This window comes from Streptomyces sp. CNH189 (assembly GCF_000527195.1).
The window spans coordinates 1-56,466 of sequence record NZ_AZUS01000023.1; the positions used below are offsets into that span (position 1 = coordinate 1).

Here is a 56,466-nt window from a genome sequence, read left to right on the forward strand (position 1 = left end):
CCGCACGCCACCCAGGAATTGGTGAAGATCCGCGCCAGCCAGATCAACGGCTGCGGCTTCTGCACCGACATGCACACCAAGGACGCCACCGCCGCGGGCGAGACCCAGCAGCGCCTCAACCTGGTCGCCGCCTGGCGCGAGGCCACGGTCTTCACCGACGCCGAGCGCGCCGCCCTCGCACTCGCCGAGGAGGGCACCCGCATCGCGGACGCCGCCGGCGGAGTGAGCGACGAGGTGTGGGCCGACGCCGCCAAGCACTACGACGAGGAGCAGCTCGCCGCGCTGATCTCGCTGATCGCGATCATCAACGCCTACAACCGCATCAACGTCATCAACCAGCAGCCCGCAGGCGACTACCAGCCCGGCCAGTTCGGCTGACCCCCTGGCCCCTGGGCCCCGGCTCCTGACCCCCGCGGACACCGTGGGGGTCGTGTCATCCCTCCCCCGCGAGGGGTGTAGAAGGGACCGGTGAACAGGAGTGAACACACCGCCGAGCGTCCCGAGCGCGCCCGCCCCGCGCCCCACAGCATGACGGGGGTCGGCGTCGCCGTCCTCGACCGCTCCGGGCGCGTCCTGCTCGGTCTCGGTCACGACGGCCGGTGGGAGCTGCCGGGCGGCAAGGTGGACCCGGGTGAGGACTTCGAGACCGCCGCCGCGCGGGAACTGGCGGAGGAGACCGGGCTGTCCGTGCCGGTGACGGCCGTGCGGGTCCTGGCGGTCGTGGTGGACGGCCTCCAGGGGCTGACCCGGGTCACGGCCGCGGCAGTCACCGAGGGAGCGGCGGGCACACCCGTGGTCACCGAGCCGGACAAGATCGTGCGCTGGGAGTGGTTCCCGCGCGACGAGGTGCCGTCCGCGCTGTTCGGCCCGTCGGCCTCGGTGCTGGACTGCGTGTGGCCGGCGCCGGCTCCCCGCGGGGCGGCGCGAGCGCGTCACTACCGGATCGGCGGGGGCACGCCCGAGCGCACGTGAACGGCCGTCCCGGCACGAAGCGGGGGAACACATCGGTGCCGCTTTTCCCCTGTCCGGGGCTCACCCACGAGAACCGGCCATCCGGCGCGGCGGTGCGTCGTTCCCCGGATCACCGTGGCGCGGGTGGACTACGATGCGGACGTTGCCGCCATGGCCTTCTGTGACGCAGTCAACTCCCCTCAGACCAAGGGCAGTTGATTCGATGTTCCGGCCGCAGGCGCCTGTCCGTCCCCCACCCTCAGGAAAGATGCGGATGCGGATCAAAGACGTGAGCGTCGCGCTCGCCGGCTCCACCCTGATCGTCACACTGGCGGCCTCCCCCGCCCTCGCCGACACCACTTCCCTGCCCGCACCCGACCTCGCCGCCGTGGCCACGGTGCACGAGAAGGCGCTGGCCCAGGGCGCTCCCGGTGCCCTGACCCGGATCGACGAGGGCCGTAGGAGCTACCACGTCGCCACCGGTGAGGCCGACACCGCCGCCCACACGCCGATGGACACGGGGCGGCGGTTCCGCGTGGGCAGTGTCAGCAAGACCTTCACCACGGTGGTGCTGCTCCAGCTGGCGGCCGAGGGGCGGGTCGACCTGGACGCCCCCGCCAACCGCTACCTGCCGCAGCCGCTGCCCGACGACCGCATCACGGTGCGTCATCTGCTCAGCCACCGCAGCGGGCTGTACGACTACACGAACGACATGTTCTACAACACCGTGCCGGGCTTCGAGGCGGTGCGCACCAAGGTCTTCAGCTACCAGGAGCTCATCGACCTGTCGACCGAGCGGCCGCTGAACAACACGCCGGGCGCCGCCTACAGCTACTCCAACACGAACTTCGTCGTCATCGGCGCGCTCGTCGAGCACGTCACGGGGACGCCGATCGCCACCCACTACCAGAAGCGCATCTTCAAGCCGCTGGGGCTGAGGAACACCTCGTACGTCCACCCGCGGACGACCATCTCCGGTACGTACGCCCGTGGTCACCTCCGTCAGGACGACACCACGCTGCCGCTGGTCGACTCCACCGAGCAGACCGTCTCCTGGGCGCAGTCCGCGGGCGCGGTCATCTCCGACGCCAAGGACCTCAACCGGTTCTTCTCCGCGCTGCTGTCCGGAAGGCTGCTGCCCGCCGAGCAGTTGGACGAGATGACCACCATGGTGCCGGTCACCGCGGACGGCAAGCAGTCCTACGGGCTGGGACTGCGCGGCCGGACGCTGTCCTGCGGCACCACCGTCTACGGGCACACGGGCACCGTGCAGGGCTACTACACGTACGCCTTCACCACGAGCGACGGCCGCCGCAGCATGGCCTCGCTGGCCAACACGTCCAACAACGGCACGGTGAACACCACGCTGGGCGCCACGCTGGACGCCTCGTTCTGCGGCACCGACCCGGCCGCGGCCGTCCGGCGCGCCGCCGCGTCCGCCGGCCGGTTCACCGAGGACATCGCCCCGCGGGTCGCCCGCGACTGACGCGTCGGGGCCGTGTCGCCGTGGGCCCCGGCCGGACATCCGTCCGGCCGGGGCCCACGGCGTCAGGTGGCCGTTCCCGCGCCGGGCGGTCAGTGGCCGTTGCCGTGGCGCAGGCGGTCGCGGGCCTCGGTGGCGATCACGGCGGCCTGGATGCGCCGCTCCACCCCGAGCTTGGCCAGCAGCCGGGAGATGTGGTTCTTCACCGTCTTCTCCGCGAGGTAGAGGCGCCGGCCGATCTGGCGGTTGGTCAGCCCCTCGCCGATCAGCGCGAGGATCTCCCGCTCCCGGTCGGTGAGCCCCGGCAGGGCGTCCGGCTCCTCCGGCTCCTGCCGCGGGCCGCCGCGCAGCCGGGCCATCAGCTTGGTGGTGGCGCTCGGGTCGAGCAGCGACTGGCCGCGCGCGACCGTGCGGACCGCCTCCACGAGGTCGGAGCCGCGGATCTGCTTCAGGACGTAGCCGGAGGCGCCTGCCATGATCGAGTCCAGCAGGGCCTCCTCGTCGTCGAAGGAGGTGAGCATCAGACAGGCCAGGTCGGGCATCCGGGAGCGCAGTTCGCGGCACACGGTGACGCCGTCCCCGTCGGGCAGCCGGACGTCGAGGACGGCGACCCGCGGGCGCAGGGCGGGGACGCGGACCAGGGCCTGCTCGACGGTGGCGGCCTCGCCGACCACCGTGATGTCGGGTTCGTCGTTCAGCAGGTCGTGCACCCCGCGCCGGACCACCTCGTGGTCGTCCAGGAGGAAGACCGTGATCGGGTCCTCGGGGCCGGGCTGCTCGCCGTCCGCCATCAGGTGCTCCTTGCTCTGCGCGTGGCGTGTTCCGTCAGGATCCTCGCCGCTCCCGGGCCGGACGGCCAGGGCCGTTCGGCCCTGATCCGCCGCTTCCGTGCCCGTCTCCACCCGTTCGGAGGCGTGACCGCCGCCCGCTCGGACGCCTGACCGCCGCCCTCCTCGCTCCGCGTCAGAGCCAGCCCCGCCGGGCGGCCTGCCAGGCGAGCTGCATCCGGGTGGTGGCCCCGGCCAGTTCCATCATGCGCTGGATGCGGCGCTGCACGGTACGCCGGCTGAGCCCCATCTGGGTGGCGACGGCCTTGTCCGCCACCCCGGCGACCAGCAACGCGAGCAGCCGCCGGTCGGTGGCGCCGAGCGGGTCGGGGCCGCCGGCGCCGTCGGTGCCCGCGACGGCGCCGCTGTCGTCGACGACCAGGGGGACGGCGTCCTCCCAGTAGCGTTCGAAGAGCGCGATCAGGGCGGCGAGCAGATTGCTGTCCCGGACCAGCGCGGACGTGGGTTCCTCGGGGCTGCCGTAGGGGCCGCCCGGGACCAGCGGGCAGATCGCGATGGCGCGGTCCGCCACGGCCAGCCGCAGCGGCAGATGGGGCACGGCGCGGGCCAGTTCGCCTGCCCGGACGCCTTCGACAACGTTATCCACGGCGCCCTCGTCGTCGAAGAACGCCTTCTCGTACAGCACGCGGTAGCGCACGCCCCGGCCCAGTGCCTCGTACTCGGAGCGGTTGCTGCCCGACGGCATGGCCACGTACTGGGCCTTGCAGAACCACAGCATCTCGTCGCGGGCGCCGTCCTGGATCTGCCGCAGGTGCTGGCGCAGCGCCTCGGCGCCGGTGATGACCTCGATGAGCTGGCCGTGGTCCTGCCGGCGCATGGTCTCGCGGTAGGACTCCAGCAGGCCGGTCGCCTCGGCCCTCGCGACGTCGAGGGCGTCGGCCCGGCGCTTGAGGCGGGGCAGCAGGGCCACGTCGGGAGGGGTGGCGCGGTAGCGCCGGGGCAGTCCGTCGCTCTGGCTGGCCATGTTCTTCGCGGCCAGCGCGTCCAGCACGTGCCGGGTGTGGGCGGGGTCGAGGCCGGACCGGTCGGCGACCTCCTGGGCCGTGGCCCTGCCCAGCGTCACGAGCAGGCGGTAGACGGTCTCCTCGGGCCCGGTGACTCCGGCGGCCTCCAACGTCACGGCGCCCTCCCCGGACGGCGGTATTCAATCGCTCGAACGTTGAATACCGTACAACATCGCGGTGCGGCGGGGGAACGGACCGTGACGTCCGCTCCCCCGCCGCACCCGGGACCTCTTACGGCCCCCTGTGAATCAGCCGCGGTGCCCGTACGCGCGGGTCACGGTCTGCCGGACCGAGGCACCGGCCGCGTCCCGCGCGGTGACGCGCAGGGTCACGAACGCGTCACCCCGGACGCCGGCCGGCCGGGTGACGGTGGCCGCGAAGGTGCCGTCCTTCCTGGCCCGCACCGGCACCTCGGTGAAGCGCCGGCCGTCGTCGTAGGAGACCTCGACCGTCGTGCGCACCCCGCGCGGCGCGGCGAGACCGTCCTGGTGACGGACCGTCAGCAGCACGGTGTGGGACCTGCCGCGCCCGACGGTGTTGCGCTCGTCGACCGGGACGTCGTAGTCGACCTGGAGCAGCGGCAGCGAGGCCGCGGCGGAGGTCGAGCCGGACGGGAACGTCCAGGTGGTGTCGGTCGCGGTGCCGTACGCCCACTCCGCGGAGTCACGGGTGGTGCGCAGGCGCAGCCGGTACTCGGCGTCGCCGGCGGGCACCTCGACGTCCCTCCAGGCGTCGGCGAGGTCGGCCAGCTTCCTGCCGTCGCGGGTGAGCTCGGCCGAGGCGGTCTCCGGCGCGGGCGCCCGGACGCCGATGCCCGTGCCGCCGCCGGGGGTCAGCCGGGACCAGTGGCCGGAGGCGGAGTCGGTGAACTCCGGGACGCGCAGCCGCATGATGTTCCCGTCCCGGACGGTGGCCGGGACGCCCTCGCGCGGGACGGAGGGCCGGACCACGGCCCCCTGCCATCGCTCGCGCACCTGCTCACCGGCGCGGTAGGTGCGGGGCGTGTCCCTGAGTCCGGCGTCCAGCGGCGAGTCGACGTCACCGACCGTCTGGTGGTGCACCACGTGCTCCCACTCGGTGGTGCCGGAGCTGACGTACTCGGTGCGGGTGAACGCGGTCGGCACGTGGCGGGTGTACTGCAGCCAGGTGAACTCCTGGTACGGCCGGCGGGCGAACCGCTGCTCGGCGGCCCACTCCACCCCGCCGTTGTCCGGGTACTCGGAGCGCACCACGGCACTGTTGCGCTCCGACACCGTGTGGACCACGCGCTCGGGAATGCGCCCCTCGCTGATCTGCATGACGTCGTACAGGTAGGGGCTGCGCGCGGTGCCGCCGAAGGCGACGGTGGTGGTGCGCCGCCCGACGCGCTTCAGCAGGTCGGCGCCGACGTCGGAGCCGACGCGGACGACGGGCACCTTCCAGCGCTCCCCGTGCGGTGTCCAGCGCGTCCAGCCGGTGGTGGAGAAGTTCACGACCAGCACGGCGCGGACGCCGGCCGCGGCGGCACGCTGCGCCAGCTGCGGCCCGGCCTCTCCCCGCTCGTCGGTGACGACGGCGAGCCGGCCGCGGGCCTTGCGGAAGTCGGGTGACTCCACGGTGCCCGCGTCCACCGCCCGGAGCCGCTCGCCCCGCTGGTCGAACAGGGGCGACTCGGGCATGTAGTAGGCGTCGAGACCGGCGCCGCCGACCACGCCGGCTTCGAGCAGCGGGGCGACGAGCTGCCAGCGGGAGGCGAACTCGAAGGTGCCGTCGGTGACTTCGGGGGTGGGGCTGACGTAGAGCGCGGTGGCGATGTCGAAGTACATCGTGCCGTCGATCCAGGCGTGCCCGTCGATCTCGCGGTACGTCTGGTAGCTGAGCACGCCGCGCTGTTCGGCGGGCTTGGGGGTGCGGATCTCGGCCTTGACCGTCTTGCGCGGGTCGACCACGACGGTGGTGTCCTTGGTGACCTTGATGTCCGGCAGGACGACCTGCCGCAGGACCTCCTCGCCGTCCACCTGCTCGACGCTGCCGGAGGTCAGCTGGTAGGTGCCCTCCTCGACCTCGGCGACGGCGTTGTCCCGGTCGGTGTAGCCGACGAAGCCCTCGGCGCCCCAGATCATGGGCAGGGCGTCGACGCGGTTGCCGTCGTTGTCGTACGAGACGACCTTGAGCCGGTGCACGGGGCCGCGCACGACGAGGCTGAGCGTGGTGTGCACGGTGACCGTGCCGTCGGCGGCGGTGGCCGTGAGGTGGCCGTAGTAGTCGCCCTTGGCGGCGCGCGCCGGGTCCACGGTGAGCGGTACCTCGACGGTGCCGCCGGCCGGGACGGTGACGGTACGGGAGCCGGGGGTCAGCACGCCGTCGGCGATCTCCCGTCCGCCGCTGGTGGCGAGGGCGGCGCGCAGGTCGAGGGTGACGTCCGTGCCGGAGACGTTGGTGTAGCGCACGGTGTGCGCGCGGGTGCCGGTGTCGTCGGTGCCGTACGTGCCGAGGGCCAGGGTGGCGGTGGCGACGACCGGTGTGCGGGCCGCCGCGGCGACGTCGATGCGGCCGCCGCCCTGTTCGGTGACCAGCTGCCCCTCGATCGTGCGGGCGGTGCTGGTGAGCGCGTCCTTGATGCGGGCCGCGGTCCAGTCGGGGTGCTGCTGGGCGAGCAGCGCGGCGGCGCCCGCGACGTGCGGGGCCGCCATCGAGGTGCCGGAGGCGGCCACGTAGGAGGCGTCGACGACCTGGCCCATGGTGGTGCCGGCCGCGCGTGCGGCCACGATGCCGACGCCGGGCGCGGTCACGTCGGGCTTGACCACGTCGTCACCGGTCCGGGGGCCGCGGCTGGAGAAGTCCGCGAGGGAGTCGTCCCGGTCCACCGCGCCGACCGTGAGAGCGGCGTCCGCGGCGGCGGGGGCTCCGATCGTCCCCTGGGCCGGGCCGGCGTTGCCCGCGGCGACGACGAACAACGCGCCGGAGGCGGCGGAGAGTTCGTTCAGGGTCTGGCTCATCGGGTCGGTGCCGTCGCTCGGCGTGTCCGAGCCGAGGGACATGTTGACCACGTCGGCGCCCCGGGCGACGGCCCACTCCATGCCGTCGATGACCTGGGACTGGGTGCCGAAGCCGTCGTCGCCGAGGACCTTGCCGATCAGCAGGTCGGCGCCGGGCGCGACGCCCTTGCGGGTGCCTCCGGAGGCGTCTCCGGAACCGCCGACGATGGAGGCGACGTGGGTGCCGTGCCCGAAGGCGTCGCCGGTGCCGGAGCTGCCGGAGAAGTCCTGGGCCTCACTGACGCGTCCGGTCAGGTCGGGATGGGTGGCGTCGACGCCGGTGTCCAGGACGGCGACCTTGACGTCCTCGCCCCGGTGCCCGGACTTCCACACCTCGGGGGCGCCGATCTGCGCGGTGCTGCGGTCCAGGACGGCGCGCACCCGGCCGTCCAGCCAGACGCGGGGCACGGCGGATGCGCGGGAGAAGCCGTCGCCGGCGGGGGCGAGGCGCTTCCAGAACGCGCCGAGGTCCTCGGCCGGGACCCGTACGGCGTCGGCGTCGATGGTTTCCAGGCGGCGGACCGGTGTCCCCTCGGCGGCCAGGCCCGTGAGGCGCCGCAGCGAGGAGTCCGGCACGCCCGCGCCGTCCCCGACGATCAGCGGCAAGGTGTCGGTGTGCGCCTCGTCGTAGCGCTGGGCGATCAGCGCGGTGACGTCGAACAGGGCGCGGTCCAGGCGCCCGGCCGTGACGAGTCCGGCCGCGTCGGACGGCAGGACGGTGAGGTGTCCGTCCTCCTCGATCGTGCGGAAGAGGATGTGCCGTCGCCCCTCCCCCGGCACCACCGAGGCGGTGTGCCGGCCGTTCACGTCCGTGCGGACGGTGACCCGGTCACCGGTGATCAGGCGCACGGTGGCGCCGGTGTCCGCCGCCGTGGCGGCCGTTCCCCGGGTGGCGGCCGTCCGGTCGGTGGCGGCCGGGCCGCCTCCCGGGTCGGCCGCGACCGGTGTCACGGCGCCGGCGGACAGGGTCAGCCCCGCCGCGACGGCCGCCGCGATACGCATCCGTCTCTTCACTCCTGTGCCCTCCGTCGTACGCGGCGTGTCCTACGCCGCGTTCTCCTGCTGTTCACGCGGCCCGCGGTGCCGTCGGTGCTGCACAGAGTCCGCCGCGGACGGAGGCCGTGTCACCGTTTTGCCGTGGCACAGGTGGGACATGGCGCAACGGCGACACGTCGGCCGGGGAACTCGCGGGCGCGGTCGGGAGGTTCGTCCACGGTGCGGCGCAAGGCCCCTGTGTGAACTTCTCGTAAGGGTTGTCAAGTAGCACCGGGACCAGGCGTGTTGCCACCCCGACCCTGATACGATCATCGGACTTTCAGCAGGCTGGCGACGCGTCATGAACGCGTACGGGGGACAGTCTCTAAGGCCCCATCGCTGAGGAGTTGAGGCTTGTCCCGCAATGGGTCCGCGCCGCTCGACGGCCCGGACCGGATTCCCGTGTGCGCGGACCTCTCATGCTGCCGACGCGATGCGACTTGAAGAGAGTCTCATGACGTCATTGATCAAGGATCCACTGCTGTGGATCCTGCTGGTGGTGCTCGCCGCTGCGGTCCTCGCGGTGCTGCGGGCCCGGAGGACCAATCTGGCTCTCCGAAGAACGAGGAAGGACCTGGAATCGGGTCTGGGCCAGGCCCAGGGCCGGATCGAGCAACTGCAGACCCACATCACCGCGCTGGACACACATCACCGGGGTGAGCTCGCCGAGGTGCGGGCGGACGCCGAGTCGTCGACCAAGGCGGTGCTCAAGTCGGCCATGGGCACCCTGCAGTCGCTGGCCGAGGAACAGCAACTGCTCCTCGACGGACTGCTGAAGAAGTACGGCAACGACAGCGAGGTGCTGGCCGACCTGATGTCCGTCGACCACACCGGCAGCCAGTTCGGCCGCCGGGCCAAGGGCATCTCGGTGCTGTGCGGCGGCTGGCTGGGCCGGCGCGACGGCGCGGCGACCGTCTACGACGTGGCCCGCAGCGCCCAGGGCCGCATCAAGGACTTCAACCGGGTGAGCATCCACGCCCAGGTGAGCGTCGCCGTGGCCGGCAAGGCCGTCGAACCGGTGGCCGTGGTGCTGGCCGAACTGCTGGACAACGCCACGACCTACAGCGCCCCGGGCACCCCGGTGGAGGTCAACATCCAGGCCGTGCCGACGGGTGTGTGCTTCATCGTCGACGACGCCGGTCTGGGCATGGACCAGGAGACCAAGGACCGGGCGGCGACGCTGCTGTCCGCCGACGGCCCGGTCGACATCACCGGACTCGGCGACCCGCCCCGGTTCGGTTTCGCGGTGTGCGGCATGCTCGCCAACCGCTACGGCTTCGCCGTCTCCGTCGGCTCGGTGTCCCCGTACGGCGGTGTGCGCGCGGTGATCCGGGTGCCGGACGAACTGCTGTCGGCCGATGTCGTCGCGCCGGCCGAGCCGGAGCAGGAGCCTGCCGAGCAGGAGCAGGAGAGCACCCCCCAGCGCCTGACGCCGGTCCCCGTGGGCCCGTCGCGCGTGGTGGGCACGACGTCCGGCGGGCTGCCCAAGCGGCGCCGCCGTCAGGGCCCCATCGCGGTGGTACCGGCCCCGCCGGAAGCCACCGACCTCGACGAGGAGACCACCGAGTCGTCCGGCGAGGTGACCGCGTCGCGCCTGGGGGCGTTCGCACGCGGCACCCAGCTCGGACGGACCACGAACACCACGGAAGGACCTGACCACCAGTGAACACCGACCTGTCGTGGGTGCTGAACGACGTCCTCGAGGTGCGCGGCGCCCGGCACGCGATCCTCGTCTCGGGTGACGGCCTGCTGCTCCAGCGTTCGGACGACATCTCACGCGACGACGCCGAGACCAACGCCGCCGCGATGAGCTCGATGCAGTCCCTCAGCCGCGCGGTCGCGGGCTTCGTCGGTGCGGGGCACGGGATCTGGAAGCAGACGCTGCTGGAGTACGACGGCGGCTGGATCTTCCTCATCGCGGCCGGACAGGGCTCCTACCTGGCGGTCTCGGCGGCGGTGGACGTCGACATGGAGGCCATGTCGTTCCGTATGCAGAAGACGGTGACGGCGCTGAACAAGGCGATGAGCATCGCGCCTCGCTCCGACAACGGTGTCGGCTGATGACGGCACCCGGCGAGGAATCACCCGTCACCAGTGACTTCGTCCGCTCCTACGTCATCACCGGCGGCCGGAGCCTGCCCTCCTCGGACGAACTCGCGCTGCACACGCTGGTCACGCTGGCCCCCGAGCGGACGATGCCGCTCGGTGCCGGCCCCGAGGTGAGGGCGATCTGGGAGCTGTGCTCGGGTGGCTACCTGTCGGTCGCCGAGGTGGCGGGCCACCTCGGCCTGCCGGTCGGGGTGGCCCGGCTGCTGCTCACGGATTTAGCAGAACAGGGGCACCTGCTCCGCCGGGCCGAGCCGCCCCGGGCCCAGAACGTTGACAGAGCGACCCTCGAGAAGGTTCTGAATGGACTCCAATCCCTCATCGGCTGAGACGGCCCAGAAGTCCATCTACGTCTCCAGCGCGGTGACCAACGCCGCAAAGATCCTCGTCGTCGGGCATTTCGCCGTGGGCAAGACGACCTTCATCGGCTCGCTGTCGGAGATCACTCCGCTGCGCACCGAGGAGAAGATGACCCAGGCGTCCGTCCACGTCGACGACCTCAGGGGGGTCACCGACAAGACCACCACCACGGTCGCCCTGGACTTCGGCCGTCTCACCCTCAGCGACGACCTGGTGCTGTACCTCTTCGGCACGCCGGGCCAGCAGCGCTTCATGCAGCTGTGGGAGGACATGGCGCGCGGGGCGCTGGGGGCGCTGCTGCTGGTCGACCCGGCCCGGCTGGAGGAGACCTTCCCGGTCATCGACCTGGTCGAGGGGTACGGCCTGGAGTACGCCATCGCCGTCAACTGCTTCGACCCCGCCACCACGTACGCGGAGGCGGAGGTGCGTGAGGCGCTGGACCTGCTGCCGGACACACCGGTCGTCTACTGCGACGCGCGCGACCAGCGGTCGTCCGCCAAGGCGCTGATCTCCCTGGTGCGGCACCTGCTCGACCGCACGGCCTGACCTCCTCGCGTCCGCCCGGGCCGGGGGCACCGGTCCCTCGGATCACTAAGGAAGACTTCATGGAACCTCACTCCACGTCCGCGTCGGGTGCCGGCAGATGCCCCATGCACGACGCGGCCTTCGCCACCGACCCGCACCAGGTGTACGACGGGCTGCGCGAGCACGCACCGGCCGGTCCGGTCGAGCTCGCCCCCGGTGTGGACGCCACCCTGGTGGTCGGGCACGAGATGGCGCTGCGGGTGCTGCAGAACACGGAGCTGTTCGCCCGTGACGCCCGCCGCTGGAAGGCCCTGAACGAGGGCCGTGTGCCCCTGGACAGCCCGGTGCTGCCGATGATGGCGTACCGGCCGAGCTGTCTGTTCACCGACGGCGCCGTGCATCTGCGGCTGCGCAAGGCCGTGGTGGACAGTCTGGCCCGGCTCAACACCACGCGGATCCGGCGTGACGTCGAGCCGATCGCCGACTACCTGATCGACCGGTTCAGCGAGCTGGGCCGGGCCGACCTGATAGGCGACTATGCCAAGCTGCTGCCGCTGCTGCTGTTCAACAAGCTGTTCGGCTGCCCCGCGGACATCGGGGACACCGTCACCTCCGCCGTGTCGGCGATCTTCGACGGCAAGGACGCGCTGCGGGCGAACGAGGAACTCACCACGGCGCTCATGCAGTTGATCGCGTTGAAGCGCCGTCAGCCGGGGGATGACGTCACCTCGTGGCTGATCCAGCACCCCGCCGGGCTGACCGACGAGGAGCTCAAGGACCAGCTCGTGCTGTTGATGGGGGCGGGCATCGAGCCGGAGCGCAGCCTCATCAGCAGCTCGCTGATGCTGCTGCTGGGCGGGGCGGGCGGCCGGCAGAGCGGCATGCTGATCGAGGAGGCGATGGACCACGTGCTGTGGAACCAGACGCCGATCGCCAACTACGCCACCCACTACCCGGTGCGGGACGTCGACCTGGGCGGTCATGTGGCCGAGGCCGACTCCCCGGTGGTCATCTCCTTCGCCGGCGCCAACGCCGACCCCGCGCTGGCGGAGGCCCGTCGCGCGCACAGCAAGGGCGCCCACCTGGCGTGGGGTGCGGGGCCGCACGCCTGTCCGGCCAAGGACCCGGCGCAGGTCATCGCGACCACCGCCGTGGAGCGGCTGCTCAACGCGCTGCCCGACCTCACCCTGGCGGTGGCGGAGAAGGAACTGGAGTGGCGGCCCGGGCCGTTCCACCGGGCCCTGGTGTCGCTTCCGGTGACCTTCAGCCCCACCCCGGCCACCCGCACGGCCGCCGCGCTGCGCGAGCGGGCCGACGCCGCCCCGGGTGCGCGGCCCGGGCCCGCGACGCCGTCCGAGCCGTCCCGGCAGGCCCCCACACGCAGGAAGGGGTTCTGGAGCAGCTTCCTGGACGTCTTCCGCGTCTGACGACGGGGCATGTGACAGGTGCAACACTCAACGACACATGACCTACGCAGGTGGAGGGGTAGGTTCCGGCGGTAACGGTAGCGTCCAGCCAAAGGAGCACCACGTGACCGCCGTTGGCGACATAAGCGGCACCATCAGTGACCGCCGAGCCGTCATTTCCCTTCTCCGTCACCTTCGTTCGCCGGAGGGGCAGGCCGACCCCCTGCCCGTCTGGGAAGGGCTTCGCTCTCTGGGGGACGTGGTACGCGCCCCCTGGGGCGCCTACTTCGTCACCTCGTTCGAGGCTTGCAGCCAGGTCCTGCGCGCCAGGAACTGGCTGGTGCCGGACTTCGCCTGGCAGGAGCGCCAGCCCGACCCGCGCCGCTGGCAGGAGCTCGCCACCCAGGAGCTGACCGGCACCCTGTCCCGCATCAACGCCCCGTCCCACACCTGTCAGCGCCGGGCGCTGGGCAACCCCTTCGACCGCACCACCCTGGAGGGCATGCGTCCGACGATCGCCCGGCTCGTCTCCGGCCTGCTGGACGACCTGGAGCGGCGCCTGCGGGAGGACGGGGAGGCCGACTTCGTCCAGACGGTCGCCGAGCTTCTCCCGGTCCGCACCGTCGGTGAGTGGCTGGGCATCCCCGAGGAGCACCACGCGTACGTCCTGGACTTCGCCCACCGGCAGGCGTACGCGCAGGAACTGTTCCCCACCAAGGAGCAGTTGGCGCTCGCGGGGCAGGCAACGATGGAGATGAGGGCCTTCTTCGGGGAGCTGATCCGCGACCGGCGGGCGCACCCTGGCAACGATGTCCTCACCGGCTGGATCCACCACTGGGACGCTCGGTTCCCTGACGACCCGGAGGCGGCGGCACGGGTCATCTACCACCTGACCATGTTCATCACCATCGCCTCGCTGGAGACCAGCGCGGTGCTGCTGACCAACGCGGTGCGGTACGCCACCCAGGAGCCCGTCCGCGCGGAGTGGCTCCGGACACATCCGGAGCACATCGACGACCTGATCGAGGAGACGCTGCGCTACGACCCGCCGGTGTGGCTCAACTCCCATGTGGCCGCGGACGACACGATCCTCGCGGGCACCCCGCTCGCCAAGGACACCACCGTGCACATCCTGTACGGCGCGGCGGCCCACGACCCCCGGCGCAACCCGGACCCGCACGTCTTCGACATCCTGCGCGACGGCGGCCACATCACCTTCGGCAGCGGCCCGCACTACTGCCTCGGCGCTCCCCTCGCCCGGTTCGAGGCACGCGAGGCGGTCGCCCAGATCCTGGAACGTTTCCCCACCCTGCGGCCGGCCGGGCCGCCCGCCTACGACAACTCCCGCCTCGTCTTCCGCCGCATCACGTCCCTGAAGGTGACTGTATGACCGCCCAGCCGCTGACCGAACTCCCCGCCGACCGGGTGCTCAAGACCGTGCGCACCTACAGACAAGGACCGGTCCTCACCGTCGAGTTGAACGTCCCCGAGGAGGGGAACGCGGTCGGCGACGCCATGCTGGACGACCTCCTCACCGTCCTCGACGACCAGGATCCCGACGTGCGGGTCCTGGTGCTGGCGGCGGCCGGGGAGGAGTTCTGCCTGGGCGGCGACCGGCGGGAGTTCCCCCGGCACCTGGACGACGACCCCACCGGCGGCGGCATACGTGTCTCCGGCGCGAAGGCGCTGCGGGTGTGCGAGGCCCTGACCACCAACCCCGCCGTCACCGTCGCCCGGGTCCAGGGCCGGGCGGTCGGCGCGGGCGTGGGGCTCGTGCTCGCCTGTGATCTGCGGGTGGGCGTGGACACCGCCACCTTCCGGCTGCCCGAGCTCGCGCTGGGGGTGCCGCCCGCGTGGGGCGGGCTGCTCCCCCGGCTGATCAGCGAGGTGGGCGTGGCCCGGGTGCGGGAGCTGATCCTGACCGCCCGGGTCTTCGACGCCCAGGAGGCCCTCGCGCTGTCCGTCCTGCACAAGGTGGTGCCGGCGCAGGAGCTCGACGCCGCCGTCACTGCGTGGGCCAGGCCCGTCGTACGGAGGCCGGCGTCGGCGGTACGGGTCACCAAGGCGATGCTCAACTCCCTCGCCGCGCCGACCCGGCTGGCCGACGTCTCGCTGTTCGACCCCGAGCTGCTGTCGGCGGTCCTCACCCAGCAGCGCGCCGCCCGCTGACCCGGGAGCCGCCATCGCGCCACGCACAGGGACGGCGCCGCCCACCGAGTCCGGTGGGCGGCGCCGTCCCGCGCTTCCAGGCGTGGGGCCCGGCGGACGGGTCAGGCCACCGCGAGTCCCTCGACCGGGCCCGACAGCGCGGCCTTGAAGTGGCGGGTCACCTCGTCGGCGAGCACCTCGCTCTCGCCCTTCAGCAGCGCCTGGACCACCTGCTCCGCCACGTCACGCGGGTCGTTCTTCGGCACGTCGAGCGCCCGCACCATGTCGGTGTCGGTGTAGCCCAGGTGGACACCGACGACCTGGGTGCCCTGTGCGGCGAGTTCCGAGCGCAGCGAGTTGGTGAGCGACCACAGCGCGGCCTTGCTGACGCCGTACGCCCCGGTGCCCGCCGCCCACGACAGCACGGAGTGCACGTTGACCAGGGCTCCCCCGCCCCTGCGGGCGAGCACCGGGGCGAAGGTCTGCGCGATGCGCAGCGGGCCCAGGACGTTGATGTCGAAGAGGTGCGCCACCTGGTCGGTGTCGTTGCCCAGCAGGCCGCCCGGGATCGTGGCGCCCGCGTTGTTCACCACGATGTCGACGTCCGGGACCTGCCCCACCAGTCGGGCCACGGACGCCTCGTCGGTGACCTCCAGGGCCAGCGGTACCAGCCGCGGGTCCGTCTCCGGCACGGGCCGGCGTGCCGTGACGTACACCGTGGCCGCGCCGGCCTCCAGCAGTGCCGCCGCGAAGGCTTTGCCCAGCCCTCGCTGGCCACCGGTGACCAGTACACGGGCTCCCTTGATCTCGGTCATGACGGATCCACACTCCTCGCGTTGCCTGCACCTGAGCGACATAGTCAAAAGCATTTTGCTTATGTCGCCAGAGTGCGCCCCGAACGCGACAGAGTCAAGTACGATTGACCTATGTCTTGGACGTCGACCGAGCGCTACCGGATCAGCCCCGCCCCGGGCGGCCTTGCGCTGGTGCAGGAGCTCCTCAACACCCTGGCGATCCCGCCGTACGGCGACGACGTGCTCGTCGACGACGCCACCGGCGGCCGGTGGCTGTCCGGCACCGCCGCCGCCTGGGCCGAGGCGCAGGGGTGGCCCGGCCCCTCCGGAGAGCCGGGGGCGGATGACCTGCGGCGGGTGCGGGAGCTGCGGGACCGGCTCGCCGGCCTGGTCACCGGTGAGGCCGAGCCCGTCCGGGCACCCACGGACGTCTCCCTGCGGCCCGGCCTCGACGAGGAGGGCCGGGTCACCCTGGTGCCCGTCGGCGGCCCCGGTGAGTGGCTGGAGGCCGCCGTATGGTCCCAGGTACTGCTCGCACAGACGGAGGGCACCTGGCAGCGGCTCAAGCTGTGCCGCAAACCCGCCTGCCGGTCCGCGTTCTACGACCGCTCACGCAACAACAGCGGGGTCTGGCACGACGTGCGCCGCTGCGGGAACGCCGCGAACCTGCGCGCCTCACGCGCCCGCCGCAAGCAGCGGACCGCCGAGACCGGGTGACGGGCGCGACCTGATCGGCGGCGCGCGGCCCCTGACCTCAGGAGGACTGACGCGCGCCATATCGCAGGCCGTCGACGCCGGCGCCACCCGATCGCGTCCCACCGACGAGGTCACTTCGGAAACCCGCACCGGTGGCCGCGTCCACGCCGGCCCGGCCGGACACCCCTTCTGCCTGTGCTCGGCCTGGGCACGCCGCCGTCCCCGGTGCGACTGAGCCCTGGGGGCCGAAGAGGCAAGCAGAACGGTGCGTCCGACGTTCCCGCCAGCCGCAGGCCCGACCACGCCGTCTGCGAGAATGGGCGGCGTCCACTGGGCGCCCCGCCATGGGGCGCCCGTCACGGTTCAGGAGCGTTCACGGTGTCGCCACAGCACGGAGCCCGCTCGTCCGCGCACGGGGGCGGACGGCCCCGGCGGCGCACGCACCGCGTCCCCGGGCCGGGCCGGCCCACCACGGCCGCCGCACCGGAACGCGCACCGGAGACGGGTCCGGAGCCGGAACCCGCCGCCGTGGACCGTGAGGCGCTGCGCGCCGACTGCTCCGCCTGCTTCGCCCTGTGCTGCGTGGCCCTGCCGTTCGCCCGCTCCTCCGACTTCGCCGAGGACAAGCCCGCCGGGCGGCCCTGCGGTCATCTGCGGTCCGACTTCGGCTGCGGCATCCACGCCCGGCTGCGCGACGAGGGCTATCCGGGCTGCACCGTCTTCGACTGCTTCGGCGCCGGGCAGAAGGTCTCCCAGGTCACCTTCGGCGGCACCGACTGGCGGCGGGAACCCGGCTCGGCGTCCGCGATGTTCGCGGTGTTCCCCGTCATGCGGCAGCTGCACGAACTGCTCGCGTACACCGCCGAGGCCCTGGCGCTCCCGGCGGCCCGCCCCGTCCACGCGGAGCTGCGCCGGGCGCTGGAGCGGATCGACGGGCTGACCCGGGGCACGGCCGAGGCGGTGGTCGCGCTCGACGTGAACGCGCTGCGCGGCGAGGTCAACCCCCTGCTGCTGCGGGCCAGCGAGCTGACCCGGGCCCGGGTGCCGGGCCGCAGGCGGGAGCACCGCGGCGCCGATCTGACGGGCGCGCGGCTGTCCGGCGCCGATCTGAGAGGGGCGAGTCTGCGGGGCGCGCTGCTGATCGGCGCCGACCTCTCGGGCGCGGACCTGCGCGACGCCGACCTGATCGGTGCCGACCTGCGCGGCGCGGACCTCGCGGGCGCCGACCTCACGGGCGCCCTGTTCCTCACCCAGGCGCAGGTGAACGCGGCGCGGGGCGACACCGCGACGACGCTGCCGCCGTCACTGGCCCGCCCCGCCCACTGGGAGTCAGCCGGCGGCGTTGTCGACGCGTAGCCGGACCTGCTGCTCCAGCCGCCGCAGGCTGGAGTCGAGGGCGTCGGTCACCTGCCGTTCGCCCGGGTCGTGGCCGTCCTCGAAGAAGGAGAGGTGCACGGTCACCTCGCTGGCCCCGCTGTCGATGCCGGCGACCTGGAGCCAGCCCGCGTAGCCGCCCTGCGCCCGCGTCCCCCATTCGATCCGCATCTGGTCCCGCTCGGAGCGCAGCAGCGCCGAGGTGTCCTCGTCGGTGCGGTCCTCGTGCACGGTCACGGCGGGCAGCCGCTCGGCGCGCACATGCAGCTCCTCGGGCAGCCAGTCACCCATCTGGCCGATGTTGGCCGCCTGGTCGAAGACCTGCTCGGGCGGGGCCGGCATGGTGTGGGAGCGCTCGTACTCGGTCATCGGTGCACCGTCCTCGGTCGGTCGCGGGCGGTCCGGGGCCGGCCCGCGGCGGCGGGCGGCCCCGGCACGCGTGGTCATTCGTTGCCGAAGACGGCCTTCTGCACCTCGTTGGGTCCGTCGAACTGCTTGGTCCCGGTCTGCGACAGCTTCTTGACGAGGTTGTCGTCGGCGCCGTTGCTCTTCGCCACCGAGACGAGGTCGTCCTTGGCGGCGGGGTAGTCGGCGCCCTTCAGTGCCTTCTGCAGGTCGATCGGGCTGAGGTCGGCCATGGCAGCCTCCCTTGACGAAGCGGCGCGGCGGATCCGCGCGAGGACCTGGCGGGTACCCCCCGCTCCGCGAGCCGATTCAACCGTCCTCGCAGGTCCGGCCGAGTACGCGGCGCGTCGTGCGGGTGGCTCCGCGCCTGCTGCTCCTCGGCATGGACGTCGCCGGCGGGGACGAGCCCGGGACGCCGGCCACGGAGCTCGGCGAGGACGGACCGCGGACCCGCACCGGGCTCCGGCAGACCTGCGACACCGTGGAGGAGCGCGACGCGGCCGAGCGGGGCGGCACCATGCTGCTGGACGGCCTGGCGCGCTTCCTGGCGGAAGGACCCACGCGCTGACGACTCGCGTGGTCGCGGGCGCGTACCGGTGCGACGCTGGGGTGGTCAGGTTCCGAGGACGAGCATCCTGGAGGGAGACCGATGGGACGGGACGTCCCGGCGCTCACCTTCACCCGCGAGGACCGCCGCCGCTACCGGATCAAGATGCAGGAGTGCCTCGACGCGCTGGCGCAGATGCTGAGCGAGTCGCGTTTCGAGGCCGAGCGGCCCCAGGTGGGGCTGGAGATCGAGCTGAACCTGGTCGACGACCGCGCCGAACCCGCCATGCGCAACACCGACGCGCTCGAGGCCATCGCGGACCCGGCCTGGGACACGGAGCTGGGACGGTTCAACCTCGAGATCAACATCGCGCCCCGCCGGCTCACCGAGGGCGGCCCCGACGCCTGGGAGGGCGAGATCCGCTCCGCCCTGAACCACGCGGAGCAGCGCGCCCGGTCGATCGGCACGCATCTGATCATGACGGGCATCCTCCCCACGCTGCGCCACGAGGACGTCGGCGAGGGGGCGCTGTCGGAGAACCCGCGCTACCGGCTGCTGAACGACCAGATCTTCGCGGCGCGCGGGGAGGACCTGCACATCGAGGTGACCGGCATCGACCGGCTGCGGACCTACGCGGACACGATCACGCCGGAGGCCGCGTGCACGAGCACGCAGTTCCACCTCCAGGTCGACCCGGACCAGTTCGCCGACTACTGGAACGCGGCGCAGGCGATCGCCGGGGTGCAGGTGGCGCTCGCGGCGAACTCGCCCTTCCTGTTCGGCAAGGAGCTGTGGCACGAGACCCGCATCCCGCTGTTCGAGCAGGCCACGGACACCCGCCCCGAGGAGATCAAGGTGCAGGGGGTGCGGCCACGGGTGTGGTTCGGGGAGCGGTGGATCACCAGTGTCTTCGACCTCTTCGAGGAGAACCTGCTCTACTTCCCTGCCCTGCTCCCCCTGTGCGACGACCAGGACCCCGCCGAGACCCTGCTGCGCGGCGACATCCCCGATCTCGGGGAGCTGACGCTGCACAACGGCACCATCTACCGCTGGAACCGGCCGGTGTACGCCGTCACCCGCGACAAGCCGCACGTGCGGGTGGAGAACCGGGTGCTGCCGGCGGGGCCGACCGTCGCCGACACGCTCGCCAACGGCGCCTTCTACTACGGCCTCACCCGGGGCCTGGTGGAGGAGGAGCGGCCGGTGTGGTCGCGGATGTCCTTCTCCGCCGCGGAGGACAACCTGCGGACGGCCGCGCGGTACGGCATCGACGCACGGCTGTACTGGCCCGGGATGGGCGAGGTCCCGGCGGCCGAGCTGGTGCTGCGGCGTCTGCTGCCGCTGGCGCACCGGGGTCTGGAGCTGTCCGGCATGGACGACGCATGGCGGGAGCCGCTGCTCGGCATCATCGAGCAGCGCTGTGTGACGGGACGCAACGGCGCGGTGTGGCAGAAGGAGATGTTCCACCACATCGACGCGACGGCGCACTGCGGGCGGCACGAGGCGCTGCGCCGCATGACGCAGCAGTACATCGACTACATGCATCTCAACGCCCCCGTCCACACCTGGCCCGTGGAGTGACCGGTGGGACCGGTGGTCCCGTCAGCCGGCGGCGGGGCGCTCCAGGGCGCCCGTCACCTCCCGGCGCACCGCCTCCCGGGCCGTCCGCGGGAGGCCGCCGAGGGCCGTCCCGTCCAGGGCGTCCAGCGTCCGAGCGGGGTCCGTCCCGGCGGCCACGCTCCCGCTGACGACCTCGTCGCCGTCCCGCACGGCGACGAACAGCCGGCGCCCGCCGTCCTGTTCGGCGTGCACGGCCGTGGCGACGACGAGCGGCGGCGGTCCGCCCACGTCACCTGGCGCCTTGTGGTAGGCGCTGGTCAGTGGCCGGCGCCAGCGGATGGCCAGCATCAGGGGGCGCTTCGCCACGACCTCCGCGAGATCGGCCTCGTAGGTGCCGTCGCGGTCCAGGACGGTCGCGCGGGCGTCCAGGACGAGCGCCGGGGGCAGCAGACAGCGCAGTGTGCTGCCCACGATGTTGCCGCCGACGGTGGCCGTCCGGCGCACCGCCCCGGTGCCTATGGAGGCGGCGGCCCGGCGCAGCGTCTCCGGCACCCGGTCGTCCACCTGGTGCAGCAGCACGGCCGCGCCGAGGGCCTCACCGTCCACCACGTTGGCCTCGGGAAGCCGGCGCAGGGACAGCGCCTGCTCGGGGAAGCCGTCGCGCTGCCACTGGGCCCACACGAGGGTGGCCCCGCCGACGGGCACCGCTCCCTCGGCCAGACACCGCCGGGCTTCGGACAGGGACGTGGGCAGACGTAACAGCACGGTGATCGACCTGCTTTCCTCGGGAAAGGGTGCGACAGGAGCGGGCAGTACTACGGCACTTCGGGGTAAGGGCACATCGCGGGCACGGTGGACCGGCACCGCATTCTCCGCAGCGGACCGGGGGCGCGTACAGGGCTCACGCGTCGGCGGTGTGCTCCGGTGCGGGTGACCTTGCGCCCGGCCGGGTGTTTGCCCCATGGTTGACGCGCGTCACACGGCTCGTGGCCCACCCCCGATCTCTCGTACCGGAAGCGGAGACCGCATGTTCACACGCGCGCTGAGACTCGTGCTCTCTGTTGTCATGCTCATTGCTGGCTTGGCGGCGGGTTCCCTGGCCACGGCCGGGACCGCGCACGCCGACGGCTGCTACACCTGGAACCGCACCTTGTCCCAGGGCGCCTCGGGCGCCGACGTCACCCAGCTGCAGATCCGGCTGAGCGGCTATCCCGGCTACGGCGCCGTGCTGGCCGTCGACGGCCAGTTCGGGCCCGCGACCACCGCGGCGCTCAAGCGCTTCCAGTCCGCCTACGGCCTGACCTCCGACGGCGTGGCCGGCCCCAACACCTTCAGCAAGCTCTACGCCCTCCAGGACGACGACTGCACCCCGGTGCACTTCGACTACGCGGAGCTGAACCGCTGCAACTCGACCTGGTCGGGCGGCGCGGTCGGCGCGGCGACCGCCAAGGCGAACGCCCTGCGCACCATGTGGAAGCTGGAGGCGCTGCGGCACGCGCTCGGAGACCAGCCGATCCGGGTCACCAGCGGCTTCCGCTCCCAGTCCTGCAACAGCGCGGTGGGCGGCGCGAGCAACAGCCGCCATCTGTACGGCGACGCCGCCGACCTCGGCGTGGGATCGCACTCCCTGTGCACCCTGGCCAAGCAGGCCCGCAACCACGGCTTCAACGGCATCCTCGGCCCCGGCTACCCGGGCCACGACGACCACACGCACGTCGACCACCGCGGCAGCCGCTACTGGTCGGCCCCGACCTGCGGCATCTGAGGTCCGCGGGACGCATGGGAACGCAGAGGGGTCCCGACGCCGGCCGTCGGGACCCCCCTCCGCCTTTCGTGAAGCCCTACGCCGTCAGCCCACGGTCCACTTCTGGTTGGCGGTGCCGCCACAGGTCCAGATCTGCAGCCGGGTGCCGTTGGCGGAGTTGTTGCCGGTCACGTCCAGGCACTTGTCGGCCTGGGGGTTGACGATGTCGCGGGCTCCGGTGACCACCCACCGCTGGGCCGCGGTGCCGTTGCAGTCCCACAGCTGGACCGGTGTGCCGTCGGCCGTGCCGCCCGAGGCCACGTCCAGGCACTTGCCGAGGGCGCGGATCGTCCCGTCCGAAGCGACCGTCCAGCGCTGCGCGGAGGTGCCGTTGCAGTCGTAGAGCTGGACGGGGGTGCCGTCGGCGGTGGCGGCCCCGGCGACGTCCACGCACTTGCCGGCGAGGCCCCGGATCGCGCCGCCGACCGGCGTGTCGCTCGTCGTCACCGTGACGTGGTCGACGACCAGTTGCTGCGGGAAGACGGTGGAGCCGTCCGGGTCGCCGGGCCAGTAGCCGCCGACCGCCAGGTTGAGGATCAGGAAGTACGGCCTGTTGAACACCCACTGCCGGCCGCCGAGATCGGCGGGCGTGCGGGTCTGGTAGACGTTGCCGTCCACGGACCAGGTGATGCGGTCCGGTGCCCAGTCGACGGCGAAGGTGTGGAAGTCGTCCGCGAAGGCCCGCCCGCCGGGCAGCGTGTAGCCGGCGCCGATGCCGCCGGACCCGAAGTAGCCGGGTCCGTGGAGGGTGCCGTGCACCGTGGACGGCTCGAAGCCGACGTTCTCCATGATGTCGATCTCGCCCGAGTCGGGCCAGTTGACCGGGGTGCCGAGCATCCAGAACGCGGGCCACATGCCCTGCCCGCGCGGGACCTTCATGCGTGCCTCGACGTGCCCGTACTGCGCGGTGAACTTGCCGGAGGTGTTGAGCCGGGCCGAGGTGTACTGACAGGTGCCGTACCAGCACTGGTAGTTGGCCGGGTTCTCCTTGCGTGCGGTGATGACCAGGTGGCCCTGGCCGTCCAGCGCCGCGTTCTTGTTGCCGGACGTGTAGAACTGCCGTTCGTGGTTGTTGACGTTGTCGCCCGTCTCGATCTGCCACTTCGAGGAGTCGACCGCGGCGCCGGCGGGCCCGTCGAAGGTGTCGGAGAAGGCGACGGCCGCCGCGGAGACGTCGGCCGCGGCGGGCGTCCGGGCCGGTTCGGCCTGCGCGGTCGTACCGGCCACGCCCGTGGCGAGGAGTGCGGCGGACAGAGCTGCGACCAGCCATCTGCGGCGCGTGCGCGGAGAGGACATGGCTCTCCCTTCCGTACGGCGGCCCGTGGGGACGGGGGCGCCGGACGTGGTGGTGGGGGGTGAAGGTTCAACCACTTGATTCAAGATGTGAGATAAGCGGCCGTCAACCCCTTGGTACGGACCAGGAATTCACAACGTGGGCGTGGTGATCCGCGCGGGGTGGGAGTGAGCCGTGGGGCGGCGGGGGCGGTCAGGCCGTGGTGCCCCACGAGGTCCGGTCGGCGCAGGCGGGATCGTGCTCGGTGGCGCACGACGTCCACCAGCGCTCGCAGCACGCCATCTCGACCTCGGCCCGGGCGAGGGCCGCGACGGCGGCGTCGCGCCAGGCGGCCCGGCGGCCCTCCCGCTCACGCAGCACGGCGACGGCCCGGCGTTCGTCGGCGATGACGGTCTCCCGCACCACACCCAGGACGGGGGCGAGGGAGGCGGCGGCCATGGCCACGGTGGTCCAGGCGGGCACGGTCCCCCAGGTGCGCACGGTGCAGAAGGCGAGCCAGAGAGCGACGGCGACGTACATCACGGTGAGAACCCGACTGCCCCTGGTCATGGCGACGCTCCTTCACGGCCTGTCCGATGGACATCTGATGCCCCGTAAGTGGCCGCGCATGACACCGGGTCGGGAACGGAGCTCACACGACATTCCGCCGACGGACGACGGACGACGGGCGGGCCGTCCGGCGGGGCGGGCGGGTGCGCTAGATTTTGCACGCCCTTGACCGCGATCATTCACGATCCCTCACGCTACGGAGCCGGCACACCTATGAGCGACATCGTCAACGGACTCGGCCGGGCCACCGCCTACGGCGCACTGGGCCTGGTCCTGCTGGTCCTCGGCATCTTCCTGGTCGACGTACTGCTGCCCGGCAAGCTCGGCCGGCAGATCTGGCAGGAGCGCAACCGCAACGCCGCCGTGGTGCTGAGCTCCTCGCTGCTCGGCATCGGCATGATCGTGTTCACCTCGATCTGGACCACCTACGACGACTTCGGCAAGGGCCTGGTGTCCACGGCGGTGTTCGGCGTGCTGGGGCTGCTGATGATGGCGGTGGCCTTCTTCGTGGTCGACCTGATCACCCCGGGGCGGCTGGGCGCCACGCTGGTGGAGGTCGAGCCCCACCCGGCGGTCTGGGTGACCGCCTCCTGCAACATCGCGGTCTCCGCCGTCATTTCGGCCTCCATAGCCTGACGGCACGTCGAAAGCCTGACGGCACGTCGAGGGTGCGCGTACGCCAGGTCTTCCGGCGCCGCGCACCCAGGTCCGGCCGGACGGGCCGTCAGGCCACGCGGCGGCGCTCGGGCATCCGGCGCCGCTCCGGCGCCGCGGCGCGGGCGGGCGCCTGCGGGACGCGGGTGGCGGCACGGACCCGGTACGTCGTGCGGTTGGGGTCCACGACCGGCTCGCCGAGCGTGATGCGGCCGGCGGCCTGCAGTTCGTCGCACTCGGCGGTGGGCAGCGCGGCATAGCAGCCACCCGTACCGGTGGCCGGGTCGATCGGGCGCCAATAGCTGAACCGGCGGCGGCCGTTGGCGAACACCGTGACGTACGTCGGGGTGCGCGGGTCGGCGATGACGCGCAGCACGTCGGCCGTCGTGCCCGACGGCGAGGGCACGCCGGTCGTGGCCGGGGCGGCGGCCGCCCGGGCGCGCCGTCGGCGGACGGTCGGCAGGTCGACGAGGGCGTTCGAACGGTCGAGGGTGGCAAGCATCAACAGGACCTTTCCGGAGCCGGACACGAGACCGTCTACCCAGCACCGCGCCGGAGTTGATCTCCTTTTCTGATCATTGTGCAGCCTCACACCGACAACGGGCGAAGCTTTTCGGTCGTTCCCCGTCGCTTTGTCGACATGCCGATGCGATCAGGTGTCGACAAGGGGGTCATGGCCCCAGTTCATCAGCGAATGGCGCCAGCGCGTGTCGGTGACGTCACCGGACGGCCGCTGGGCGAGATGGCGGTGGATGTAGCCGACGACCTTGCGCATATGGGCGTAGTCGTCCTCGGAGAGGTCGCCGCGCTTGGCGCGCAGGATCTCCACGATGCGCCGCCCCGAGGCGTGCCCGGTCGACTCGCCGCCGTCCTTGTGCTGACCGGCGGCGCGCGAGTCGTCCGTCCCCAGCCACTTCTCCAGGTCGGCCGGCTTCATGTTGACCAGCTCCCGGAACTCTTTCCAGGTCTCCTCGTCCTCCGCTGCCACGGCACTCACTTCTTCTTCTTGAGCGCGGACGGCTTGTGCACCGCGGACTTCCCGGACTTGTCGCTGCGCACCTCGTACTGCGGCTCCTCCTCGGAGGCCGCGACGGTGCGTCCCGCCGCCTCGGTCCGCTCGGTGATCTTCTTCTCGACCTCGCCCGTCGTCTCGCTGCCGTGGCTGCTCCAGGCGACGTGGTCACCCTCGTGCAGGTCCTTCCCGGACTTCTTGCCGTCCTTCGCCATGCCCCGCGCCTCCTCCGTGTCGACCGTGGGCCGCTTTCCACCCTGCTGGCAGCGGCGTCCGCGCGCATCTCGGGACGGGAACAGCCGTCCGGGCCGGCCCCACATGGGGGCCGGCCCGTACGGTGGATCGGCGCGCCCGAGAGACCGGACGGGCCGTACGGGTCAGACGAGGTCGAACCGGTCGAGGTTCATGACCTTGTCCCACGCCGTGACGAAGTCCCGGACGAACTTCGCCTCGGCGTCGTCACTCGCGTAGACCTCGGCCAGGGCGCGCAGCTCGGAGTTCGAGCCGAACACCAGGTCGGCGCGGGAGCCGGTCCACTTCACCTCGCCGGTGACCGCGTCGCTGCCCTCGAAGGCGGACTGGTCCTCGGACGTCGACTTCCAGGCCGTGCCCATGTCGAGCAGGTTGACGAAGAAGTCGTTGGTGAGGACGCCCGGCGTCGCGGTGAGCACGCCCTGGGCGGACTGCTGGTGCGTGGCGCCGAGGGCCCTCAGGCCGCCGACGAGCACCGTCAGCTCGGGGGCGCTCAGGCCGAGCAGGTTGGCCTTGTCGAGCAGCAGGTACTCGGCCGGCAGCCGGTTGCCCTTGCCCTGGTAGTTGCGGAAGCCGTCGGCGGTCGGCTCGAGCGCGGCGAACGACTCGACGTCCGTCTGCTCCTGCGTCGCGTCCACGCGGCCCGGCGTGAAGGGCACCTCGACCTCGTGGCCCGCGTCCTTGGCGGCCTTCTCCACGGCGGCGACACCGCCGAGCACGACCAGGTCGGCGAAGGAGACCTGCTTGCCGCCGGCCTGCTCGGCGTTGAAGGCCTCCTGGACGCCCTCCAGGGTGCGGATCACACCGGCGAGGCGGTCGGGGTCGTTGGCCTCCCAGCCGCGCTGCGGCTCCAGGCGGATGCGGCCGCCGTTGGCGCCGCCGCGCTTGTCGCTGCCGCGGAAGGAGGAGGCCGACGCCCACGCCGCCGACACCAGGTCGGACACCGACAGGCCGGAGGCGAGGACGCGCTCCTTGAGGACGGCGACGTCGGCGGCGTCGATCAGCTCGTACGTCCGCTCCGGCAGCGGGTCCTGCCACAGCAGCGTCTCCTCCGGCACCTCGGGGCCGAGGTAGAGGGACTTCGGGCCCATGTCACGGTGGGTGAGCTTGTACCAGGCGCGGGCGAAGGCGTCCGCGAACTGGTCCGGGTTCTCCAGGAAGCGCCGCGAGATCTCGCCGTAGACGGGGTCGAAGCGCAGCGACAGGTCCGTCGTCAGCATCGTCGGCTGGTGCTTCTTCGACGGGTCGTGGGCGTCCGGGACGGTGCCGGCGCCGCCGTTGTCCTTCGGCCGCCACTGGTTGGCGCCGGCCGGGCTCTTGAAGAGCTCCCACTCGTAACCGAAGAGGATCTCGAAGAAGCTGTTGTCCCACTGGGTCGGCGTGGGCGTCCAGGTCACCTCGAGACCGCTGGTGATGGCGTCGCCGCCCTTGCCGGTGCCGAAGGTGTTCTTCCAGCCGAGGCCCTGCTCCTCGAACGAAGCGGCCTCGGGGTCGTCGCCGACGTGGTCGGCGGGGCCGGCGCCGTGGGTCTTGCCGAAGGTGTGGCCGCCGGCGATCAGGGCGACGGTCTCCTCGTCGTTCATCGCCATCCGGCGGAACGTCTCACGGATGTCGCGGGCCGCGGCGATCGGGTCCGGATTGCCGTTGGGCCCCTCGGGGTTGACGTAGATGAGGCCCATCTGGACGGCGCCGAGCGGGTTCTCCAGCTCGCGGTCGCCGGTGTAGCGCTCGTCACCCAGCCAGGTGGTCTCGGGACCCCAGTAGACGTCCTCCTCCGGCTCCCAGACGTCCTCGCGGCCGCCGGCGAAGCCGAAGGTCTCGAAGCCCATCGTCTCCAGGGCGACGTTGCCCGCGAGGATCATCAGGTCGGCCCAGGACAGGCTCTGGCCGTACTTCTTCTTCACCGGCCACAGCAGGCGGCGGGCCTTGTCCAGGTTGGCGTTGTCCGGCCAGCTGTTGAGCGGGGCGAAGCGCTGCTGGCCGGCGCCGGCGCCGCCGCGGCCGTCGCTGATGCGGTAGGTGCCGGCGCTGTGCCAGGCCATGCGGACGACGAGCGGGCCGTAGTGGCCGAAGTCGGCGGGCCACCAGTCCTGCGAGGTGGTGAGGACCTCGGCGATGTCCCGCTTCACCGCCGGCAGGTCGAGGGACTGGAACGCCGCCGCGTAGTCGAAGTCCTCACCGAGCGGGTTCGCCACCGCCGGGTTCTTCGCGAGGATCTTCAGGTTGAGGCGGTCCGGCCACCACTGACGGTTGCCGCCGCCCTGGGTGGGGTGCGAGGCGCGACCGTGCGCGACCGGGCAGCCGCCGGTCCCCTCCGCCTTGGGTTCGGTGACGATCGCGTCATGGTTCTCGGTCATGGGAGTCCTTCCGGGCGAAAAAGGTTCGCGCAGTTCAGGCACTGCGGGAGGTGGAACATCCGGGGCACAGGCCCCAGTAGACGACTTCGGCCTCGTCGATCGCGAAGCCGTGACCGTCGGACGCGGTCAGGCAGGGTGCCTCGCCGACCGCGCAGTCGACGTCGGCCACGGCGCCGCAGGTACGGCACACCAGGTGGTGGTGGTTGTCCCCGACGCGTCCCTCGTAGAGGGCGGCGCCACCCGCCGGTGCGACGCGCCGCACCAGGCCCGCGGCGCTCAGCGCGTTCAGTCCCTCGTACACCGCCTGCAGGGACACATGCCCTATGCGCCGGCGCACCTCTGTGGCGACGGTCTCGACGCCGAGGTGACCGCCCTGGCGGACGGTGTCGAGGAGCGCCACGCGGGCTGCCGTGACGCGGAGCCCCGCACCGCGCAACTCCTCGGCGGTGGTCGACGGCCGGGATGCGGTCATGCGCCGAACCTACCGCCGGAGACGCGAACAATTCCAGAGAACGAACGGATCCATTCTTGGGGCGTGTCCGGTAACGGACGGTGGCTCCCGGGTTGCGCACCGATCACCGCCGGCGGTACCTCTCACCTGCCCGAAGACGTCCCGGCGCGGATCAGTACAGGACGTTCAGCGCGCCCGGCAGGACCGTCGCCGTGACCGGCAGGACGGCGTCGACCTCCCCGTCCGTGCCGTAGGGGACGGCCCGGTCCGCCTCGATGCGGATCTCCCGGCCGCGCAGGATGCGTACCTGGGGCCGGTGGACGTGGGCTCCGGTCCGCAGCTCGTTCATCAGGGTGAAGAACAGCCACCGGGGTGCCTCCCGGATCATGACGACGTCCAGCAGGCCGTCGTCCACACGGGCGTCCGGGGCGATGAGACGGCCGGATCCGTAGGTGCCGGAGTTCGCGGCGACCACGGTGTAGCCGGTGTGGGCGTGCACCTCGCCGTCGACGGTGACCCGGTAGCGGGCCGGGCGCCAGGTGGTGACGGCCCGCAGGCCGCCCGCGTAGTAGGACGCCGAACCCCGCAGCAGCCGGGAGCGGTTGGCATGGCGGTTGGCGAGGGCGTCGACCCCCGCGTAGACGCTGCCGAGCACGACGGTGCGGTCGTGCACGGCCGAGCGGACCTCGACGGTGTCGACCGGGCGGGGCTCGGCGTGCAGCAGGACGTGGGCCAGCGCCTCGGGGTCCCCGGGGAGGCCCAGCGCCCGGGCGAAGTCGTTGCCCCGGCCCGCGGGCACCAGGCCGAGGGTCGCCCCGGTCCCGCTGAGGGCGCCGGCGACGCCGCCCGCCATGCCGTCCCCGCCGACGGCCAGGACGACGCGCCCCTCCCGCCCGGCGGCGAGGGCGAGTTCGCGGGCGTGGGCCAGGCTGCGGCTGTACTCGGTCACCAGCTCCGCGCCCGCCTCGCGCAGAAGCCGGGCGACGGCGAGCAGCGCGGCCGCGGAACCGGCCGCGCCCGCGGTGGGGTTGACGACGGCGGTGAAGTGGCGCATCGGGGTGCCTCCGGGCGGCCGACGGGACGGGGACGTACGGGGACCTGAGCGGGGCGCGGTGACCGGCACGGCGGCCCGGGAGGGGCTGCGCCGGTCAGTCGGCGGGCAGCAGGACGCCGGGGCTGAGCACGCCGGCCGGGTCCAGCCGCCGCTTCACGGCGCGCAGCGCGTCGACGCCCAGCGGGCCGGCCTCGCGGAGGTACCAGTCGCGGTGGTCGGTGCCGACTCCGTGGTGGTGGCTGATGGTGCCGCCGGCGGCGAGGATCGCCTCGTTCGCCGCGTGCTTGGCGCGGGTCCAGTGCGCCACGGGGTCCTCGCCCTGTGCGGACACCACGGTGAAGTACAGCGAGGCGCCGTTCTCGTAGACGTGGGAGATGTGGCACATGACCAGCGGCGGGGTGCCGGCCCCGGTGAGGGTGACGGTGAGCGCGTCGCGCACGGCGGCGTACAGCCCGGGGAGCCGGGACCAGAAGGCCGCGGTCTCCAGCGTCTCCGCGAAGGCTCCGGCGTCGAGCAGCGCGTCCCGCAGGTACGGCGCCGCGTAGCGGCCGTGGGCCCAGCGCCGGCCCGGCTCCTCTCCGAGGGGCGTGCCGCCGCACTCCCGCAGGACGGCGGCGGCCCGCTCGCGCCGGTGGGCGGTGTCCTCCTCGGTGCCCTCGTAGCCGGCGACGGCGGTGCAGCCGGTGGCCTGCGGGTCGCCGGAGCCGATCGCCTCGGGGTTGGCGAGGCCGACGAGGGTCTCGGTCTCGTCGGACAGGCGCAGCACGGTGGGCCGGGGGCCGTCCTGGGCGAGCCGGCGCAGGGCGGCGGCTCCCGCGTCGAAGGTGGGGAAGCTCCAGCCCTCGTAGAGGCGGGTCCGCGGCGCGGGGCGGACGCGTACGGTCACGGAGGTGATGACGCCGAAGGCGCCCTCGGAGCCGAGGACGAGCTGGCGCAGGTCGGGTCCGGCGGCGGAGCGGGGGGCGCGGCCGGTGTCGAGGGTGCCTTCGGGGGTGGCCAGGGTGAGGGACAGCACCATCTCGTCGAAGCGGCCGTAGCCGGCGGAGGCCTGGCCGCTGGAGCGGGTGGCGGCGAAGCCGCCGACGGTGGCCCACTCGTAGGACTGCGGGAAGTGGCCGAGGGTGAAGCCGTGTCCGGCGAGCAGCGCCTCCGCCTCGGGGCCCTTCAGGCCGGGCTGCAGGGTGGCGGTGCGGGAGACCGGGTCGAGGTCGAGCAGCCGGTTCATGCGGCGCAGGTCGAGGGCGACGAAGGTGCCGTGCGCCTGCGGGGCGAGGCCGCCGACGACGGAGGTGCCCCCGCCGAACGGGACGGCGGCCAGGCCGAGTTCGCCGCACAGGCGGAGCACGGCCAGCACCTCCTCGTGCGTGGCGGGCAGCAGGACGGCGGCGGGCAGGGCGGCGGCGAGGTCGCCGCCGCGGATGCGCAGCAGGTCGGGGGTGGACTTGCCGCGGGTGTGCCGGACACGGGTCTCGGCGTCGGTGCGGACGTGGGCCTCGTCGCCCAGCGCGGCGGCCAGTGCGCGGTGCGCGGCGGGCGCGAGGGGACTCGCGGGGACGGTCAGGTCGTCGAGGGCGACGGGTGCGGCCTCGTGCGGCTTGACGCCGAGCAGATCGCGCAACAGGCCGATCACCGAGTCCGGCAGCGGGGCCGCCTGCGCCGGGTCGCCCCAGCCGCTCCACAGCATGTCCATGACTGTCGTCCTCACCGGTCGGGAAGTGCGGTGCCGTCGACCGACGGCCTCACCTGGCGTTACACTGTGACACATGACGCCTATTCGTCACAACGGCTCAGCAGGTTCGGACAACGACGCGGTGCTGGACGCGGTGCGCGACTGCGTACTGGCCGTCGGGGTCCGCCGCACCACGCTCACCGACGTGGCCCGCCGCGCCGGTGTCTCCCGCATGACGCTCTACCGGCGCTGGCCCGACGTGCGCTCCCTGGTCGGCGACCTGATGACCCGGGAGTGGATCGCCGTGGCCACCGGGGCCATGCCCGAGCGCAGACCCGACGTGTCCGCGCGGGAGCTGCTCACCCAGGGACTCGTGGACGCCGTACGGGACTTCGTGGCCCACCCGCTGTTCCGGAAGATCCTCGACGTCGACCCCGAACTGCTCCTCCCCTACGTACTGGACCGCCGCGGGGCGAGCCAGGAGGCGCTGCTGGAGCTGCTGGCCGGGGTGCTGCGTGAGGGGCACGCCGACGGCTCGGTGCGCACCGCGCACGTCGAACGCCAGGCCCGTGCGGTGCTGCTGATCGTGCAGTCCTTCACCCTGTCCCTGCGGACCATGACCGACGAGGACGACCCCGAACTTTCGGCCGAGGCGTTCCTCGGCGAGCTGCGCTCCGTCCTGGAGAGGACCCTCACGCCATGACCCCCCTCAGCGGTTCGTCCCTGTCCGCCGCCCGCCGCGCCCGTGAGCTGACCGACACCGTGGACGGTGCGCCGGTCGACGTGCTGGTCGTCGGCCTCGGCGTCACGGGCGCGGGCGCCGCCCTGGACGCCGCGGCGCGCGGTCTGCGGGTGGTCGCGATCGACGCCCACGACCTGGCCTTCGGCACCTCCCGCTTCAGCAGCAAGCTGGTCCACGGCGGGCTGCGCTACCTGGCCTCCGGGCGGCTCGACGTGGCCCACGAGAGCGCGGTGGAACGCGGGGTGCTGATGGAGCGCACCGCGCCCCACCTCGTGCACCCCCAGCCGTTCGTGCTGCCCCTTACCCCGCTGGTCTCGCGCGGCCAGGCGGCCCTGGCGCGGGCCGGGTTCCACGCCGGTGACACGCTGCGCCTGGCCGCCCGCACGGCCCGGGCCACCCTGCCCGCGCCGCGCCGCCTCAGCGCGGTGGAGACCCGGCACCTCGCGCCCGCCCTCCGGCGGAACGGCCTGCGCGGCGGGCTGCTGTCGTGGGACGGGCGGCTCACCGACGACGCCCGGCTGGTGACCGCCCTGGCCCGCACGGCCGCCGCGCGCGGCGCCCGCGTCCTCACCCGGGTCCGGGCACTGGAGCTGGCCTCGACGGGGGCCAGGGTCCGGGACGAACTGACCGGCGAGGAGGGCGAGATCCGCGCCCGGGCGGTGATCAACGCCGCCGGGGTCTGGGCGGGCGGCCTCGTCGACGGCGTACGGATCCGGCCCTCCCGCGGCACCCATCTCGTCCTGCGGCCCGACAGCCTGGGCGCCCTCACCGCGGGCCTGCACATCCCGGTCCCCGGGGAGACCAACCGCTTCGTGCTCGTCCTCCCCCAGGACGACGGCCGGGTCTACGTGGGGCTCACCGACGAGCCCGTGACCGGTGACATCCCTGACGTCGCCGAGGCCCCGGAGACCGACATCGGGTTCCTCCTCGACGTCCTGTGCTCCGTGCTGCACGTCCCGGTCCACCGTGCCGACGTGGTGGGCGCCTTCGCCGGACTGCGTCCCCTGCTGGACACCGCCGGGGACCGCCCGGGCGCCGGGGCGAGGACGGCCGACCTCTCCCGCCGGCACGCGGTGCTCACCTCCTCGGAGGGCGTCGTCACCGTCGTGGGCGGCAAGCTCACGACCTACCGTCGGATGGCCGAGGACGCCGTCGACGCGGCCGTCCGCCTCCGCGGGCTGACCGCGGGCCCCTCCCCCACGGCGGCCCTTCCCCTGGTGGGCGCCGCCGCACCGCACGTCCTGGCCGCCCTGCCCCTGCCCCGCCGGCTCGTCCGCCTCTACGGCGCCGAGGCACCGGCCGTGCGGGCGCTCGCCGCGCGCGACCCGCGGCTGGCCGAGCCGGTGCTCCCCGGACATCCGGCCACCGGCGCCGAACTCCTGTGGGCCGTACGGCACGAGGGAGCCCTCGACGAGGCGGACGTCCTGGACCGCCGCACCCGCATCGGCCTCGTCCCCGCCGACCGGGCCGCCGCACGGGACGCGGTGCGCACGCTGCTCGACGAGGCGGCGGCGCGGCAGGGGTGACGCCGGTCAGCGCGCGTGGACGGTGACCTCGTACAGCGAGTAGCCCCACCGCGTCCCTCGTTCGGTGCCGACGACGCGGACGTGGCGGGCGTCGCCGGGCGTGAACACGGCCGTGTCGAGCCCTCCGTCGCCCGCGGTCGTGGACCAGACGGTGCGCCAGTTCGTGCCGTCGGGCGACACCTCGACCCGGTACGCCGCCGCGTAGGCGCGTTCCCAGTCCAGGGTGACGCGGCCGATCCGCCGCGTGGCGCCGAGGTCGAGGCGGAGCCACTGGTCGTCGCTCCAGTCGGCGGCCCAGCGGGTGCCCCGGTCGCCGTCCACGGCCCGTGCGGGCGCATAGCTGGTGAACGGGTTCCACTCGGCGGAGGACGCCGTGGCGCCGGCGCCCCGGGCCAGGTTCTCCGACGGGCGGTGCCGTTCGGTGGCGCCCCAGGTGCCGAGGTAGGACTCGGCACCCCGGAAGAGGTCGTCGACCACGTCCTGTCCGCCGACGCGCCGGATGTCCTCGATCCAGTCGGGGACGAGCCCGTAGTGCGCGGCTCCGTCGGTGTTGAGGTCCCAGGTGCGCCGGCCGGTGGTCTGCCGGTCGAGCACGGAGCCGCCGTCGGCGCTGCGGTAGGGGTAGGTGACCGGGTTCGGCGCGTCCGCGCCGCGCGGGGCGGGCCAGCCGCCGACACCGTTCATGTCCGTGCCGTAGCCGTAGCCGACGCCATAGGTGTCCCGGAGGTGTTCGGTGCGCCCGGCCTCGGCGACGAACTGCTCGGAGCCGTTCATGTACTGCGCGGTGAACCCGCCCAGCCGGTAGACCCGTTCGGTCCAGTCGAGGTCCATCCAGCTGTGCGAGGAGAGGACACCGGCGTACGCCTCGGCCTCGAAGAGGTCCAGCACCCGGCCGGCGGCCTTGACGCTCATGTGGTCGATCTCGAGCATCATGCCGCGCCGCATCATGCCCCGTACGGCGTACTCGCCGAGCTCGGTCAGCCCTCGCACGTTGCACCGCGCGTCGGCGTCGTACGACGGCACCTCCACGCCCGCCGGGAGGCGCTGCTCGGCGCCGGGGGCGGAGGCGAGGCCGATGGGGTTGTCGTGCTGCGGGCCCGTGCACGGTTCGGTGCGCCAGAAGGTGCCGGTGGACAGGAACTGCCCGACGTTGATGGCCGTGCCGAGCGCGCCGGAGTCGAAGCGGACGCCGCACAGCGCGTTGTCGAACTTGTGGCACAGGAACATGCTGCGGACGCCGAGCGCGTACAGCTCGTCCAGTCCGGCGTCGATGTCGGCCCTGTCGCACTGCGCGACGTCCAGGACCTGCTTGCAGCCGAAGGGTTCGGACGTCTCGACGCCGAGGACGACGGCGAGCTTGCCCTGCTCGATCACCTCGCGAGCCTTGGCGCTGTCGGTGACGATGCGGAACCATCCCTTGCCCGGTCCGCCGTACAGGGCGTCGACGTAATCCTGCATCCGGTAGGTGAGGTGGGCCTGGAGCCGGATGGAGGTCATCTCGTCGCAGCCGCGGTCCTTGAAGAAGTAGACGGAGCAGATCACTCCGTTGGTGACGAGGTCGTTCACCAGCACGCGCTGCCCGCCGCGCCAGGCGCGCTCGATCCAGGCGTAGTAGTTCTGCTGGTGGGTCAGCGAGTCGTGGGCGGGCCAGTCGGCGAAGGTGGGCCAGCCGTCCGGGTCGTGACGGCCGTCGCCTCCGCCCGTGATGAAGTCGAAGACGGCGAGGGAGCCGTCGGGGTAGTGCTCGGGGCAGTCCTTCAGGGCGTCGGCGATGCCCTTCTCGGAGAACGCCTTGCCGCAGATGAGGCGGCCGCCGAAGGCCTCGTTGGACATGATGTGGTTGTGCGCGTCGACGAAGCCGCGCACCCGTCCGGCGGAGTCGGTTCCCCTGAACGGCTCGCCGGTGACGCCGATCTCCGAATCCGGTGCGGGCCGGGCGACCGGGTCCCACCAGGCGCCGTCGGCGGCGGCGCCGGCCGTGGGGGTGAGGGCGGCGGCCAGGACGAGAAGGAGCAGCGTCACGACCCCGAGGCGTCGTCCTGCACGAGAGGTGGTCACCGGCGGGTCCCTCCGTCGACGGAGTTGTCATGACCTGTGCAATCCCCTTCGGCGAGAATCGCCACCGGCGCGTAAGCCGTCAAGTACCCGCGCACACCTGATCCGCGCGGAACACCGACCGGCGGCGCGGCAGTTCATGAGCGGGGCGGGGCCCACCGGCCGTCCGTCCGTGGTCCCCGCCCCGCCGCACCGGCCTGCCGTTACGACATGAGCCGTGCGTCCGCCCAGTCCGCGTGGTCGGAGTCGACGCCGTCCCCGCCGTCCAGGACGCGCAGGGTCAGCCGCCGTACGCCGGTGACGTCCACGTCGACGTGGCGGGCCGGGTCCCCGCCGCCGAGCACCTCGGTGGCCAGCAGGGTCGTGCCGTCGCCGACCACCTCGAAGGCGACGGTGCCCTTGCCGCCGACCTCGTCGTCGACGCCCACGTCGGCCGTGAACCGCCCGTACCCGCCGCCGAGTTCGACGACGACCTCCCCGGCCGCGTGCATCCCGATCCCCTTGTCGTAGACCGTGTCCCCGAGCCGCAGCGGTCCCCCGTCGCCCGGGTCCCGCTCACCGTTGGACATGTCCCGCTCGACGGGCCCCCAGCCGTTGCGCTCGGCGGCGAACGGCAGGTCGCTCACGTAGACGGCCCCCGGCTCCGGCACGAACACCCGGACCGGGCGCTCCACCCGCAGCACACCGGAGCCCGGCCGGCCAGGGGCGCGGTACTCCACGCGCACGGCGAGGTCGTACCCGCCGGGGCGCACGTCCTGCGGCACCCGCACGGTCCAGTCGGCCGACAGCCCCTCCCCCGTGGCCAGTTCGGCGGCCGTGGGGTCGGCGCCGTCGACGGTCCAGCCGTCGGGGGCGCGCAGCGACAGCCGCACGTCCGTGGCCGGACCGGTGCCCTCCACCGTGAACCGTCCGGTGACGCCGGCGGACCCGCCCGGGTCCGCCTCGGTGCGGGCCGGGCCCGCGGTGAGCGCCGTCATCGGCAGCCGGGTCACCGCACGGTCGCAGGTGTCGCGGCCGGGAACGTACCGGCAGACCTGCCCGGCGAAGCCGCCGTGCTCGGCCGTGGGCACCTCCAGGGTGTCCCGGCGGGTGACGACATGCCGTTCACGCAGCAGTCCCCCGCCCTCGCCGTCCCGGACGACCTCCGCCAGCCAGCGTCCGCCGCCGAGGAAGTCCAGCGGCACCCGGTCCGTGCCGGCCGCTCCGGCGTGGACGGCGCCCAGGAACCAGCGGTCGCCGTGGCGTCGGGCGAACGTCGCGCTCTCGCCCGGCCGGCCGGACAGCAGCCGCGTCTCGTGCCAGACCGTCGGCACCTGTTCCAGGAAGCGGGTGAGCTCCGGGCGGTCCCGGTAGGCGGTGACCGACCCGGCGAAGTTCTGGAACCCGGACTCGTAGACCACCGACAGGGCGAGTTCGGCGGCGTCGGAGACGGTGCGGGTGCCGAACTGGAACCCCATGGGCGTGTAGTCCATCGAGCCGACCGCGTTCCGGGTGTACGGCAGCGCCGTCAGCCCCGCGGCGGGGACGGTGCCCTGCTCGGCGCCGTAAACCGCCTCCAGGGTCATCACATGCGGCCAGGTCCGCTGGATGCCCTTGGGCAGCGTCGCGCCGTGGAAGTTGACGAGCAGCCGATGCCGGGCGGTGTCCCGGAGGATGTCGTCGTACCAGCGGAAGCGCTCCTGGGAGTCGGAGTCCATGAAGTCGATCTTCAGTCCGGCCGCGCCCCACCTCTTCACCCGGGGCAGGAACTCCGCGCGCTCGGCCGCCGTGTCCAGGTCGCTGTAGTGCACCCACAGCAGGACCTGGACGCCCCGCTCGCGTGCGTAGGCGATGAGTTCGGGCATCCAGTCGGTGGTCTTCCAGCCGTCGTCCACCAGGGTGTACGGCCAGCCGCGGGCCGCACTGAGGTCGACGAAGCGCTGCTGGGCGGCAAGGCTGCGCTGGGCGGCGCCGAAGCCGTCCAGCCAGGACCAGGCGACCGCGCCCGGCCGGATCCAGGCAGTGTCCGCGATGCGCGAGGGCGGGGCGAGGTCGTCGACCAGGGTGGACTCGGTGACGGTGGCGAGGTCGCCGACGACGGCCGTGCGCCAGGGGGTGGCCAGCGGTCCTTCGGAGGTCACGGCGGGGTCGGCGAGCCGCACCTCGTACGTGCCGTCGCCCCGCGTGTGGGCCAGGCGGCTCGCGTCGTACCGCCCGTCGACGTCCGACTCGGTGAGCAGGGCGTAGGTGTCCCCGACCTGGAACAGCGACGGGTAGGCGTAGGTGCCGGAGTCCGCGTCGGCCGCTGTGGCCGGGGCGTAGAGGCGCTCGTAGTTGGGCGAGTACGGCGTGAGCCAGGCCTGCGCGGAGCCGGGCAGCCGGAAGGCCGACGCCTCCCCTTCGACGGTGACCGTGCCGCTGCCGGGCAGGACGTAGCGGTAGGCGACGCCGTCGTCGGCGACCCGGACCACCAGCCCCAGGCGGGCGCCGCCGCGTCCGGCGAAGGTGAACCGGGTCTCCGTCATGTGCGCGGTGCGGCGCAGCTGTTTGCCGGTGGTCATGGAGTACCGCTCGGTCACCTGGCGGGTGTGCCGGGAGACGGGCCTGAGACCGGAGGTGAGGTCGGCGGCGGAGGTGACGATGCCGAGCGGGGACGGTTCGAGCACCGTGGTGGCGCCCTTGCGGACGGTCAGCGTGAGGGTGCCGTCCTCGGGGTCGAGGCGGACGACGGCCGTGACGGCGTCCCGGGAACCGCCGGGCTCGTGCACGGTCCAGCTGCCGCCCGGTCCGGCGGCGTGGGCCGGCGCGGTGAGGGCGGCCAGGGCGAGCGCGGCGGAGAGGAGCAGGGTGAGGAGAGCGGGGAGGAGCGTCCGGCGCGGGCCGCCTGGCGACATGCGCGACGATCTGGGCACGGGGGCCTCCGTCCAAGAGGTGACATCGTTGTCGTTCTTGGTTCCGGGTCATCCCTTCCCGCTCACCGGCTCCTCAACCACCGCCCTTCACAGGCAGGTTGGGCTCCCCTCACGGCGGCGACGGGCGGCTCAGGACTCCCCGCCGCCCTCGTAGTGCAGCGAGATGGAGCGCAGGACGTCGGCGGAGGAGACGTCGGTGCGGCCCTCGTCGTGGACCTCGGCGAGCTGGACGAAGGCGAAGGTGAGCGCGGAGGTGATCTGCACGATGGCGGGTCCGAGCTTCGCGGTGACGATCTCCGCCACCTCACGCGCACTCGCGTCGGACGGGAGCTGGATCCGCGGAAGCATCTCCTCCAGCAGCCCGGCGACGGCACTGCCGGCGGTCACGTCGGCGGTCGGGTCGGCCCGCAGCCGGCGCCGCATCTCCAGGGCCTCGGTGAGAATGCCGACGCCTCGCTGCATGATCTCGCGCTGCTCCATGCCGCCAGCCTTGACACGGACTGGCCCGGCCAAACGCGTTCTGCCTATCATCCTGGTGAATGTACCTTTCATGCGGTTTGCCCCTCCCGGGGGCGGACCCCGAGTGTGAGTGTCCTCGCCCGAGTGAGTGATCCATGTCCCGCACCGGCTCCAAGGACCACGGCGACAAGCTGCTGACCCGGCTCGGCACGCTGACGGCTCAGGCACGGGCGCAGGCGGAGGTGCAGCGCTCCCGGGTCGAGCTGGCCGTCGCGCTGCAGCGCGGGATGCTGCCCAGGGGGTTGCCCACCGCCGACGGGGTGCGCCTCGCGGTGCGGTACGTGCCCGCCAACCAGGGACTCAACGTGGGCGGCGACTGGTACGACGCCTTCACCGTGCCCGACGGGCGGATCGGCCTGTCCATCGGGGACGTCCAGGGGCACAACATCGAGGCGGCGGCCTTCATGGGGCAGATCCGGGTCGGACTGCGGGCGCTCGCCTCCGTCGACAGCGATCCGGGCGAACTGCTCGCCCGGACCAACGAGCTGCTGCTGACCCTGAGCCCGGACCTCTTCGCCACCTGCACCTTCCTGCGGCTCGACCCGCGGACGCGGCTGCTGGAGAGCGCCCGCGCCGGTCACCTGCCCTGTGTATGGGCCACCGCGGACGGGCGCTCCGGCGTCATCGAGGACGAGGGCGGTCCGCCGCTGGGCGTCCAGTCCGGGGCGGTCTTCCCGGTGACCCGGCACCGGCTCGACTCCGGCGGGGTGTTCGTGATGGTCACCGACGGGGTCGTGGAGGGCCCGTCGATGCACCTCGACGAGGGTCTGGACCAGGTCGCGCGGCTCGCGGGCGTGGCGGCGGTCGCCCGCATGGACGCGGACGCGCTGGCCGCCGCCGTGATCAAGGGGGCGGAGGAGGTGGGGCACGACGACGACGCGGCGGTCCTGGTGATCGGGCACGACCGGCTGGACGGTCAGCCATAGGGCCGACAGTCCTGTGCCTGCCGCCTCGCCGCCGTGGCCGCCCCGGTGTCTGATGGCAGGTGTGGTGGCTCGCCAGGATCTCCGTACACCGGCCGTCCTCGTGCTCGTGCTCCAGACGTCGGCCGTCGCCGCCGTCTACTACGCCGGCGCGCGGCTGGGGCTGCTGTACGACCTGACCGTCGACGGCTCGGTGGTCTCCCCCATCTGGCCGCCGACCGGGATCGCCGTCGCCTCCCTGCTGCTCCTCGGACCGCACTGCTGGCCGGGGATCACCCTGGGCGCGCTGCTGGTGCTCGTCCACCTGAGCGGCACGCCGCAGTGGTCGTCGCTGGGGGTGCTGTTCGGCAACACCGCGGCGCCGGTGTGCGCCTACCTGCTGCTGCGCAGGCTGGGGTTCCGTACCGACCTCAGCCGATTGAGGGACTGCGTCGGCCTGGTGTTCCTCGGCGCCTTCACCGCCATGCTCGTCAGCTCGTCCATCGGCACCGCGCTGCTCGTCGGCACGGGCGACCTGCCGCCGGGGCACTTCTGGTCGGTGTGGCTGGCCTGGTGGGTGGGCGACGCGATGGGGGTGCTGCTCGTCGCGCCCGTGCTGCTGCTCCTGCCCCGGGTACGCTCCCCGGTCCACTGGTCCCGCTGGAAGGAGGCCCTGGGCCTGGTGGTGATCGCGGCCGCCCTGGTGCCCTTCGCCACGCACAGCCCGGCCAGTCTGCTGTTCTCCGTCTACCCGCTGCTGATCTGGGCGGCGTTGCGCTTCGAGCTGCCCGGCAGCATCCTGTGCGCCCTGTTCGCCTCCGTGCTGGCCACCCACGCGGCGACCGTACGGACGGGCCCCTTCGAGCACCTGTCGAACGTACAGGTGATGATCAATCTGCATGCCTTCAACGCGGCGGCGGCCCTGACCTCCCTGCTGCTGTCGGCGGTCATCACCGAACAGCACAACACCCGGCGTTCGGTGGAGCGGGCCTGCCAGGAACTGGTGGAGGTGCTGGAGCATCTGACGGCGGGCGAGGCGCCCCCGCCGGAGCGGGCGTCGCGGGAGAAGGGGCCGGGCGCCGGCTGAGCGACGGAGGTGAACCGGTCGCGCGCGCGGAGCCGTTGCGGCCGAACAGTATGAACGCAACCGCTCCGTCCATGGTCTCCGGAAGCCGGCGTTCCTAGCATCGCGGCGCGTGCGCAGCAACGCGCCGCCGAACCAGGAGCCGCACCGTGAACAGATTCCGCCCTGCCCTCCGTCTCCCCCGGTCCCTCCGCCCGCCGCGCGCCCGCCGGCGGGCCCTGGGCCTGTGCCTCGCCGGGCTGCTCGCCGGCACCCTCGCCCAGGCGCCCGCCGCTCAGGCCCGCAGCGCGCCGCCCGAGCCCGCCGCCTGTCCTCCCGGCCTGGCGGACCACGCCACGTGTTACACCGGCACGGACGCGAACGGCGCCCACTACGCGATCGCGATACCCGAGCGGTGGAACGGGAGTCTCGTCGTCCACGCCCACGGCGGCCCGGACCTCGGGGACGCCTCGGACCCCGCGCGCAGCGTCGAGGACCTGGAGCGCTGGCAGGTCGTGGTGGACCAGGGGTACGCCTGGGCCGGGTCGTCGTACCGCAGGGGCGGGTACGGCACCCGGATGGCCGCCGCCGACACCGAGAGCGTGCGGCGGCTGTTCGTCGGGGAGTTCGGCCGGCCCCTGCGCACCTACGTCCACGGCCAGTCCTGGGGCGGCGACGTGGCCGCCAAGGTCGTCGAGACCTACGCGGGACCGCACGGGCCGTACGACGGCGCGCTGCTCACCAACGGCGTGCTGGCCGGCGGTTCGCGCGGGTACGACTACCGGGTCGACCTCCGCGTGGTCTACCAGTACTACTGCGCCAACCTGCCCCGGCCCGAGGAGCCGCGGTACCCGCTGTGGCAGGGTCTGCGCCGCGACTCGACGCTGACCACGGCCGGGCTGCGCGCCCGCCTCCAGGAGTGCACCGGGTACGCCTCCCCGCCCGCCGAGCGCACCGCTCTCCAGCAGCGCGCCCTGGACGACATCCTGAACGTCACCGGCATTCCGGAGCGGACGCTGGAGTCGCACCTGCGCTTCTCGGTGTTCACCTTCCGGGACATCGTGCACGGGCGGCTGGGCGGCCGTAACCCGTTCTCCAACCTCGGTGTGCGCTACTCCGGTTCGCACGACGACAAGGCGCTGAACGCGGGCGTGGAGCGGTTCGCCGCCGATCCCGCGGCCGTGCGCGACCTGAGTTACGACAGCGACCTCACCGGCCGGGTGGCGATCCCGGTGCTCACGCTGCACGCCAAGGACGACCCCACCGCGTTCGTCGAGCACGAGGCGGCCTACCGCGACACGCTGCGGGGCGCCCACCGGGAGCGGTACCTGGTACAGACCTTCACCGACGAGCACGAGCACTCCGGGCTCAGCACCTCCGAGTACGCCGGCTCGCTCGCGGCGCTGGACCGCTGGGTGCGCACCGGACAGCGGCCGACGCCCCGTTCGGTCGCCGCGTCCTGCGCCGCGTTCGACCGCGCGTACGCCACCGGGTGCTTCTACGACGCCGGGTACCGGCCCGCGTCGTACGCCTCGCGGGTGCGGCCCCGCCCGGGCGGCACCACCTGGCCGGCGATGACGGCCGCGCGGGAGAAGGCCTGGAGCCGGGTCCCCGGGGTCGGCATCGCCCCCTGATCAGCGGGCCCGTGCGGTCACTGGCGCAAGGAGGCCGCGTCGCCCATGACGACCACCGGGTGTGCCTCGGGCTCGAGCGCGAGGAGGAGGTCCCGCATGTGCTCCTTCTTCAGGCTCACGCACCCCTGGGTGGGGCCGTCGTGGTCGACGTGCAGCCAGATGCCGCCGCCCCGGTCGCCGCCCAGCGGCCGGGTCAGGTCCAGCGGGGAGGTGCCGGGCTCCCGGTTGTAGTCGATGGCGACGACGTAGTCGAAGGACCCCTCCAGGGGCTCGCCCACGAAGCCGGTGCCGCTGACGGCGAAGCTCTCGGACCGGTCGTACGGCAGCCGGGTGCCGGGGTCGGGCAGCCGTCCGCCCGCGTCGGAGAGGGTGTACACCCCGATGGGTGAGCGCAGGTCGCCCGCCCAGTGGTCGTCGGTCCAGCCCCTCAGCGCGTTGCGGGCGGGCCACGTCGGGCCGGCCGCCCATCCGGTCCCGGTGTGCCGGTACAGCACCGCCTCCGAGTGGTTGGCGTCCCGGTCGCGTCCGGTGACCACCACCACCTGGCGGGCGTCCGCCGGGATCCAGGCGCGGGTCCGCGGTCCGAGTCCGGGAATGACGGCGGGTGCCTCGGTGGCCGGGCGGCCCTGTGCGGTGCCGTCGGCCCCGGGCGCGCCGTCCGCCGGGGCGGCCCGGGACGGGGCCTCGCGTGCGGTGCGGCCGGAAGCGGCGGGGTCGTCCCGCGCGCCGGTGCCGCTGCCCGCCCCGCACCCGGCGAGGGCGGTGAGGACGAGGAGGACGACGGCCGGCCACCACGCCCGGGTTCGGGCGCGGACGGGGGCGGCGGCCGGCCGCCGGGCGGCGCCGGACACGGCGCGGCGCGGGCGGTCCGGGCAGTCGATCGATGAAGCCATGCCCTCAGCGTGACTTCGACTTCCCGCCAACGCCTCGGCTCCCCGCGCGCGTCCGGGCGAAGTCCCCCGTCTGCGCGGCCCGGAAGGGGTGCCGTCGGCACCGGTGGGGCTTCCGGCAAGGGGCCGTACGGGTGACGGGCCCGCACCCGGGCGTGGGATGCGGGCCCGCCGGACGGAGCAATCGGCGTGTGAACGCCTACCGGTTGATCACGAAGGCCGAGCCGGGTTCGATCAGCACGTCACCTTCCGCCGAACCGGTGATGGTGACGTTCGACAGGGTGGCGCTGCCCCGGGCCCCGCTCATGGCGAGGATGCCGGAGCCGTTGTTCGACTGGCTGATGGTGACGTCCGAGATCCGCACGTCCGGCACGGCGCCGCCGCCGGTCTTGAACTGGATGCCGTCGTAGGTCGAGTCGTGGATGTCGGTGTCGCGGATCACCACGCCGGGGATGTCGGGGCCCTGGGCGAACAGGGTGATGGCCCCGAACTCCTGGTCCTCGTTCCAGAAGGCGCCGCCGGTGCGGTACAGCCCGTTGCCGGCGATCAGGGTCTGCCCGGAGAACGGCGTCGGGTCGTGGTCGGTGGCCAGCATGATGCCGGGGTAGTTCATCGTGTCGTACACGAGGTTGTTCTCGATCGTGTTGCCGTGTCCGCCGTAGACGGCGATGCCGTTGGCGCGCCAGGGCAGTTGGACGGTGTTGTTGCGGAAGTGGTTGTCGTGGCCGGTGTCGGTCGCCGGGTTCTTGACGTACTTGCTCGACCAGACGGCCAGCGCGTCGTCGCCGGTGTTGCGGAACGAGGAGTTCTGCACCGTGGAGTCGTGACTGCCGTTGGTGAGGTTGATGCCGTCCGCGTAGGTGTCGCGGATCCGCATGCCGGTGAACTCCAGCCCGTCGGCGGGGTTCCACAGCTCGGGGATGTTGGAGTGGTCGCGGCCCACCCAGACGCCCACGTTGGCGTGCTCGATCCACACGTTGCTGATCTTCGTGTTCCTGCCGAAGCGTCCGTTGAGGCCGACGCCGCCCTCGGCTCCGCCGTCGCCGCCCCGGATGGTGCCCGAGCCGAAGATCGCGATGTCGGAGATCCTCGTGTTGTCGTCGATGTCGAAGCCGAAGTTGCCCTCGTGCGGGTGGTTGATGCCGCCCGCCTGGTGCGGGGGCGTCAGGGTGTACAGCTGGGAGTGCCACATACCGGCGCCCCGGACGGTGACGTCACGGATACCGACCTGGTTGAACTGCCCCCGGTCGAGGGGGTCGTCGGTGAGGATCTTCTGTTCCTGGCGCCACTGTCCGGCCGGGATCCACACGCAGTCGATCTCGCCCCGCTGGTCGGCGGTGACGGCGCGCTGGATGGCGGCGGTGTCGTCGATGCCGTCGTTGGGGACGGCGCCGTACTCGGTGATGGACACGCACCCGGCCGGTTTCCCGGCGGGCGGGGCGACTTGTTCCAGGTCGATCAGGTCGACGACGTAGTAGGCGGCGCTGTCGTCGGCGTCGCGCTGGAGCCGGAACACGGTGCCCGCGGGATAGGTGTCGTCGAGCAGCGCGTGGGACTCGTCGAAGAGGCGGCGCGCGTCCGCCTGCGGGGTGTTGGTGAGTCCCTCGGGGTCGTCGGTCCTGCCGTACAGCCAGCTGTGCCTGGAGCTGAGGCCGAGCTTGCGGACGAACGTCCCGTCGGCGTAGAGGCTGAGGGTGGCCTCGGTGCCGCCGCCGCCCGGCGCGTCGGGGATGGAGTTGCGCACGACGACCGAGTTGGTGGCTCCGGTGGAGGTGAACTCGACGTACTGACCGGTGGAGTCGAGCCGGACGGACGCGCGGCCGGAGGACTCGGTGGCGAAGTTGGTGTGTCCGAAGGTGCGCTTGGCGTCGGCGGTCAGGAGGGTGCCCCGGTAGGTGCCGTCCTCCGCCTCGTACTCGGTGTACGGGACGGCGGCGCCGCGGCCGACGACGAGGGAGCGGCTGAGGACGTTGTTGGTCTCGTCGGTCTCGGTGACCGTGTTCGTGGCGTCCGCGGTGGCGGTGAGGACGGCGGGGCCCGCGGTGGCGGTCCAGGTGCCGCCGATCGCGACCTCGGCGGTGGCCCCCGCGGCGATCGTCCCGGTGGTGCCGTCGAGGGTACGGCCGGCCACGGTGAGGCGGGTGACCGAGCCCGCGAGGGCCGGTGAGGTGCCACGGTTGTGCACGGACACGGTGAAGGAAACCGGCGCTCCGGCGGCAGGGGTGGCCGGGGTGGTCCTGATCGCGGTGACCTCCAGGTCGGGTCCGGGGCTCTGAGCGACGGTCAGCCGGTCGGAGGCGGTACGGCTGTTGTTGGTCTCGTCCAGCTCGGCGACGGTGTCCGTGGGGTCGACCACGGCGGAGACGGTGTAGCCGCCCCGGGCGCGGGTGCCCGCGTCGACCGACACGGTGGTGGAGTCCCCGGGGGCGAGCGCGCCGACGGGGGCGCTGCCCACGACGGTGCCTTCCAGGCTGACGTCCACGGTGGCGGCGGCGGACCGGGCGGTACCGGCGTTGCGCACGGTCGCGCGGACGGTGACGGGGTCCGTCTCGGTGGGGGCGGCCGGCGTCCAGTCCAGGCCGGTGACGATCAGGTCGGGGTTGGCCGCGGCGGTGCCCTGGACCTCCAGCTCGGCGACCTGGGCGCCGTATCCGGCGGAGTTGTGGGTGAACCTCAGCTGTACGTCGGCGTGCCGGCCGCTCACCGGGATGGTGACGCCGTTGCCGTTGCCGGCCGGGTCGAAGGTGTAGTCGGCGCGGGCCTTGAGCGTGGTGAACGCGCTCGACGACCGGTCTCGGCCGAGGACTTCGATGCTCTGGGTGCGCCGTTCCCACACGGCGTCCGGGTTGAGCCGGACGACCACGCCGGTGAGGTCGGCCTCGGCGCCGAGCCGGACGGTGAGGGTGGCGGGGTGGCCGCCGGACTCCCAGTAACTGCCGGTCTGCCCGTCGTTGGCGTTGGCTGCCACGAAGGAGTGAATCACGGAGGACGCCTCGATCGGTTTGCCCAGCGCCAGATTGGTCCCGTCGGCCGGTGGCTGACCGGGTCCGCTCCCCGCGTCCTCGCCGTACACCTCGATTGCGGAAAGCTGGGCGGCGTTCCAGCCGGTGTTGGCGGTCATCCGCACCCTGAGGTGGCGTACGTCGCGCGCCGGGAAGGCGAGGGTGACGCTGTTGCCCTGTCCGGGGTCGAAGCGGTGGGCGGCGGAAGGCGACAGCGCGGTGAAGGAACTGCCGTCGGTGCTGCCCTCCACGGCGAGGGTCTGAGTGCGGGCCTCCCAGGCGGCCGGCAGCTTCAGGACGACCTCGTCCACGCCCACCGTGGCACCGAGGTCGATACGGACGGACTGTGGGAACGCCCCCGACGGGCCTTCCCAGTAGGTGAGTTGACTGCCGTCGGTGACATGTGGGGCGGGGTGCTCGGGGTGGGATCCGGTGGCCGTGGCGCTTCTGCCGAGCGCCAGATCGGGTCCGCGGACCGCCTTGGCGGCGGCGCCGGCCGTACCGGGTGAGAGGCCGACGGCGATCAGTCCGGCCAGGAGCAGGCCGGTGATCGCGCGCGGGCCGAAACGCGTACGTCTCATGAAGTCCTCGTTCCGCGGCGGGTGCTGGGGCGCGCGGCCACCCGGGCAGCTTGAAGCTCCTGCCATGGATTGCCATCGCCCGATTCGACTTTTGCAGATGTTCGTTCACTTCTTGCGACTCTCGCATTGAAGCTTCCGGCTCGGGCCCGGCTTGTCAATGGCATGAACACAGCATCCGCAGCGGATCACGGAGCCCCCGCCACCCGGGGGTCGTCAACAGCGCACCGCACGCGAGAACGACGAAGGAGAAACGGTCAACCCCGCCCGGCCGTACCATGGCTGGCCACCGGCAGACCACCCGACGAAGGGGCACCGAAATGTCCGACCATTCGACCGTCGCCACCGATCTCACGTCGCAGTACGTCGCCCAGGTCACGAGCGACCTGGAGCGCAACGTCAAGGAGCAGGAGCGGGTCGGTGCCGAGATCGCCGATCTGCAGCAGCAGTTGACCGTGCTCCAGCGGGACCACACCCTGCTGGTGAAGATGCGGCAGGCGCTGGAGGTCGCCACGGCGCCCGCCGAAGCCGCGGCCGCCGTCGAGGCCGCCGAGCCCGTCACGCCCGCGGAACCCGCCGCGCCCGCCACCGCGGTCACCGAGCCCGCCGCGCTCACCGAGGCCGCGGAGGCGGCCGAGCCCGCGACGTCCGCCGAGGAGCCGGCCGTGTCCGGCGGCGCGACCGTGCCCGCTCCGCGCACCCGCAGCAGCGTCACGTCCGGCGCGGAGAAGCCGAAGCGGACGAGGAAGAAGGCCGCCGCGTCCGCCGCTGCGGCCAAGTCCGCCCCTTCGGGGTCGGCGAAGTCGGCGCGCAAGCCGTCCACCACCAAGCCCGCGGGCAAGCCGTCGGCGGCGAAGGCCACCCGCACGGCGTCGGCGCCGGCGAAGGCGGCCAAGGCGAAGCCCGTCGCCGCCAGGCCCGCCGAGGCGCGTCCGGCCAAGGGCGACACGCCGAAGCTGGTCGACCTCGTCCGCCGGCACCTGGGCGAGCAGAAGGAACCGCGCTCGGCGGCGGAGGTCGCCGCGGCGCTGGGCCAGGCGCATCCCGGACGCGACATCAAGACCACGGTCGTACGCAGCACCCTGGAGGGTCTGGTGGCCCGCAACCGGGCCCAGCGCACCAAGCAGGGCTCGTCGGTGTTCTACACCACGCCCGACGGCACCGGGCCGGCCGCGCAGCGTGCGGCGGACGCACGCGCCTGAGGCCGGCCGCTCGCGTTTCAGGGACGCGTGTGCCGCACCTCCAGCGGCTCGAACACGACACGGGTGCGGGAGGCGTCCCGCGCCCAGACGACCTCCACGGTCCCGTCCTCCACCAGCACCTCGGTCACCACCCGTGACAGCCGCGGGGCGTCCGGGTCGGCGGTGAGGGTCGCCAGGCCGACGTGCACCGAGGTGCCCCCGCACCCGCCGGTGAGGCGGGGGACGCGCGCCCACGGGGTCCAGGCCGTGCCCTGCGGGGCGGGCAGCAGCTCAGGGGCCGGGTCGTCCCAGCCGTACAGGCCGTGCAGGGCGGACCGCGACGGCTCCTCCGCGCCGGTGGCCCAGCCGGTGAGGGTGACCCGGGATCCGGGCGGCGCCCCCACCACGCGGTGCACGCGCAGTTCCAGTCGACCGTGAGCGACGGTGACGCTCTCGACCCTCAGGCCCGGCACCATCGGCGGCCCCTCGGCGAAGACGGGCCGGTGCCAGGAGGCGGCCCAGCCCCAGCCGTCGCCGTGACCGGCACCCAGAGGGCGGACGCGCCGTCGCGCACTGCGCCGTCCACCCACCTCCACGGACAGGTGGTTGTCGGCGACGTTCCCGCGTGCGGTGGGTCCCGTGCGGGTGGAGTAGGCCTGGCGGCCGTAGTGCGGGTCCTCCCCGGCCGCGGACTCCCCCTCGTGCGGCCGCACATGGTCGCTGCCGTGGTTGTGCAGCCGTACGATCCCGTCGGCGCGGGTGGCCTGGAGGAGCAGGCCGGGGCCGGGCAGGGACAGCACCCGGTCGGCCTCCTCCACCGGGGCGGACTCCTCGGTGTCCGTCCACAGAGGGTGGCCGGCGGGGGCGAGCAGTGCGGCGAACGCCTTCGACGCCCAGTACGGCGACGCGGGACCGGAGTACTCCTGGAGGCTCGCCTCGTGCGGGCCGTACCAGCCGAGGGACAGCAGGCCGTCGGCGGTGAGCGCGCCCCGGTCGAGGAAGTGGCGCAGGCTGCCGCTCGCGATGCGGCGCGAGGCGCCCGGGGTCAGCGGGGTGTGTCCGGTGACCGCCCCCAGCGACACGGCGGCGGAGGCGGCGAAGCGGTACGTCAGGGAGCGGCCGTAGTGCAGCGGGGCGCCGTCCGCGCCGAACATCAGGGAGAAGCCGTCCAGGTGGGCGCGCAGGCGTCCGCCGTGGTGGGCGAGGGCGTCGGCGTCGCCGGAGAGGTGGGCGTCGAGGACCGGGTAGAGGTGCAGGGCCCAGCCGTTGTAGTGGTCGAAGGCCCGACCGTCGCCGTCGGCGTACCAGCCGTCGCCGCGGTACCAGCTCTCCAGCAGGTCCAGCGCCCGCTCCCGGGCGGCGGCGGTCTCGGCGTCGCCCCGGCCGACGGACTCCAGGAACCCGGCGACGGCGTACGGGAACAGGTACCAGTTGTTGGGCGCGGGCGTGTGGCGCAGCGCGCCGCGCAGCCACTCCTCGGCGCGGTCCCGCACACCGGTGTCGAGCTTGTCCCACAGCCAGGGCGCGGTGAGCCGCAGGCCGAGCGCGACGGACGCGGACTCGACCATGGGCTGGCCCTGGACGTCGAAGTCGAGGATCCCGGGCCAGGATTCGGTGTCGTCGCGGCCGGGGGTGCGGGTGCCGGCGGCGAGTCCGTCGGCGTACCGCTCCAGCCAGTGGTGCGGGTCGTCGCCGCCCGCGCCCGCGACCCGGAAGGCGGCGGCGAGGAACGTCCGGGCGTAGCCCTCCAGGCCGTCGGAGCGCACGCCCGACCGGGAGGGGCGGCCGGGCAGGTGGAGCAGGGCGTTGTTGGGGGTGGCCCGGCGCCAGGCGGCCGTGAGCAGCCCGTCCGCCACCGCCTCCCAGTGGGCCCGGGTGTATCCGGTGCGGGGACTGATGTCGTGGTCGTCGACGGGCAGTTCGAACGGGATGCTCATGCGAGGAAGGCCAGCCTTTCGCGTCGGACGGGGTGCAGGAAGCCCTCTCCGCGCGCCCAGCGCGCGATCTCGGAGACGGCCGTGTCGGCGAGCCGGCGCCACTCGTTGCCCTGCGAGCCGGCGAGGTGCGGGGTGAGCAGCACGTGCTCGCAGTCCCACAACGGGTGCCCGGGCGGCAGGACTTCGGGGTCGGTCACGTCGAGCACCGCGCGGATGCGCCCGGCCACGGCGGCGTCGGTGAGGGCGTCCTGGTCGAGGACCGCGCCGCGTGCCGTGTTGATGAGCACGGCGTCGGGGCGCATGGAGTCGATGAGTTCCCGGGAGACCAGTCCGCGCGTCTCGGGCAGCAGGGGGGTGTGCACGCTGACCGTGTCGCTGCGCCGGAACAGCTCCGCGAGGTCCACGCGCCGCACGCCGAGCCGCGCGGCCTCGGCGTCGTCGACGTAGGGGTCGTGGAGCAGCACCTCGACGTCGTGCGGGCGGAGCAGGTCGATCACCCGGCGTCCGATGAGGGACGCGGAGAGGATGCCGACGGTGCGGCGGTGGTTGCCGACGGTGCGGGGGGTGCGCAGCCAGTCGGTGCGGGCGCGGGCGGCGCGGTAGTCGCGGGCGCTCTCCAGCGCCCGTTTGCCGGTGAGCAGGATCATCGCGAGGGTGTACTCGGCTACGGGGACGGCGTTGGCCGCGGCGGCGGACGCCACCTCGATGCCGCGTTCCCAGCAGGCGTCGGTGACATGGCCGCGGACGCTGCCGGCGGTGTGCACGACGGCCCGCAGCCGGGGCGCCGCCCGCAGGACGCCGTCGTCCAGGGGCGGGCAGCCCCAGCCGGTGACGAGCAGGTCGACGTCGGCCAGCACGGCGCGGGCGGCGGGGGCGGTGAAGTCGTCCAGCACCGTCGGGGCGAGGTCGCACAGGGCGGCGAGGGAGGCGCGGGACTCGGGGTCGAGGACGGCGGAGGCGACGTCCGGGGACATGGCGAGGGCGGCGCGGGGGCGGGGGCCGGGCTGGGGCTCGGTCATGTGGTGCGGTAACTCCTTGCGTACGGGGTCACTTCACGGCGCCGGCGGTCAGACCGCTGCGCCAGAAGCGCTGGAGCAGGGCGAAGGCGAGGATCAGCGGCACCACGGCGAGCAGCGATCCCATGATGACCACGGGGTAGTACTCCGGTGAGACCGACGCGGAGCTGTTCCACGCGTACAGTCCGAGGCTGACCGGGTACAGGTCCTGGTCGGAGAGCATCACCATCGGCTCGACGTCGAGGGGGACGGTGAACACGCGTCCCTGGAAGGTGGTCAGGCCGAACGCCTGGGGCAGCAGCCTCGCCCGCAGCCGGTCGTCGACCAGGTCGGTGATGTCGCGGGCGACGCCGTCGATGGCGAACCCCGGCACCTGCGGGTACTCGATGGTGGCGACGTCCGGGGCGTTGCCCGCGCGGGCGGCGTTGCTGAGCTTGGCGTAGCCGCCCTGCCCTCCGGAGGGGGTCTGCCGGAAGTCGGCCTGGATGCGGTCGTGGGTGCGGTTGAAGGCGTCGACCACTTCCTGGCTGCCGCGCAGGGCGGACCAGAAGGTGACGCGTACGGCCCTCTTGCTATCGGTGCTGCTGCCTGATGGGGCGTCGTCCGCGCCTCCGCTGCAGGCGCCGAGGGCTCCTGCAAGCGGCGCGGCGGCCATCGCGGCGAGCACGGATCGACGGCGGTGTCGACCGGGCATGGCGCCTCCCGCGGCTCCTGGCGTGTCGGGGACACGGCTGTTCGGGACACGGGAAGCGTCGGCGCTCGACCGGTAAACGGTCAATAGATCGATCAGAAGAAGATGAAACGCTCAAACGCTCACGGATGGGGGTGGGTGGGTCAGAGGGCGCGCGTGGAGCCGCGCACGGACAGTGAGGGCAGCAGCTCCACCCTGCGCACCGGGGCCCGCGCGCCCGCCTCCGAGTCCAGCCTCTCCAGGAGCAGTTCGGCGGCGGCCCGCCCGACGTCCGCCTTGGGCGGGGCCACGGCCGTCAGCGGGGTGGTCCCCAGGCCTGCCACCACGTCGTCGTAGGCCACGACGGAGCAGTCCTCCGGCACCCGCACCCCGTGGTCCGCCAGCCGCTGCACCAGCATCAGCGCGTCGACGTCACCGTGCAGGACGGCCGCCGTGGCGCCCGTCCTGCGCAGTACCTCGTGCAGCCCGGCGGTCTCCTCCGGGGTGTACGGCCCCTCCTGGCCGGCCTCGGGAGCGCACAGCGTCCACGCCCACGCCTCGACGAGCGGGTGTGCCCCGGCGATCCAGGCGCACGCCGACCGCAGGGTGCGCGCGGTGGGGCTGTCGTCGCGGGTGGCGAACACGATCCGCCGGTGGCCGAGGCCCACCAGGTGCTCCACGGCCAGGTGGGCGCCGTGGGCGTGGTCGGAGCAGACCGAGTCCATGACGTGCAGCGGGGTGCCGGCACCGGGGCGCCGTTCCATGAGCACCGCGGGCACCTCCAGCGCGGCGAGCCACGGGTGGTCGGCCTCCTCGTCGGCGAGGGTGCGCCAGCGCGGGGCGAGCAGCAGCCCGGCGGCGCCGTCCTCCAACGCCCGCTCGACCAGGGGGCGTTCGGCGCCGGATACCTGGGGCGCGATGTGCAGGGCGATGCGCTTGCCCGCCGCCTCCAGCACCGAGCGGGCGCCGTGCAGCGACTCGTACAGGTAGCTGTGGCGCTCCGGGACGACGACGGCCACCGTGTCGCCGTCCGGCGGCCGGGGCGCGGGCAGGTCCCGGGCGGCGAGGGTGGAACGCACGACACCGTGCCCGCGGCGCAGCCTCCCCTCCCGGGCCAGCTCCTCCACGTCCCGCCGCACGGTCACCACCGACACCTCGAGCTCGGCCGCGAGATCGGTCACCCGCGCCGACCCCCGGGACTCCACGGCAGCCAGGATCCGCTGCCTCCTGACCTCGACCGGCTCCCGCATGAGGCCCTCCCCCGCAACGGAATGTTCGTTTGAGCGATGCGGGCATCATAACGATCGTCTCGACGGACGTCCCGGTCCCGTGCGCCGGGGGTCAGGCGTCGCGGGTGCGGATCGTCATGCCCGGGCGGCGGCGGTGGACGGTGAGGTAGGTGAGGCCGTCGTCGCCCGCGGTCAGGGAGCGGGTCGAGCCGTGGGGCAGCCAGGTCAGGGTGCCTGTGGGGAGGGCATGGTCGCCGTCCGGGGCGGTGAGGGTGCCGTGGCCGGACAGGACCAGGAGGAGGACGTCGAGGTCGGGTTCGCGGTGGGTGTCCACGCGGTGGCCGGACGGAAGGTGGACCACGTTGGCGTCGAGTTGGCGGCCGGACTCGGCGAGCCGCCACAGCGCGCCGGCGGATCCGTCGCCCGCAGCGGCCAGGGCGGCCGTGTCGCAGAGGATGCGGGGCAGGGGTGCTGCCTCGTCGTCCGGTGTACCGGTGTGCTCCGACGTCATGGTCCGCCGCCGTCCGTCCCCGCGTCCCGGCCGCGCCGGGTGTCACGCGCTCGCTGTCGTGCGGGAACCTAGCACGCGGCCGGAGGCAGGACGGCGAGCCAGTCCGTCAGGAGCCTGTTGGTGTCCTCGGACCGCTCCTGCTGCAGCCAGTGGCCGCAGCCGTCGAGGATGTGGGAGGAGACCAGGCCGGGCAACGTGACGGGGAAGGCCGCGATGGCGTCGGCCATCCACGTGGTGGACGCGTCGAGTCCCCCTCCGATGAACAAAGACGGCTGGGTGAGCGGAGCGCCGTCGTACTCCGCGAGGTCCTCCCAGTCCCGGTCCAGGTTGCGGTAGCGGGCCAGCGCCCCCCTCGTCCCGGTGCGCTCGAACTCCCCCGCGAACACGTCGAGATCGGCCTCGCCGAGCCAGGCGGGCAGCCGGTCCGCCGGGAAGCGTTCGCGGAGGGTCCCGCCCGGCCCCACGAAGTGCGGCGGGGGCGCGCCGGGCCCCGGCATCGTGTCGCCGGACAGGGCCGCGTAGAAGCCGGCGAGCCATCCGCGTACGTCGGGCTCGATCTCGGTCTCGGCGCGGCCCGGCTCCTGGAAGTACGAGACGTAGAACTCCTCGTCGCCGCCGACCGAGGCGAAGACCGTGCTGGGCCTCGGGCCGCCGCGCGGCGCGTACGGCACGCTGAGCATGGCCACCGCGCGGAAGATGTCGGGCCGGATCAGGGCGGCGTTCGCGGCGACGGCCGCGCCCCAGTCGTGGCCGACGACGACGGCGGTCCGCTCCCCCAGGGCGTCGACAACGGCGACAGCGTCCGCGACGAGTTCCCGCATGCGGAACGCGTCCGTGGCGGCGGGACGCGACGACCGGCCGTAGCCGCGGACGTCGACGGCCACCGCCCGGTAACCGGCCGCGGCCAGCGCGGGCAGCTGATGGCGCCAGGAGTACCAGCTCTCGGGGAAGCCGTGCAGGAGCAGCACCAGCGGTCCGCTGCCCTGTTCCACCAGGTGCGTCCGCCCCGCGGGCGAGGGGACCAGGCGGTGGACGGGGGGTGCCATGGGGCGGGAGGACGTGGGCTCGGGCACGGCTGCTCCAGGGTCGTTCGGGGTGCGCGGGCTCGGGGCCGGTGCGGCCCCGAGGTCGTTTCCGAGCATGGTCCGCCCGGCCGCGGGACGGCGAGCGGTGTTGCCGTTTCGGCAAAACGGCCGCCGTCCGGCCCCGGTCACGCCCAAGGTTCCGGGCCGACCGTCCGGAGCTGCGGGTGCCCAGCCGACCCCGATTCGGCCCCCGGCCCTTCCGGGCCGACCGTCCGGAGCTGCGGGTGCCCAGCCGACCCCGATTCGGCCCCCGGCCCTTGCCGGCCGAGGACCTGGCGGCTTTGTTGTCCGCGGGGCCCGCCACCGGCCCCGTTCCGCCACCGGCCCCGTTCCGCCACCGAGCCGTGCCGACGAAGCGCGGTCCGGCGGCGGCGGCGGCCGGCGCGGTGCCGCCGACGCAGGGAAACGACAAGCCCGTGGACGACACTTCGCGCCCGTAAGGACGCCTGCTCCCGCCGTCAGATCCAGCCGCGGGCGCAGGCCTCCACGCCGGCCTGGAAGCGTGTGGTCGCGTCGAGACGCGCCATCAGCGCGGCGATGCGGCGCGTCGCCGTCCGGGTGCTGAGCCCCAACTGGCGGGCGATGGCCTGGTCCTTGAGCCCGGCGCGGAGCATCGTCAGCAAGGCGATCTCCTCGCTGGTGGGTTTGCTCCTGTCCGTGTCCGGGCCGGGTGTACCGATGGGCAACGCCTTGTCCCAGTACGTCTCGTAGAGTTCGATCAGGGCGTCCAGGAGACCCGAAGGGTGTACGACGGCGAGGTTGTCGTAGGCGCCGCCGACCAACGGGACGAGGGCCACGCGGCGGTCGATGATGTGCAGCTTGAAGGGCAGGCTGGGCAGCATCCGGGCCTGCTCGCCGAGTTCGACCATCTCCAGCACCGTCTCGAAGCGGCCCGTACGCCCCATGGACTCCGGGCAGTAGACCGAGCGGAGGTCCACGCCGCGGCGCGCCCAGGCGGCGGTCGACGCCTTCTCCGCCTCGTTGGTGTGCGGGAGGCCGTCGGAGCGGTCGTGGTAGGGCGGCCGGTCGAGGATCCATAGGTGCGTGCTGACCGACTGGTTGAGCTCGTCGATGCGCTGCGCGACGACGTCGCGTCCCGACAGGACCTCGACCAGGCTGCCGGGATCGGTACGCAGCCGACCCGCCCGGTACTCCTCCTCGAGGTCCTCGACGACCGTCCCCACCGCGGCGAACGCCGCCTCCGCCTCCAGCCGCCGTTGGTTGAGCAGGGCGGTCAGTGCGGTGCCCGGCCCGACGGGCCGGTGGCCGCCGCTGCCGTCGGGACGCAACAGCCCCATTCCGACGAGCCTGTTCACGGCCCGGCGGACACGGTCCGGGGACGCACCGGCCGTCCTGGCGTACTCCTGCGGGCGGAGGTCCGCCCGGGTGAGGAACGCGCGGTAGACGTCCTCGTCGAACTCGCCGATACCCAGTGGCTCCAACACGTGTGCGCTCCTTGCGATGGCGTGATCCGCCAGATGTCCGAAGACGCCACAAGATTATCTGGACACCGGCCTGTCGGAAGCCGTTCACTTCTGAACCGTTGGATCCCCCGCAGCGCCCTGGACGTGGTCTCCACCCGCACCCCGCCACGCCCATGTGCGCCCTGTTGTCCGGCCTTTCCCCTTCTGGAGGACCGATCTTGGCTCCGAAGTCACGCGTGAGACCGGCCGCCCTCGT

At 73.1% G+C, this 56,466-nt stretch carries 50 protein-coding genes and 2 pseudogenes (1 of these 52 only partly in view); 23 read left to right on the top strand and 29 right to left on the bottom strand.

Annotated elements, in window-relative coordinates; genetic code table 11:
* From B100_RS0127150 to B100_RS0127160, 3 genes are all read left to right on the top strand, one after another.
* On the top strand, positions 1–378 hold a 378-nt coding region (locus B100_RS0127150; protein WP_024887552.1), incomplete at its 5' end, for a carboxymuconolactone decarboxylase family protein.
* Between the two features lie 150 nt (positions 379–528).
* Positions 529–972, top strand: a complete 444-nt coding sequence (locus tag B100_RS0127155; protein ID WP_106967109.1) for an NUDIX domain-containing protein — start codon at positions 529–531, stop codon at positions 970–972.
* 253 nt (positions 973–1,225) lie between these two features.
* Positions 1,226–2,437 carry a serine hydrolase domain-containing protein gene (locus tag B100_RS0127160; protein ID WP_024887554.1) on the top strand — a complete coding sequence of 404 codons (1,212 nt, stop codon included), beginning with the start codon at positions 1,226–1,228 and terminating at the stop codon, positions 2,435–2,437.
* A gap of 89 nt (positions 2,438–2,526) precedes the next feature.
* Here the strand turns inward: B100_RS0127160 and B100_RS0127165 are convergent, their stop codons facing one another.
* From B100_RS0127165 to B100_RS0127180, 3 genes are all read right to left on the bottom strand, one after another.
* Complete coding sequence (locus B100_RS0127165; protein WP_024887555.1) at positions 2,527–3,225, bottom strand: response regulator transcription factor; 699 nt, start codon at positions 3,223–3,225, stop codon at positions 2,527–2,529.
* A 172-nt stretch (positions 3,226–3,397) separates the two neighbouring features.
* On the bottom strand, positions 3,398–4,402 hold the full coding sequence (locus tag B100_RS0127175) for a helix-turn-helix domain-containing protein (RefSeq protein ID WP_024887556.1): 1,005 nt from the start codon (positions 4,400–4,402) through the stop codon (positions 3,398–3,400).
* A gap of 132 nt (positions 4,403–4,534) precedes the next feature.
* A complete protein-coding gene (locus B100_RS0127180) occupies positions 4,535–8,305 on the bottom strand; it encodes a S8 family serine peptidase (RefSeq protein ID WP_024887557.1) in 3,771 nt (1,256 codons plus the stop codon).
* A 487-nt stretch (positions 8,306–8,792) separates the two neighbouring features.
* Between B100_RS0127180 and B100_RS0127185 the strand changes: the two genes are divergently transcribed.
* The 7 genes from B100_RS0127185 (at position 8,793) to B100_RS0127215 (ending at position 14,904) form a co-directional block, all read left to right on the top strand.
* Entirely contained in the window at positions 8,793–10,004 is a 1,212-nt protein-coding gene (locus tag B100_RS0127185; RefSeq protein WP_024887558.1) for an ATP-binding protein, read from the top strand.
* Positions 10,001–10,399, top strand: coding sequence for a roadblock/LC7 domain-containing protein (locus tag B100_RS0127190; RefSeq protein ID WP_024887559.1), 399 nt, complete (start codon positions 10,001–10,003; stop codon positions 10,397–10,399). Before B100_RS0127185 ends, B100_RS0127190 begins: the two co-directional genes overlap by 4 nt.
* Positions 10,399–10,773, top strand: a complete 375-nt coding sequence (locus B100_RS0127195) for a DUF742 domain-containing protein (protein ID WP_024887560.1) — start codon at positions 10,399–10,401, stop codon at positions 10,771–10,773. The genes B100_RS0127190 and B100_RS0127195 overlap by 1 nt, the downstream gene beginning before the upstream one ends.
* Positions 10,748–11,350 (top strand): GTP-binding protein, encoded by a 603-nt coding sequence (locus B100_RS0127200; RefSeq protein ID WP_024887561.1) that lies wholly within the window; start codon positions 10,748–10,750, stop codon positions 11,348–11,350. The genes B100_RS0127195 and B100_RS0127200 overlap by 26 nt, the downstream gene beginning before the upstream one ends.
* A gap of 59 nt (positions 11,351–11,409) precedes the next feature.
* Complete coding sequence (locus B100_RS0127205) at positions 11,410–12,756, top strand: hypothetical protein (RefSeq protein ID WP_024887562.1); 1,347 nt, start codon at positions 11,410–11,412, stop codon at positions 12,754–12,756.
* Positions 12,757–12,859: 103 nt separating this feature from the next.
* Positions 12,860–14,125: a cytochrome P450 gene (locus B100_RS0127210; RefSeq protein WP_024887563.1), complete on the top strand. Its 1,266-nt coding sequence runs from the start codon at positions 12,860–12,862 to the stop codon at positions 14,123–14,125.
* A complete protein-coding gene (locus tag B100_RS0127215) occupies positions 14,122–14,904 on the top strand; it encodes an enoyl-CoA hydratase/isomerase family protein (RefSeq protein WP_024887564.1) in 783 nt (260 codons plus the stop codon). The genes B100_RS0127210 and B100_RS0127215 overlap by 4 nt, the downstream gene beginning before the upstream one ends.
* A 101-nt stretch (positions 14,905–15,005) precedes the next feature.
* Here the strand turns inward: B100_RS0127215 and B100_RS0127220 are convergent, their stop codons facing one another.
* Entirely contained in the window at positions 15,006–15,698 is a 693-nt protein-coding gene (locus B100_RS0127220; RefSeq protein ID WP_024887565.1) for an SDR family oxidoreductase, read from the bottom strand.
* 111 nt (positions 15,699–15,809) lie between these two features.
* Between B100_RS0127220 and B100_RS0127225 the strand changes: the two genes are divergently transcribed.
* The gene (locus B100_RS0127225; RefSeq protein WP_024887566.1) at positions 15,810–16,394 is read left to right on the top strand and encodes a CGNR zinc finger domain-containing protein; all 585 of its coding nucleotides are present in this window, start codon (positions 15,810–15,812) and stop codon (positions 16,392–16,394) included.
* 357 nt (positions 16,395–16,751) lie between these two features.
* A complete protein-coding gene (locus tag B100_RS0127230) occupies positions 16,752–17,729 on the top strand; it encodes a pentapeptide repeat-containing protein (protein WP_024887567.1) in 978 nt (325 codons plus the stop codon).
* Here the strand turns inward: B100_RS0127230 and B100_RS0127235 are convergent.
* Together B100_RS0127235 and B100_RS0127240 are read right to left on the bottom strand one after the other, a co-directional pair.
* The gene (locus B100_RS0127235; protein WP_024887568.1) at positions 17,703–18,116 is read right to left on the bottom strand and encodes an SRPBCC family protein; all 414 of its coding nucleotides are present in this window, start codon (positions 18,114–18,116) and stop codon (positions 17,703–17,705) included. The two genes, B100_RS0127230 and B100_RS0127235, sit on opposite strands and share 27 nt — an antisense overlap.
* 74 nt (positions 18,117–18,190) lie before the next feature.
* Entirely contained in the window at positions 18,191–18,385 is a 195-nt protein-coding gene (locus tag B100_RS0127240; protein ID WP_024887569.1) for a DUF2795 domain-containing protein, read from the bottom strand.
* Between the two features lie 116 nt (positions 18,386–18,501).
* On the opposite strand from B100_RS0127240, the gene B100_RS0127245 reads away from it, so the two are divergent.
* Both B100_RS0127245 and B100_RS0127250 read left to right on the top strand, forming a co-directional pair.
* Positions 18,502–18,720: a hypothetical protein gene (locus B100_RS0127245; protein ID WP_024887570.1), complete on the top strand. Its 219-nt coding sequence runs from the start codon at positions 18,502–18,504 to the stop codon at positions 18,718–18,720.
* 81 nt (positions 18,721–18,801) lie between these two features.
* Entirely contained in the window at positions 18,802–20,280 is a 1,479-nt protein-coding gene (locus B100_RS0127250) for a glutamate-cysteine ligase family protein (protein ID WP_024887571.1), read from the top strand.
* Positions 20,281–20,301: 21 nt separating this feature from the next.
* Here B100_RS0127250 and B100_RS0127255 read toward each other — a convergent pair whose 3' ends face one another.
* Complete coding sequence (locus B100_RS0127255) at positions 20,302–21,024, bottom strand: FAD binding domain-containing protein (protein ID WP_024887572.1); 723 nt, start codon at positions 21,022–21,024, stop codon at positions 20,302–20,304.
* 262 nt (positions 21,025–21,286) lie between these two features.
* On the opposite strand from B100_RS0127255, the gene B100_RS0127260 reads away from it, so the two are divergent.
* Positions 21,287–22,024 (top strand): D-Ala-D-Ala carboxypeptidase family metallohydrolase, encoded by a 738-nt coding sequence (locus B100_RS0127260; protein WP_037723598.1) that lies wholly within the window; start codon positions 21,287–21,289, stop codon positions 22,022–22,024.
* Between the two features lie 84 nt (positions 22,025–22,108).
* On the opposite strand, the gene B100_RS0127265 is transcribed toward B100_RS0127260, so the two are convergent.
* Together B100_RS0127265 and B100_RS0127270 are read right to left on the bottom strand one after the other, a co-directional pair.
* The gene (locus B100_RS0127265; protein WP_024887574.1) at positions 22,109–23,359 is read right to left on the bottom strand and encodes a lectin; all 1,251 of its coding nucleotides are present in this window, start codon (positions 23,357–23,359) and stop codon (positions 22,109–22,111) included.
* A gap of 190 nt (positions 23,360–23,549) precedes the next feature.
* On the bottom strand, positions 23,550–23,906 hold the full coding sequence (locus B100_RS0127270; RefSeq protein WP_024887575.1) for a hypothetical protein: 357 nt from the start codon (positions 23,904–23,906) through the stop codon (positions 23,550–23,552).
* 213 nt (positions 23,907–24,119) lie between these two features.
* Here B100_RS0127270 and B100_RS0127275 point away from each other — a divergent pair, with 213 nt between their 5' ends.
* Positions 24,120–24,542, top strand: coding sequence for a DUF350 domain-containing protein (locus B100_RS0127275; RefSeq protein ID WP_024887576.1), 423 nt, complete (start codon positions 24,120–24,122; stop codon positions 24,540–24,542).
* Between the two features lie 88 nt (positions 24,543–24,630).
* On the opposite strand, the gene B100_RS0127280 is transcribed toward B100_RS0127275, so the two are convergent.
* From B100_RS0127280 to B100_RS0127310, 7 genes are all read right to left on the bottom strand, one after another.
* Entirely contained in the window at positions 24,631–25,062 is a 432-nt protein-coding gene (locus tag B100_RS0127280; protein ID WP_024887577.1) for a hypothetical protein, read from the bottom strand.
* Between the two features lie 150 nt (positions 25,063–25,212).
* A complete protein-coding gene (locus B100_RS0127285; protein WP_199785290.1) occupies positions 25,213–25,557 on the bottom strand; it encodes a DUF3140 domain-containing protein in 345 nt (114 codons plus the stop codon).
* Entirely contained in the window at positions 25,554–25,787 is a 234-nt protein-coding gene (locus tag B100_RS0127290; protein WP_024887579.1) for a hypervirulence associated TUDOR domain-containing protein, read from the bottom strand. The genes B100_RS0127285 and B100_RS0127290 overlap by 4 nt, the downstream gene beginning before the upstream one ends.
* A gap of 162 nt (positions 25,788–25,949) precedes the next feature.
* Positions 25,950–28,181: a catalase/peroxidase HPI gene (gene katG, locus B100_RS0127295; RefSeq protein ID WP_024887580.1), complete on the bottom strand. Its 2,232-nt coding sequence runs from the start codon at positions 28,179–28,181 to the stop codon at positions 25,950–25,952.
* Between the two features lie 34 nt (positions 28,182–28,215).
* The gene (locus B100_RS0127300; RefSeq protein ID WP_024887581.1) at positions 28,216–28,653 is read right to left on the bottom strand and encodes a Fur family transcriptional regulator; all 438 of its coding nucleotides are present in this window, start codon (positions 28,651–28,653) and stop codon (positions 28,216–28,218) included.
* A 151-nt stretch (positions 28,654–28,804) separates the two neighbouring features.
* Positions 28,805–29,686 (bottom strand): diacylglycerol/lipid kinase family protein, encoded by an 882-nt coding sequence (locus B100_RS0127305; RefSeq protein WP_024887582.1) that lies wholly within the window; start codon positions 29,684–29,686, stop codon positions 28,805–28,807.
* Positions 29,687–29,780: 94 nt separating this feature from the next.
* Entirely contained in the window at positions 29,781–31,376 is a 1,596-nt protein-coding gene (locus B100_RS0127310) for an FAD-binding oxidoreductase (RefSeq protein ID WP_024887583.1), read from the bottom strand.
* A 73-nt stretch (positions 31,377–31,449) separates the two neighbouring features.
* Here B100_RS0127310 and B100_RS0127315 point away from each other — a divergent pair, with 73 nt between their 5' ends.
* Together B100_RS0127315 and B100_RS0127320 are read left to right on the top strand one after the other, a co-directional pair.
* Positions 31,450–32,058 carry a TetR/AcrR family transcriptional regulator gene (locus tag B100_RS0127315; RefSeq protein ID WP_078541206.1) on the top strand — a complete coding sequence of 203 codons (609 nt, stop codon included), beginning with the start codon at positions 31,450–31,452 and terminating at the stop codon, positions 32,056–32,058.
* Positions 32,055–33,623 (top strand): glycerol-3-phosphate dehydrogenase/oxidase, encoded by a 1,569-nt coding sequence (locus tag B100_RS0127320; RefSeq protein WP_024887585.1) that lies wholly within the window; start codon positions 32,055–32,057, stop codon positions 33,621–33,623. The genes B100_RS0127315 and B100_RS0127320 overlap by 4 nt, the downstream gene beginning before the upstream one ends.
* Positions 33,624–33,629: 6 nt before the next feature.
* Here B100_RS0127320 and B100_RS0127325 read toward each other — a convergent pair whose 3' ends face one another.
* The 3 genes from B100_RS0127325 to B100_RS0127335 all read right to left on the bottom strand — a co-directional run bounded on the left by B100_RS0127325 (position 33,630) and on the right by B100_RS0127335 (position 39,049).
* Positions 33,630–35,681 (bottom strand): discoidin domain-containing protein, encoded by a 2,052-nt coding sequence (locus B100_RS0127325; RefSeq protein ID WP_024887586.1) that lies wholly within the window; start codon positions 35,679–35,681, stop codon positions 33,630–33,632.
* 200 nt (positions 35,682–35,881) lie between these two features.
* Positions 35,882–38,551, bottom strand: a complete 2,670-nt coding sequence (locus B100_RS0127330; RefSeq protein ID WP_024887587.1) for an NPCBM/NEW2 domain-containing protein — start codon at positions 38,549–38,551, stop codon at positions 35,882–35,884.
* 147 nt (positions 38,552–38,698) lie between these two features.
* Positions 38,699–39,049 carry a hypothetical protein gene (locus tag B100_RS0127335; RefSeq protein ID WP_024887588.1) on the bottom strand — a complete coding sequence of 117 codons (351 nt, stop codon included), beginning with the start codon at positions 39,047–39,049 and terminating at the stop codon, positions 38,699–38,701.
* A 134-nt stretch (positions 39,050–39,183) separates the two neighbouring features.
* On the opposite strand from B100_RS0127335, the gene B100_RS0127340 reads away from it, so the two are divergent.
* From B100_RS0127340 to B100_RS0127350, 3 genes are all read left to right on the top strand, one after another.
* Entirely contained in the window at positions 39,184–40,014 is an 831-nt protein-coding gene (locus tag B100_RS0127340) for a PP2C family protein-serine/threonine phosphatase (protein ID WP_024887589.1), read from the top strand.
* Between the two features lie 61 nt (positions 40,015–40,075).
* Positions 40,076–41,077 (top strand): MASE1 domain-containing protein, encoded by a 1,002-nt coding sequence (locus B100_RS0127345; RefSeq protein ID WP_024887590.1) that lies wholly within the window; start codon positions 40,076–40,078, stop codon positions 41,075–41,077.
* Positions 41,078–41,223: 146 nt separating this feature from the next.
* Positions 41,224–42,687, top strand: a complete 1,464-nt coding sequence (locus B100_RS0127350) for a hypothetical protein (RefSeq protein ID WP_024887591.1) — start codon at positions 41,224–41,226, stop codon at positions 42,685–42,687.
* Positions 42,688–42,704: 17 nt separating this feature from the next.
* On the opposite strand, the gene B100_RS0127355 is transcribed toward B100_RS0127350, so the two are convergent.
* Both B100_RS0127355 and B100_RS0127360 read right to left on the bottom strand, forming a co-directional pair.
* Positions 42,705–43,580 carry a hypothetical protein gene (locus tag B100_RS0127355; protein ID WP_486585706.1) on the bottom strand — a complete coding sequence of 292 codons (876 nt, stop codon included), beginning with the start codon at positions 43,578–43,580 and terminating at the stop codon, positions 42,705–42,707.
* Between the two features lie 196 nt (positions 43,581–43,776).
* Positions 43,777–47,160, bottom strand: a complete 3,384-nt coding sequence (locus B100_RS0127360; protein WP_024887593.1) for a CARDB domain-containing protein — start codon at positions 47,158–47,160, stop codon at positions 43,777–43,779.
* Between the two features lie 317 nt (positions 47,161–47,477).
* On the opposite strand from B100_RS0127360, the gene B100_RS0127365 reads away from it, so the two are divergent.
* A complete protein-coding gene (locus B100_RS0127365) occupies positions 47,478–48,359 on the top strand; it encodes a hypothetical protein (protein ID WP_024887594.1) in 882 nt (293 codons plus the stop codon).
* A 17-nt stretch (positions 48,360–48,376) separates the two neighbouring features.
* Here B100_RS0127365 and B100_RS0127370 read toward each other — a convergent pair whose 3' ends face one another.
* The 8 genes and pseudogenes from B100_RS0127370 to B100_RS0127400 all read right to left on the bottom strand — a co-directional run bounded on the left by B100_RS0127370 (position 48,377) and on the right by B100_RS0127400 (position 56,231).
* Entirely contained in the window at positions 48,377–50,275 is a 1,899-nt protein-coding gene (locus B100_RS0127370; protein ID WP_024887595.1) for a DUF2264 domain-containing protein, read from the bottom strand.
* Positions 50,272–51,294 carry a hydroxyacid dehydrogenase gene (locus B100_RS0127375; RefSeq protein ID WP_024887596.1) on the bottom strand — a complete coding sequence of 341 codons (1,023 nt, stop codon included), beginning with the start codon at positions 51,292–51,294 and terminating at the stop codon, positions 50,272–50,274. Before B100_RS0127375 ends, B100_RS0127370 begins: the two co-directional genes overlap by 4 nt.
* A 28-nt stretch (positions 51,295–51,322) precedes the next feature.
* A pseudogene (locus B100_RS37310) lies at positions 51,323–51,523 on the bottom strand (carbohydrate ABC transporter permease); the annotation flags it as partial.
* 18 nt (positions 51,524–51,541) lie between these two features.
* Positions 51,542–51,985 (bottom strand): annotated as a pseudogene (locus tag B100_RS34320) (extracellular solute-binding protein); the annotation flags it as partial.
* 140 nt (positions 51,986–52,125) lie between these two features.
* A complete protein-coding gene (locus B100_RS0127385; protein ID WP_024887598.1) occupies positions 52,126–53,211 on the bottom strand; it encodes a substrate-binding domain-containing protein in 1,086 nt (361 codons plus the stop codon).
* 91 nt (positions 53,212–53,302) lie between these two features.
* Complete coding sequence (locus B100_RS0127390) at positions 53,303–53,701, bottom strand: hypothetical protein (RefSeq protein ID WP_024887599.1); 399 nt, start codon at positions 53,699–53,701, stop codon at positions 53,303–53,305.
* A 68-nt stretch (positions 53,702–53,769) separates the two neighbouring features.
* Positions 53,770–54,747 carry an alpha/beta fold hydrolase gene (locus tag B100_RS0127395; protein ID WP_051490073.1) on the bottom strand — a complete coding sequence of 326 codons (978 nt, stop codon included), beginning with the start codon at positions 54,745–54,747 and terminating at the stop codon, positions 53,770–53,772.
* Between the two features lie 497 nt (positions 54,748–55,244).
* Positions 55,245–56,231 carry a LuxR C-terminal-related transcriptional regulator gene (locus tag B100_RS0127400; RefSeq protein WP_024887601.1) on the bottom strand — a complete coding sequence of 329 codons (987 nt, stop codon included), beginning with the start codon at positions 56,229–56,231 and terminating at the stop codon, positions 55,245–55,247.
* 215 nt (positions 56,232–56,446) lie between these two features.
* Here B100_RS0127400 and B100_RS0127405 point away from each other — a divergent pair, with 215 nt between their 5' ends.
* Positions 56,447–56,466, top strand: the 5' end (the start) of a protein-coding gene (locus B100_RS0127405) for a S8 family serine peptidase (RefSeq protein ID WP_024887602.1). It continues 2,956 nt past the right edge of the window; 20 of the gene's 2,976 nt are visible here — the first part of the coding sequence; its start codon is at positions 56,447–56,449; its stop codon lies beyond the right edge, outside the window.

Excerpts from the sequence above, each read along its gene's own strand:
- B100_RS0127155 (WP_106967109.1), top strand. The coding sequence starts at position 529 with ATGACGGGGGTCGGCGTCGCCGTCCTCGACCGCTCCGGGCGCGTCCTG.
- B100_RS0127160 (WP_024887554.1), top strand. The coding sequence starts at position 1,226 with ATGCGGATCAAAGACGTGAGCGTCGCGCTCGCCGGCTCCACCCTGATC.
- B100_RS0127165 (WP_024887555.1), bottom strand. The coding sequence starts at position 3,225 with ATGGCGGACGGCGAGCAGCCCGGCCCCGAGGACCCGATCACGGTCTTC.
- B100_RS0127180 (WP_024887557.1), bottom strand. The coding sequence starts at position 8,305 with ATGCGTATCGCGGCGGCCGTCGCGGCGGGGCTGACCCTGTCCGCCGGC.
- B100_RS0127185 (WP_024887558.1), top strand. The coding sequence starts at position 8,793 with ATGACGTCATTGATCAAGGATCCACTGCTGTGGATCCTGCTGGTGGTG.
- B100_RS0127195 (WP_024887560.1), top strand. The coding sequence starts at position 10,399 with ATGACGGCACCCGGCGAGGAATCACCCGTCACCAGTGACTTCGTCCGC.
- B100_RS0127200 (WP_024887561.1), top strand. The coding sequence starts at position 10,748 with ATGGACTCCAATCCCTCATCGGCTGAGACGGCCCAGAAGTCCATCTAC.
- B100_RS0127205 (WP_024887562.1), top strand. The coding sequence starts at position 11,410 with ATGGAACCTCACTCCACGTCCGCGTCGGGTGCCGGCAGATGCCCCATG.
- B100_RS0127215 (WP_024887564.1), top strand. The coding sequence starts at position 14,122 with ATGACCGCCCAGCCGCTGACCGAACTCCCCGCCGACCGGGTGCTCAAG.
- B100_RS0127220 (WP_024887565.1), bottom strand. The coding sequence starts at position 15,698 with ATGACCGAGATCAAGGGAGCCCGTGTACTGGTCACCGGTGGCCAGCGA.
- B100_RS0127225 (WP_024887566.1), top strand. The coding sequence starts at position 15,810 with ATGTCTTGGACGTCGACCGAGCGCTACCGGATCAGCCCCGCCCCGGGC.
- B100_RS0127235 (WP_024887568.1), bottom strand. The coding sequence starts at position 18,116 with ATGACCGAGTACGAGCGCTCCCACACCATGCCGGCCCCGCCCGAGCAG.
- B100_RS0127240 (WP_024887569.1), bottom strand. The coding sequence starts at position 18,385 with ATGGCCGACCTCAGCCCGATCGACCTGCAGAAGGCACTGAAGGGCGCC.
- B100_RS0127250 (WP_024887571.1), top strand. The coding sequence starts at position 18,802 with ATGGGACGGGACGTCCCGGCGCTCACCTTCACCCGCGAGGACCGCCGC.
- B100_RS0127260 (WP_037723598.1), top strand. The coding sequence starts at position 21,287 with ATGTTCACACGCGCGCTGAGACTCGTGCTCTCTGTTGTCATGCTCATT.
- B100_RS0127265 (WP_024887574.1), bottom strand. The coding sequence starts at position 23,359 with ATGTCCTCTCCGCGCACGCGCCGCAGATGGCTGGTCGCAGCTCTGTCC.
- B100_RS0127270 (WP_024887575.1), bottom strand. The coding sequence starts at position 23,906 with ATGACCAGGGGCAGTCGGGTTCTCACCGTGATGTACGTCGCCGTCGCT.
- B100_RS0127275 (WP_024887576.1), top strand. The coding sequence starts at position 24,120 with ATGAGCGACATCGTCAACGGACTCGGCCGGGCCACCGCCTACGGCGCA.
- B100_RS0127280 (WP_024887577.1), bottom strand. The coding sequence starts at position 25,062 with ATGCTTGCCACCCTCGACCGTTCGAACGCCCTCGTCGACCTGCCGACC.
- B100_RS0127290 (WP_024887579.1), bottom strand. The coding sequence starts at position 25,787 with ATGGCGAAGGACGGCAAGAAGTCCGGGAAGGACCTGCACGAGGGTGAC.
- katG (WP_024887580.1), bottom strand. The coding sequence starts at position 28,181 with ATGACCGAGAACCATGACGCGATCGTCACCGAACCCAAGGCGGAGGGG.
- B100_RS0127300 (WP_024887581.1), bottom strand. The coding sequence starts at position 28,653 with ATGACCGCATCCCGGCCGTCGACCACCGCCGAGGAGTTGCGCGGTGCG.
- B100_RS0127305 (WP_024887582.1), bottom strand. The coding sequence starts at position 29,686 with ATGCGCCACTTCACCGCCGTCGTCAACCCCACCGCGGGCGCGGCCGGT.
- B100_RS0127310 (WP_024887583.1), bottom strand. The coding sequence starts at position 31,376 with ATGGACATGCTGTGGAGCGGCTGGGGCGACCCGGCGCAGGCGGCCCCG.
- B100_RS0127315 (WP_078541206.1), top strand. The coding sequence starts at position 31,450 with ATGACGCCTATTCGTCACAACGGCTCAGCAGGTTCGGACAACGACGCG.
- B100_RS0127320 (WP_024887585.1), top strand. The coding sequence starts at position 32,055 with ATGACCCCCCTCAGCGGTTCGTCCCTGTCCGCCGCCCGCCGCGCCCGT.
- B100_RS0127330 (WP_024887587.1), bottom strand. The coding sequence starts at position 38,551 with ATGTCGCCAGGCGGCCCGCGCCGGACGCTCCTCCCCGCTCTCCTCACC.
- B100_RS0127335 (WP_024887588.1), bottom strand. The coding sequence starts at position 39,049 with ATGGAGCAGCGCGAGATCATGCAGCGAGGCGTCGGCATTCTCACCGAG.
- B100_RS0127340 (WP_024887589.1), top strand. The coding sequence starts at position 39,184 with ATGTCCCGCACCGGCTCCAAGGACCACGGCGACAAGCTGCTGACCCGG.
- B100_RS0127355 (WP_486585706.1), bottom strand. The coding sequence starts at position 43,580 with ATGGCTTCATCGATCGACTGCCCGGACCGCCCGCGCCGCGCCGTGTCC.
- B100_RS0127360 (WP_024887593.1), bottom strand. The coding sequence starts at position 47,160 with ATGAGACGTACGCGTTTCGGCCCGCGCGCGATCACCGGCCTGCTCCTG.
- B100_RS0127365 (WP_024887594.1), top strand. The coding sequence starts at position 47,478 with ATGTCCGACCATTCGACCGTCGCCACCGATCTCACGTCGCAGTACGTC.
- B100_RS0127370 (WP_024887595.1), bottom strand. The coding sequence starts at position 50,275 with ATGAGCATCCCGTTCGAACTGCCCGTCGACGACCACGACATCAGTCCC.
- B100_RS0127375 (WP_024887596.1), bottom strand. The coding sequence starts at position 51,294 with ATGACCGAGCCCCAGCCCGGCCCCCGCCCCCGCGCCGCCCTCGCCATG.
- B100_RS0127385 (WP_024887598.1), bottom strand. The coding sequence starts at position 53,211 with ATGCGGGAGCCGGTCGAGGTCAGGAGGCAGCGGATCCTGGCTGCCGTG.
- B100_RS0127390 (WP_024887599.1), bottom strand. The coding sequence starts at position 53,701 with ATGACGTCGGAGCACACCGGTACACCGGACGACGAGGCAGCACCCCTG.
- B100_RS0127395 (WP_051490073.1), bottom strand. The coding sequence starts at position 54,747 with ATGGCACCCCCCGTCCACCGCCTGGTCCCCTCGCCCGCGGGGCGGACG.